The sequence below is a fragment of the Mycobacteriales bacterium genome (assembly GCA_040902655.1).
Classification (GTDB): Bacteria; Actinomycetota; Actinomycetes; order Mycobacteriales; family SCTD01; genus SCTD01.
The window spans coordinates 81,503-139,173 of sequence record JBBDWV010000052.1 but is presented as its reverse complement, the minus strand read 5'-3'; the positions used below and the strand labels follow the sequence as shown (position 1 = coordinate 139,173).

At 70.2% G+C, this 57,671-nt stretch carries 50 protein-coding genes (1 of these 50 cut by a window edge); 16 read left to right on the top strand and 34 right to left on the bottom strand.

Features of this window, described 5'->3' with window-relative positions; genetic code table 11:
• Positions 1-565: the 3' portion of an inositol monophosphatase family protein gene (locus tag WD794_15175; protein MEX2291653.1), read on the top strand. Its footprint begins 218 nt before the window's first position; only the last 565 of its 783 coding nucleotides appear in the window; its start codon lies beyond the left edge, outside the window; its stop codon occupies positions 563-565.
• 160 nt (positions 566-725) lie between these two features.
• Here the strand turns inward: WD794_15175 and WD794_15170 are convergent, their stop codons facing one another.
• Positions 726-1,148: a hypothetical protein gene (locus tag WD794_15170; protein MEX2291652.1), complete on the bottom strand. Its 423-nt coding sequence runs from the start codon at positions 1,146-1,148 to the stop codon at positions 726-728.
• Positions 1,149-1,361: 213 nt separating this feature from the next.
• On the opposite strand from WD794_15170, the gene WD794_15165 reads away from it, so the two are divergent.
• Positions 1,362-3,146 (top strand): acyl-CoA dehydrogenase, encoded by a 1,785-nt coding sequence (locus WD794_15165; protein ID MEX2291651.1) that lies wholly within the window; start codon positions 1,362-1,364, stop codon positions 3,144-3,146.
• Here WD794_15165 and WD794_15160 read toward each other — a convergent pair.
• From WD794_15160 to WD794_15125, 8 genes are all read right to left on the bottom strand, one after another.
• Entirely contained in the window at positions 3,083-3,841 is a 759-nt protein-coding gene (locus tag WD794_15160) for a hypothetical protein (GenBank protein ID MEX2291650.1), read from the bottom strand. The two genes, WD794_15165 and WD794_15160, sit on opposite strands and share 64 nt — an antisense overlap.
• Before the next feature lie 44 nt (positions 3,842-3,885).
• Positions 3,886-4,140: a hypothetical protein gene (locus WD794_15155; protein ID MEX2291649.1), complete on the bottom strand. Its 255-nt coding sequence runs from the start codon at positions 4,138-4,140 to the stop codon at positions 3,886-3,888.
• Between the two features lie 186 nt (positions 4,141-4,326).
• Positions 4,327-4,968: a peptide-methionine (S)-S-oxide reductase MsrA gene (gene msrA / locus WD794_15150; protein ID MEX2291648.1), complete on the bottom strand. Its 642-nt coding sequence runs from the start codon at positions 4,966-4,968 to the stop codon at positions 4,327-4,329.
• A 153-nt stretch (positions 4,969-5,121) separates the two neighbouring features.
• A complete protein-coding gene (locus WD794_15145) occupies positions 5,122-6,612 on the bottom strand; it encodes a potassium/proton antiporter (protein ID MEX2291647.1) in 1,491 nt (496 codons plus the stop codon).
• A gap of 32 nt (positions 6,613-6,644) precedes the next feature.
• A complete protein-coding gene (secD, locus tag WD794_15140; protein ID MEX2291646.1) occupies positions 6,645-9,194 on the bottom strand; it encodes a protein translocase subunit SecD in 2,550 nt (849 codons plus the stop codon).
• A 38-nt stretch (positions 9,195-9,232) separates the two neighbouring features.
• Complete coding sequence (locus WD794_15135) at positions 9,233-9,691, bottom strand: hypothetical protein (protein MEX2291645.1); 459 nt, start codon at positions 9,689-9,691, stop codon at positions 9,233-9,235.
• Positions 9,688-11,307 (bottom strand): peptide chain release factor 3, encoded by a 1,620-nt coding sequence (locus WD794_15130; GenBank protein ID MEX2291644.1) that lies wholly within the window; start codon positions 11,305-11,307, stop codon positions 9,688-9,690. Before WD794_15130 ends, WD794_15135 begins: the two co-directional genes overlap by 4 nt.
• Before the next feature lie 203 nt (positions 11,308-11,510).
• Positions 11,511-11,804 carry a hypothetical protein gene (locus tag WD794_15125; protein MEX2291643.1) on the bottom strand — a complete coding sequence of 98 codons (294 nt, stop codon included), beginning with the start codon at positions 11,802-11,804 and terminating at the stop codon, positions 11,511-11,513.
• Positions 11,805-11,878: 74 nt separating this feature from the next.
• On the opposite strand from WD794_15125, the gene WD794_15120 reads away from it, so the two are divergent.
• Together WD794_15120 and WD794_15115 are read left to right on the top strand one after the other, a co-directional pair.
• Entirely contained in the window at positions 11,879-12,265 is a 387-nt protein-coding gene (locus WD794_15120) for a PaaI family thioesterase (protein ID MEX2291642.1), read from the top strand.
• Positions 12,266-12,310: 45 nt separating this feature from the next.
• Positions 12,311-13,693: an ATP-binding protein gene (locus WD794_15115; protein MEX2291641.1), complete on the top strand. Its 1,383-nt coding sequence runs from the start codon at positions 12,311-12,313 to the stop codon at positions 13,691-13,693.
• 30 nt (positions 13,694-13,723) lie between these two features.
• On the opposite strand, the gene WD794_15110 is transcribed toward WD794_15115, so the two are convergent.
• From WD794_15110 to WD794_15100, 3 genes are all read right to left on the bottom strand, one after another.
• Positions 13,724-13,942: a hypothetical protein gene (locus WD794_15110; protein MEX2291640.1), complete on the bottom strand. Its 219-nt coding sequence runs from the start codon at positions 13,940-13,942 to the stop codon at positions 13,724-13,726.
• A gap of 133 nt (positions 13,943-14,075) precedes the next feature.
• Complete coding sequence (locus tag WD794_15105; protein MEX2291639.1) at positions 14,076-14,885, bottom strand: purine-nucleoside phosphorylase; 810 nt, start codon at positions 14,883-14,885, stop codon at positions 14,076-14,078.
• A gap of 24 nt (positions 14,886-14,909) precedes the next feature.
• Positions 14,910-15,191 (bottom strand): HU family DNA-binding protein, encoded by a 282-nt coding sequence (locus WD794_15100; GenBank protein ID MEX2291638.1) that lies wholly within the window; start codon positions 15,189-15,191, stop codon positions 14,910-14,912.
• 89 nt (positions 15,192-15,280) lie between these two features.
• Here WD794_15100 and WD794_15095 point away from each other — a divergent pair, with 89 nt between their 5' ends.
• The 4 genes from WD794_15095 to WD794_15080 all read left to right on the top strand — a co-directional run bounded on the left by WD794_15095 (position 15,281) and on the right by WD794_15080 (position 19,974).
• A complete protein-coding gene (locus WD794_15095) occupies positions 15,281-16,336 on the top strand; it encodes an LLM class flavin-dependent oxidoreductase (GenBank protein MEX2291637.1) in 1,056 nt (351 codons plus the stop codon).
• Between the two features lie 28 nt (positions 16,337-16,364).
• The gene (locus tag WD794_15090; GenBank protein MEX2291636.1) at positions 16,365-17,081 is read left to right on the top strand and encodes an IclR family transcriptional regulator; all 717 of its coding nucleotides are present in this window, start codon (positions 16,365-16,367) and stop codon (positions 17,079-17,081) included.
• Positions 17,082-17,158: 77 nt separating this feature from the next.
• A complete protein-coding gene (locus WD794_15085) occupies positions 17,159-18,292 on the top strand; it encodes an ethanolamine ammonia lyase-activating protein (protein MEX2291635.1) in 1,134 nt (377 codons plus the stop codon).
• Positions 18,293-18,375: 83 nt separating this feature from the next.
• Positions 18,376-19,974, top strand: coding sequence for an ethanolamine ammonia-lyase reactivating factor EutA (locus WD794_15080; GenBank protein ID MEX2291634.1), 1,599 nt, complete (start codon positions 18,376-18,378; stop codon positions 19,972-19,974).
• A 55-nt stretch (positions 19,975-20,029) separates the two neighbouring features.
• Here WD794_15080 and WD794_15075 read toward each other — a convergent pair whose 3' ends face one another.
• The 9 genes from WD794_15075 to WD794_15035 form a co-directional block, all read right to left on the bottom strand.
• Positions 20,030-20,182, bottom strand: a complete 153-nt coding sequence (locus tag WD794_15075) for a hypothetical protein (GenBank protein MEX2291633.1) — start codon at positions 20,180-20,182, stop codon at positions 20,030-20,032.
• 151 nt (positions 20,183-20,333) lie between these two features.
• Positions 20,334-20,792 (bottom strand): OB-fold domain-containing protein, encoded by a 459-nt coding sequence (locus WD794_15070; protein MEX2291632.1) that lies wholly within the window; start codon positions 20,790-20,792, stop codon positions 20,334-20,336.
• 2 nt (positions 20,793-20,794) lie between these two features.
• Entirely contained in the window at positions 20,795-21,988 is a 1,194-nt protein-coding gene (locus WD794_15065; protein MEX2291631.1) for a thiolase family protein, read from the bottom strand.
• Between the two features lie 185 nt (positions 21,989-22,173).
• A complete protein-coding gene (locus tag WD794_15060; protein MEX2291630.1) occupies positions 22,174-23,298 on the bottom strand; it encodes an ABC transporter ATP-binding protein in 1,125 nt (374 codons plus the stop codon).
• Between the two features lie 72 nt (positions 23,299-23,370).
• Positions 23,371-24,222 carry an NAD(P)-dependent oxidoreductase gene (locus WD794_15055; GenBank protein ID MEX2291629.1) on the bottom strand — a complete coding sequence of 284 codons (852 nt, stop codon included), beginning with the start codon at positions 24,220-24,222 and terminating at the stop codon, positions 23,371-23,373.
• 52 nt (positions 24,223-24,274) lie between these two features.
• The gene (locus tag WD794_15050; GenBank protein MEX2291628.1) at positions 24,275-26,389 is read right to left on the bottom strand and encodes an acetate--CoA ligase family protein; all 2,115 of its coding nucleotides are present in this window, start codon (positions 26,387-26,389) and stop codon (positions 24,275-24,277) included.
• 52 nt (positions 26,390-26,441) lie between these two features.
• Entirely contained in the window at positions 26,442-27,557 is a 1,116-nt protein-coding gene (locus WD794_15045) for an enolase C-terminal domain-like protein (protein ID MEX2291627.1), read from the bottom strand.
• A gap of 61 nt (positions 27,558-27,618) precedes the next feature.
• A complete protein-coding gene (locus tag WD794_15040; protein MEX2291626.1) occupies positions 27,619-29,421 on the bottom strand; it encodes an iron ABC transporter permease in 1,803 nt (600 codons plus the stop codon).
• Between the two features lie 50 nt (positions 29,422-29,471).
• Positions 29,472-30,437 (bottom strand): extracellular solute-binding protein, encoded by a 966-nt coding sequence (locus WD794_15035; protein ID MEX2291625.1) that lies wholly within the window; start codon positions 30,435-30,437, stop codon positions 29,472-29,474.
• 881 nt (positions 30,438-31,318) lie between these two features.
• On the opposite strand from WD794_15035, the gene WD794_15030 reads away from it, so the two are divergent.
• Complete coding sequence (locus WD794_15030) at positions 31,319-32,206, top strand: alpha/beta hydrolase (protein ID MEX2291624.1); 888 nt, start codon at positions 31,319-31,321, stop codon at positions 32,204-32,206.
• A gap of 36 nt (positions 32,207-32,242) precedes the next feature.
• Here WD794_15030 and WD794_15025 read toward each other — a convergent pair whose 3' ends face one another.
• The 3 genes from WD794_15025 to WD794_15015 all read right to left on the bottom strand — a co-directional run bounded on the left by WD794_15025 (position 32,243) and on the right by WD794_15015 (position 36,502).
• A complete protein-coding gene (locus WD794_15025; protein MEX2291623.1) occupies positions 32,243-33,394 on the bottom strand; it encodes a hypothetical protein in 1,152 nt (383 codons plus the stop codon).
• On the bottom strand, positions 33,391-34,890 hold the full coding sequence (locus tag WD794_15020) for an ethanolamine ammonia-lyase reactivating factor EutA (protein MEX2291622.1): 1,500 nt from the start codon (positions 34,888-34,890) through the stop codon (positions 33,391-33,393). The genes WD794_15025 and WD794_15020 overlap by 4 nt, the downstream gene beginning before the upstream one ends.
• Positions 34,891-35,320: 430 nt before the next feature.
• On the bottom strand, positions 35,321-36,502 hold the full coding sequence (locus WD794_15015; protein MEX2291621.1) for an MFS transporter: 1,182 nt from the start codon (positions 36,500-36,502) through the stop codon (positions 35,321-35,323).
• A 200-nt stretch (positions 36,503-36,702) separates the two neighbouring features.
• On the opposite strand from WD794_15015, the gene WD794_15010 reads away from it, so the two are divergent.
• From WD794_15010 to WD794_14990, 5 genes are read left to right on the top strand one after another with little or no spacing between them, the layout of a single operon-like run.
• Complete coding sequence (locus WD794_15010; protein MEX2291620.1) at positions 36,703-37,749, top strand: tripartite tricarboxylate transporter substrate binding protein; 1,047 nt, start codon at positions 36,703-36,705, stop codon at positions 37,747-37,749.
• 1 nt (position 37,750) lies between these two features.
• A complete protein-coding gene (locus WD794_15005; GenBank protein ID MEX2291619.1) occupies positions 37,751-38,818 on the top strand; it encodes a cupin domain-containing protein in 1,068 nt (355 codons plus the stop codon).
• Between the two features lie 4 nt (positions 38,819-38,822).
• Positions 38,823-39,701, top strand: a complete 879-nt coding sequence (locus WD794_15000; GenBank protein MEX2291618.1) for an AAA family ATPase — start codon at positions 38,823-38,825, stop codon at positions 39,699-39,701.
• Positions 39,698-41,449, top strand: a complete 1,752-nt coding sequence (locus WD794_14995; protein ID MEX2291617.1) for a thiamine pyrophosphate-binding protein — start codon at positions 39,698-39,700, stop codon at positions 41,447-41,449. The genes WD794_15000 and WD794_14995 overlap by 4 nt, the downstream gene beginning before the upstream one ends.
• Positions 41,446-42,105: an isochorismatase family cysteine hydrolase gene (locus WD794_14990; GenBank protein MEX2291616.1), complete on the top strand. Its 660-nt coding sequence runs from the start codon at positions 41,446-41,448 to the stop codon at positions 42,103-42,105. The genes WD794_14995 and WD794_14990 overlap by 4 nt, the downstream gene beginning before the upstream one ends.
• Before the next feature lie 211 nt (positions 42,106-42,316).
• On the opposite strand, the gene WD794_14985 is transcribed toward WD794_14990, so the two are convergent.
• The 8 genes from WD794_14985 to WD794_14950 all read right to left on the bottom strand — a co-directional run bounded on the left by WD794_14985 (position 42,317) and on the right by WD794_14950 (position 51,853).
• A complete protein-coding gene (locus WD794_14985; GenBank protein MEX2291615.1) occupies positions 42,317-42,781 on the bottom strand; it encodes a cupin domain-containing protein in 465 nt (154 codons plus the stop codon).
• Positions 42,778-43,854, bottom strand: a complete 1,077-nt coding sequence (locus WD794_14980) for an aldo/keto reductase (protein ID MEX2291614.1) — start codon at positions 43,852-43,854, stop codon at positions 42,778-42,780. The genes WD794_14985 and WD794_14980 overlap by 4 nt, the downstream gene beginning before the upstream one ends.
• A complete protein-coding gene (locus WD794_14975) occupies positions 43,851-45,146 on the bottom strand; it encodes an MFS transporter (GenBank protein ID MEX2291613.1) in 1,296 nt (431 codons plus the stop codon). The genes WD794_14980 and WD794_14975 overlap by 4 nt, the downstream gene beginning before the upstream one ends.
• Before the next feature lies 1 nt (position 45,147).
• Positions 45,148-46,293, bottom strand: coding sequence for an ABC transporter ATP-binding protein (locus WD794_14970; protein ID MEX2291612.1), 1,146 nt, complete (start codon positions 46,291-46,293; stop codon positions 45,148-45,150).
• A gap of 66 nt (positions 46,294-46,359) precedes the next feature.
• Positions 46,360-48,114, bottom strand: coding sequence for an iron ABC transporter permease (locus WD794_14965; GenBank protein MEX2291611.1), 1,755 nt, complete (start codon positions 48,112-48,114; stop codon positions 46,360-46,362).
• A gap of 114 nt (positions 48,115-48,228) precedes the next feature.
• Complete coding sequence (locus WD794_14960) at positions 48,229-49,344, bottom strand: extracellular solute-binding protein (GenBank protein ID MEX2291610.1); 1,116 nt, start codon at positions 49,342-49,344, stop codon at positions 48,229-48,231.
• A 56-nt stretch (positions 49,345-49,400) separates the two neighbouring features.
• Positions 49,401-50,546 carry an ABC transporter substrate-binding protein gene (locus WD794_14955; GenBank protein MEX2291609.1) on the bottom strand — a complete coding sequence of 382 codons (1,146 nt, stop codon included), beginning with the start codon at positions 50,544-50,546 and terminating at the stop codon, positions 49,401-49,403.
• A gap of 203 nt (positions 50,547-50,749) precedes the next feature.
• Positions 50,750-51,853, bottom strand: a complete 1,104-nt coding sequence (locus WD794_14950; GenBank protein ID MEX2291608.1) for a hypothetical protein — start codon at positions 51,851-51,853, stop codon at positions 50,750-50,752.
• A 160-nt stretch (positions 51,854-52,013) separates the two neighbouring features.
• Here WD794_14950 and WD794_14945 point away from each other — a divergent pair, with 160 nt between their 5' ends.
• Both WD794_14945 and WD794_14940 read left to right on the top strand, forming a co-directional pair.
• Positions 52,014-53,249 (top strand): MFS transporter, encoded by a 1,236-nt coding sequence (locus WD794_14945; protein MEX2291607.1) that lies wholly within the window; start codon positions 52,014-52,016, stop codon positions 53,247-53,249.
• 104 nt (positions 53,250-53,353) lie between these two features.
• Positions 53,354-55,108, top strand: a complete 1,755-nt coding sequence (locus WD794_14940) for a thiamine pyrophosphate-binding protein (GenBank protein MEX2291606.1) — start codon at positions 53,354-53,356, stop codon at positions 55,106-55,108.
• Positions 55,109-55,115: 7 nt separating this feature from the next.
• Here WD794_14940 and WD794_14935 read toward each other — a convergent pair whose 3' ends face one another.
• Both WD794_14935 and WD794_14930 read right to left on the bottom strand, forming a co-directional pair.
• Positions 55,116-55,820, bottom strand: a complete 705-nt coding sequence (locus WD794_14935) for an isochorismatase family protein (protein ID MEX2291605.1) — start codon at positions 55,818-55,820, stop codon at positions 55,116-55,118.
• A 25-nt stretch (positions 55,821-55,845) separates the two neighbouring features.
• On the bottom strand, positions 55,846-57,671 hold a 1,826-nt coding region (locus tag WD794_14930), incomplete at its 5' end, for a thiamine pyrophosphate-binding protein (GenBank protein MEX2291604.1).

Below are 57,671 nucleotides of genomic sequence, written 5' to 3'. Positions count from 1 at the left end.
GACGGGCACCGGGCCGCGGCGATGGGTGGTCGACCCGATCGACGGCACCAAGAACTTCGTCCGGGGTGTCCCGGTGTGGGCGTCGCTGATCGCCCTGCAGGAGGACGGTGTGGTCACCGCCGGGGTGGTCAGCGCACCGGCCCTCGGCCGGCGCTGGTGGGCCGCCCGCGGCCTGGGCGCCTTCGCCGGCGGGTCACTGGCGCAGGCCCGGCCGCTGCGGGTCAGCGCCGTCAGCGCGCTCGCCGACGCCTCCCTGTCGTACTCCTCACTGACCGGCTGGGAGCAGCAGGGGCGGCTGCCCGGCCTGCTGCAGCTGTCGCGCGCCGCGTGGCGGACCCGGGCGTACGGCGACTTCTGGTCGCACGTGATGGTCGCCGAGGGCGCCGTCGACGCCTCCTTCGAGCCGGAGGTCTCGCTGTGGGACCTGGCACCGTTGCAGGTGCTGGTCGAGGAGGCCGGCGGCCGCTTCACCGACCTGTCGGGGATCGCCCGGCCGGACGGCGGGAGCGTCGTCTGCAGCAACGGGCCGCTGCACGACGACGTGCTCGCCGCACTGGCCGGCTGAGTCCGCAGGGGGCGCTCGGACCCCTGTCGCCGCACTCGGAGCAAGATCTTCGGAACATCCACAGCACCCTGGCCCTGTGGATGTTCCGATGATCTTGGTGCCTCGCCGCATCGGTCCGACCAGCAACCTCCAGGACAGCGGCGGAGGGAGCTCGCGCAGGTCAGGCGGTGCTGGCGGCCTGCTCGCGCAGGTCGACGACGGTCGCCGCGCGGGTAGCGGGGGTAGCGGTCGCCGCGCGGGTGTCGGGGGTAGCGGTCGCCGCGACGGCGACGGCGTCGGCCCGACCGGCCGCGAAGGCCCACACCAGCTCCTCACGCAGCGCGGCGAGGTCGGCCCGCAGGGCGACCACCTCGTCCCGGGCCGAGGCCAGCGCCAGCTCGGCGCGGGCGGCCCGCAGCTCCGCGCTCTGCGCGGCCTCGCTGGCCGTCACGGCCCGGGCCAGCGCGGCGTCCGCGCTGGCGGCGGCCGCGTCCGCAACGGACCGAAGTCGCGCGAACTCGGCCTCACGGCGGCTGGGCCGTCGCCGGCGCGGCAGCAATCGTGAGAGCAGCCCGGACCGCCGTCGGTGTCGTCCTCGCGCCATGGGACGAAGGTAGGGACCCGGCGCCCCGAGTGGGGCTCGCCACGCCGAAATAGGACGTATCACTGACGCCGCCCCCCTCCGGCACCACCACATCCGGGCCCGCTCGCAGGACCAGCCGATCCGCTCGCAGGACCAACCGGCCCGCTCGCAGGACCAGCCGGTGCCCAGCGAGGACGGCGTCTCGCTGCGCGGGCACACCCTAGGCTCGGCGTCATGCCGAGCCTGCTGCTGAACCGCCGCGACCTCGACTTCCTGCTCTACGAGTGGCTGGACGTGCTGAGCCTCACGAGCCGACCGCGGCACGCGGAGCACTCGAGGGAGACCTTCGACGACGTCCTGGCTCTGGCGGAGCGGGTCGCCACCGAGCACTTCGCGCCGCACAACCGGGCCAGCGACACCCACGAGCCGACGTTCGACGGCGAGCGGGTCACCCTCATCCCCGAGATTGCCGAGGCGCTGAGGGTCTTCGCCGAGGCCGGCCTGCTCGGTGGCACGCTGGACGAGGACCTCGGCGGGCTGCAGCTGCCGACGGTCATGGGCAACGCGGTCTTCGCGTGGTTCCAGGCGGCCAACGTCGGGACGAGCGCCTACCCGTTCCTGACCATCGCCAACGCCAACCTGCTGCTGGCCCACGGCTCGCCGGAGCAGGTCGACACCTACGTGAGACCGATGGTCGAGGGCCGCTACTTCGGGACGATGTGCCTGTCCGAGCCGCAGGCCGGGTCGTCGCTGTCCGACGTCACGACCCGGGCGGAGCCGCAGGACGACGGCAGCTACCGGCTGTTCGGCAACAAGATGTGGATCAGTGCCGGCGACCACGAACTGACCGAGAACATCGTCCATCTGGTGCTCGCGAAGATCCCCGGCGGACCGGCCGGGGTGAAAGGCATCAGCCTGTTCGTCGTGCCGAAGGTCCTCGTCGAGACGGGCGAGCGCAACGACGTCGTCCTGGCCGGCCTGAACCACAAGATGGGCTTCCGCGGCACGGTCAACACGCTGCTCAACTTCGGCGAGGGCAGGCACACGCCGGGCGGCCGCCCCGGCGCGGTCGGCTTCCTGGTCGGTGAGCCCCACCAGGGACTGAAGTACATGTTCCGCATGATGAACGAGGCGCGCGTCGGCGTCGGCCTCGGCGCCACCGCCCTCGGCTACACCGGCTACCTGCACGCGCTGGACTACGCGAAGGGCCGCCTGCAGGGCCGCCCGGTCAGCGCCAAGGACCCCGCCGGCCCGCAGGTCCCGATCATCGCGCACGCCGACGTGAAGCGGATGCTGCTGGCGCAGAAGTCGTACGTGGAAGGCGCTCTGGCGCTGAACTTCTACTGCGGCCGGCTGCTCGACGAGCACGCCACCGGGGACAGCGGGCAGGACCGCACCGACGCCCTGCTGCTGCTCGACGTGCTGACCCCCATCGCCAAGAGCTGGCCGTCGCAGTGGTGCCTGGAGGCCAACAGCCTGGCCATCCAGGTGCACGGCGGCTACGGCTACACCCGCGAGTACCCGGTCGAGCAGTTCTACCGGGACAACCGCCTGAACCCCATCCACGAGGGCACCCACGGCGTCCAGGGCCTGGACCTGCTCGGCCGCAAGATGGTGATGCAGGACGGGGCGGGACTGCAGCTGCTCAGCAGGACTGTCGCCGCGACGATCGACCGGGCGACCTCGGCGGGCGGCGAGCTGGCCGATCTCGGCGCACAGCTGCGCGAGTCGTGTGAACGCATCGGCAAGACCACGACAGCGATTTGGAGCGCCGGCGACCTGGAGGTCTCGCTCGCCAATGCCAGCCTCTACCTCGAAGCGGTCGGTCACGTGGTGCTCGCCTGGATCTGGCTCGAGCAGCTGCTGGCGGCCGACGGCAGGACCGGCGACTTCTACGAGGGCAAGCGACAGGCCGGCCGGTACTTCTTCCGCTGGGAGCTGCCGCGCACAGCGGCTCAGTTCGCGTTGCTGGAGACCTTGGACACGACCTCGCTGGACACCGAGGTCTCCTGGTTCTGACGGGCCCGCCGCCGGCGGTCGTAGGCCGCCAGCGCCCGCGGCGTGAGGTACAGCGCGGCCGCGTCGAAGAAGGCGTAGCCGCCGGCGATGCCGCTCGGGGGGTTGCCGATGGAGATGAGCCCGGTGAAGTCCTGCGGCTGCCACGCCCAGCTCCCCAGTGACGTGCCGACGATCTCCAGGTAGCTGACGATGAGGAAGGCCGCGGCGTACAGCAGCGGGCTCTTGCCCTTCCACGCGAACAGCAGCAGGCAGCCGAACCAGAAGGCGCCGAGCACGTCCGGGCGGTTCGAGAGCGTCACGCCCCACAGCGCCCAGCAGCCCCCGAGCACCAGCGTCGTGACGACGAACGGCCGGGCGTTGCGGTGTGCCCATGCGCTGCGCCCGAGCGCGAAGGCCGCCAGGTAGATGAGCCCGTGACCGGGCGGCACGAAGGCCGGGACGTTCTCGAGCCGGTAGACGTACACGCCGAGCCAGTCGGCGAAGACGTACTCGATGATCGTGGCGTAGACGACGACCACGGCGACCTGCACCCGCGTCGCCCGGTCCTCCCCCCGCAACGCGCGCAGGAGCAGCAACCAGGTGCCGAGCCCGAGCAGCCGCTGCTGCGCGAGCGAGGCGCCGGTATCCAGCCAGAGCACCACAAGCACCCACACCGCGACGCCGCCGACGAGCACGGCGTTCCGGGTCAGCGGCACCTGATCAGGGTGCCATCTCGCGGGGGCGGCCCCGGGACCGGGCGCTACTCCCCGACGGCGTCGGGCGTCGCGCCGTCACCGAACGGATGCACCAGCGCCACGCCGGCCGCCCAGCGCAGATCGGCCAGCTGCCGCTCCTCGATTAGCTCGGCACCCGGGACGTGGACGGCGTCGAGGTCCTCCATCGGCACGGAGTACGGGTTGGTCATGCCGGAAGTGTGCACCGGGGCCCGACGCACGTCGAGCCCGTGCCGGTCGCTCAGCCAGCCGGTGCGATCACGGGTACCCAGCTCATTCACGGGGGACCCAGCTGATCCACGGGGTACCCGGCTGATCCACGGGGAGTTTGAGGTGGATGGGCGCGTCGGATCCACCTCGAACTTCGCGTGGATCACCAGTGCGTGGATCACCAGCGGGGTGCGTGGATCACCAGCGGGGTGCGTGGATCACCAGCGGGTGCGTGGATCAGCAGCGGGGATGCGGCGTCAGGCCTGCACGCCGGTGGAGCCCTGCCGGTCGTACGCCACCTGGCAGAAGCCGTGGTTGCAGTAGCCGCCGGGGTTCTTGTGCAGGTACTGCTGGTGGTAGGCCTCGGCGTAGTACCAGGGGCCGGCCTCGGCGAACGGCCGGACCTCGGTCGTGATGGCGCCGTGACCGGCGACGGTGAGCGCGGCCTGGTAGCGCTCGACCGAGACCCGGACCGCGATCAGCTGCTCGTCGGTCGTCGGATAGAGCGCCGTGCGGTACTGCGTGCCGTGGTCGTTGCCCTGGCCGCCCCGCTGGGTCGGGTCGTGGTTCTCCCAGAACGCCTTCAGCAGCGTCTCGACGTCCACCTTCCTGGGGTCGTAGACGACCTGGACCGCCTCGGTGTGGCCGGTGCGTCCGGTGCAGGTCTGTTCGTACGTGGGGTTGGGCGTGTGGCCGCCCGTGTAGCCGGCAGCGGTGCTCAGCACCCCGGGAATCTGCCAGAAGATGCGCTCGGCCCCCCAGAAGCAGCCCATGGCGAGGTAAAGCACCTCGGCGCCGGCCGGCCACGGGCCGGTCATCGCCGTGCCCAGCACCTCGTGCCGGGCCGGGACGGCGACCGGCGTCGGGCTCCCGGGCAGCGCGGTCTCGGCGGTCGGCATCTCGGGGGTCTTGCGCAGGCTCCACACGGGCGGGCTCCAGACGGTCGCAGGGTCTGCCCCGTCCAACCGGCGGACAGGCGGCGGCGTTCCCTCAGCGCCGCGTTCCCTCAGCGCCGCGTTCCCTCAGCGCCGCGTTCCCCCAGCGGCGTTCCCTCAGCGGCCGGTCTCGCCGTTCCAGCGGGCCAGCTTGCCTCCCCGGGTGACCGCGCGGAGCCGGGCTTCTGTCTCCGCCCGCACGGCGCTGGGCGTCACGACGAGTACTGCGTCACCGCGCACGAAGTGCGTATAGGCGTCGGGCACCAGGCTCTTGCCGTCCCGCACGATCAACGTCACGTGCGCGTCCCGCGGTAGCCGCAGCTCCTCCACGTAGACGCCGTGCAGTCGCGAACCCGGCCCGATCTGCAGCTGGAGCAGGTCGGCGTTCAGCTGCTCCAGCGGGGCGGACTCGACCTCGAGGTCACGGGCGTGCAGCGGCTCGATCAGACGCAGCCAGCGCCCGACGACGGGCAGCGTCGGCGCCTGCGCCAGCGTGAGCAGAACGACGAGCACGAACACGACGTCCAGCACGTCCTCGGCCCCCGGCACGTCCTGGGTCACCGGGATGGTGGTGAGCACGATGGGGACCGCCCCACGCAGGCCCGCCCAGGACACGAAGACCTGCTCGCGCCACGGCACCCGGAACGGCACCAGCGACAGCAGCACGGCCACCGGCCGCGCCAGGAGCACGGCCACGGCCGCGACCAGCAGCGCCGGCCCGACGGCGTCCGGTAGTCGATCGGGGGAGGCGAGCAGCCCCAGCAGCACGTACAAGCCGGCCTCGGCCATGAGCGCGAGGGACCCGGCGAAGCCGAAGACGGCCCGGCGGTGCGGGAGCTGGCTGCTGCCGAGGACCAGCCCCGACAGGTAGGCGGCCATGAAGCCGCTGGCGTGCAGCTGCGTCCCGGCCGAGTAGGCGAGCAGCACGATCGCGACCGCGGCCAGCGGGTAGAGGCCGGCTGCCGGCAGGGCGACCCGGCTGAGCAGCTCGCGCCCCAGCCAGCCGACGAGCAGCCCCACGGCTGCACCGACGACGAGCTGGAAGACGACCTCCGCCGCGCCGCCCAGCAGCGTCGTCGACTGCCACGCGTCGGAGGAGGCCAGCACGACCAGCACGGCGACCGGCGCGTCGTTGAGCCCCGACTCCGCCTCGAGCGTGGCGCCGACCCGCTTGTTCAGCGGCAGCCGGCGCAGCACCGAGAAGACCGCCGAGGCGTCCGTGGAGCCGATGACCGCCCCCAGGATGATCGCCGTCCGCCAGTCCAGGCCCAGCAGGAGGTGCGCGCCTGTCGCCACGACGCCGACGGAGACGGCCACCCCCACCACGGCCAGCGCCAGAGCGTGGGGCAGCACCGGCCGCATCACCCGCCAGCGGGTCGTCAACCCACCCTCGGCGAGGATGATCGCCAGCGCGATCAGGCCCAGGTCGGCCGTCAGGCCGTAGTCGGAGAACTCGATCCCGAGCCCGGCCTCCCCCACCAGCAGCCCGATCCCCAGGTAGACGAGCAGGACCGGCAGCCCGGTGCGGTGCGACAGACGTACCGCGACGACGCTGACCAGCAGCAGGACGCACGACACGAGAAGGACGAGGTTGGCGTTGTCGTCCACCTCGCCCTCCTCGTCCTCCTCGTCGGTACGGCTTAGACGACCCCGCCCTCTCGTCTGACGCCCATCGGCCGGGGCGCGGGCCGCTTGGCCGGCCGCGGCCGGGACGAGGCGCTGCCCGTCCTGCGCTTGGGCATCGGCGGCGGCGCGCTGTTCCTCTGCTCGAGCAGGAGCAGCAGCGGCGCGGCGGTGAAGGCCGACGAGTAGGTGCCGACGATCAAGCCGATCAGCAGCGCCAGGGCGAAGTCGGTCAGCGACCGGCCGCCGAGGAAGGTGAGCGCACCGAGGATGAACATCGCGCCCAGGCCGGTGTTGACGGTGCGGGGCGCGGTGGACAGGACGGCGGTGTTCACGACGCCCGCCAGGGGCCGGGTGCGGTTGTTCGCCCAGGTCTCGCGGATGCGGTCCATCGTGACGATCGAGTCGTTCACCGACACACCGATGATGGTCAGCGCCGCGGCCAGGAAGATGCCGTCGATCGGCTTGCCGAGCCAGGCGAAGATGCCGAGCACGATCAGCACGTCGTGGAACATCGCGAGCACCGCCGCCGAGGCGAAGGTCCACCGGAAGCGGATCGCCAGGTAGCCCAGCTGCATCACCAGGGCGATGACCAGGGCGATGATCGCCTTCTTGCGGAGCTCGCTGCCGAGCGTCGGGCCGATGAGGTCGTCGGCGTTGATGCTCGCGTCGCCGCCCACCTCGGCCAGTGAGGCCCGGATCCGCTCGACCTCGTCGTCGTCGATGTTGGCCGTGCGGACGGAGATGTTCTCGCCGTTGCTCTGCTGCACGACCGCCGTCGGGAAGCCGGCCTCCTCCACGGCGCTGCGCGCGTCGCCGACGGAGACCGGCTGCGACGTGGCGAACTCCACGACCCGGCCGCCGGTGAACTCGACACCGAAGTTGAAACCGCGCAGGAACATGCCGCTGATCGCCAGCAGCAGTGCCAGTGCCGAGATCATCAGCCAGCGCCGGCGGAACTGCATGAGGTCGGGCTTGCGCCGCTCGAGGTACTCGCGGAAGCGGCCGAGCGTGGCCAGGCCGCTGATGCGCGGCCGCTTGTGCACCAGACCGCGCTTCACGGCGAACTCGGTGAGCACCCGCGTCACGAGCAGCGCCGACACGATCGAGGCGAGTACACCGATGGTCAGCGTGACACCGAAGCCGCGCACCGGACCGGCCGCGAACAGGAACAGCAGCGCCGCCGCGATGAGGGTGGTGATGTTGGAGTCGGCGATCGCCGTGAAGGCCTTGGAGAAGCCGTTGTCCAGTGACGGCAGCAGCCGCTTGTGCCGGGAGGCGGCGAACTCCTCACGGGTGCGTTCGAAGACCAGCACGTTGGCGTCGATGGCCAGACCTGCGGACAGCAGCAGACCACCGAGCCCGGGCAGCGTCAGCGTCGCCCCGATCGCGACCAGTACGCCGTAGGAGATCAGGCCGTACGACGCCAGCGCGACCGCCGCGAGCAGGCCCACCACCCGGTAGACCACCATCAGGAAGATCGCGGTCATGGACAGGCCGATGATGCCGGCCTTCACGCTGGCGTCGATCGCCTCCTGGCCCAGCGACGGCCCGACCGTGCTGCGGGAGATGATCTCGACCCGCACGGGCAGCGCGCCGCCCTTGATGAGGACGGCCAGCTGCTGGGCCTCGTCCCGGGTGAAGTTGCCGGTGATCTGGGTCGAGCCGCCCTGGATGCCGATGTTGCACTGCACGTCCGGGGCGACCTGCGGCGAGGAGATGGCCTGGCCGTCCAGCACGATCGCGACCCGGCGCTTCGGGTCGAGCGGCTGGTTGCACGCGGCGGCGCCGGTGAGCGCCTCCCACTTGCGGCCACCCTCGCCCTGGAAGTCGACCGAGACGAAGCGCTGGGTGCCGGTCGTCGGGTCGGTCCCGGCGGCGGCATCGCCGACGTCGTCACCGGTGAGGGCGGCCGGGCCGATGAGAATCGGCTGCCCGCTCTCGTCCAGGATGCTGTTCTGCTGGCTGGTGTCCAGCTCCTGCGGGTCGGTCTGCGGCTCGGCCGGTGCCGGCGAGGCCGACGCGGTGGGTGCCGGGCTGGCCTGGGTCTGCGTGGTGAGGGCCGGCGGCAGTGCCCGGCCGTTGCTGGTGGCCGACGGCGCGGCGCTGGCGCCGGCGGTGGCCTCTGCTGTCGGGCTGGCCGGCGTGAACTCCGGCGCCTCGTCCTCCGGCTCCAGCTCCTCCGGCTGCAGGCCGACGACGTTGGCCGGGTCGCCGGGGCCGAGGACCGGGTGGAAGGTGAGCTGGGCGGTCTGCCCGATGGCGTCGGCCGCCTCTGCGGCGTTCTGGACGCCGGGCAGCTCGACGATGATGCGGTTGGTGCCGGACCGGGCAAGCGTCGGCTCCGCGACGCCGAGGGCGTCGACCCGGCGGCGCAGGACCTCGAGCGTCCGGTCGGTCGCCTCGGCGTCCGCCTCGGTGGTCGGCGAGTCCTTGGTCTCGAGCACGATCTGGGTCCCACCGCGCAGGTCCAGGCCGAGGCGGGGGTCCTTGGTGACGGCGAAGAAGCCCGTCACGCCGAGGATGAGCAGCGCGAGCAGCGCGCGCAGGACGGGCGGTCGTGTCACAGGGATCTCCGGAAAAGGGGGTGGAACGGGCAGGACGCTCAGGTGCCTGCCGCTACCGGCGGCGCACGACCGCTTGCACCCCGCAGCACCGACCGGACGGCCGGAGACGTCGGCGGACGCGCTCCCGGCCCAGCCGGCAGGAGCGGGGCCACGAGCGGCGAGGAGCCGGGGCCGGCCACGCTCTGGGTGCTCCCAGCCGGCACGGCCAGCACCCTGGACAGCCGCAGGGCAACGGCCCGCTCGCCCGGCCGCGACCCGGCGAGGGCGGGGCGTTCCGCGACGGACCGGGCGGGGGCAGGGGCGTGCGTCGTTGTACCTCCCACGGCCGCGCCGGAGCCGGCCCCGGCGGCCATGAGCCGGGGTGTGAGCTGCACGCCGCCGTGCCCCAGCAGGGCCACGGCGGCCGTGACCACCAGCAGGCGCCGCAGCGCCTGCACGGCGGTGGCGCGGCGGGCAGCGACGGCGAGCCCCGTGACGGCGACCGTGGCCCCGCTCACGAGCTGGCCGCGACGAGCGGTTCGAGCACGACCTCGGGGTGGTCCCCCAGGACGCGTTGCAGCCGCCAGTTGCCGGCGAACAGCGCCAGCAGCTGACCGTCGCTGCTGCGCTCGAGCACCTCCACACCGCTCTCGCGGTCCAGCACCTTGGCCCACGTGCGGTCGGTGCGGCGCGCGATCGAGTATTCGAGTCGGTCCAGGCGTACGGGCGCGGAGAACTCGCCGGCCATCCGGTGCTCCGCCACCTCGAACTGCATGGGCCCGACCGCGGCGAGCACCGGCGCCTGGTCGCCGCGCAGGTCCGAGCGCAGCACCTGCACCGTCCCCTCCTGCTCGAGCTGCTCGATGCCCCGCCGGAACTGCTTGTAGCGACCGGAGTCGACGGCCCGGGCGACGACGAAGTGCTCCGGCGCGAAGCTCGGGATCGGCGGGAAGACCACCGGCTCCTCGACGTAGAGGCTGTCACCGACCCGCAGCGCGCTGGCGTTCACCAGGCCGACGACGTCGCCCGGGAAGGCCTCGTCGACGGTCTCGCGGTCCCGCCCGAACACCTGCTGGGCGTACTTCGTGGCGAACGGCTTGCCGGTCGCGGCGTGGGTGACGACGGTCCCCCGCTCGAAGACGCCCGAGCACACCCGGACGTACGCCAGCCGGTCCCGGTGGGCGCTGTCCATGCCGGCCTGGATCTTGAAGACGAAGGCGCTGAACGGCTTGTCCAGCGGGCGCGGCTGTCCCGCCACGTCCGGTCGCGGGCCGGGCGGCGGCGCGAGCTCGAGCAGCGTGTCGAGCAGCTGGTGGACGCCGAAGTTGAGGACGGCCGAGCCGAACAGCACCGGCGTGGTGACGCCGTCGAGGAAGGTCGACTGCTCGTGCACCTGCCCCATCTCGGTGAGCAGCTCGCTCTCCTCGACAGCGGTGTGCCAGTCCACCGGCTCCTGCTCCTGGGCCACAGCGGCCGGCAGCCGCTCCTCCGGGGCGATGGTGGCGCCGCCGGCTGTGCGGGTGAAGCGGAGAAAGTCGCCGCTGGCACGCTCCAGGACGCCCTTGAAGTCCCCGGCGATGCCGACCGGCCAGGTCAGCGGCGTGGGCTCGAGACCGGTGCGGTCGCGGATCTCGTCCATCAGCTGGAGCGCCTCGAGCCCCGGCCGGTCCCACTTGTTCACCACGGTGATGATCGGGATGCCCCGGTGCTTGCAGACGTCGAAGAGCTTCATCGTCTGCGGCTCGAGCCCCTTCGCCGCATCGAGCAGCATCACCGCGCAGTCGACGGCGGCCAGCACCCGGTAGGTGTCCTCGGAGAAGTCCGCGTGACCGGGGGTGTCCAGCAGGTTGATCACCGCGTCGCCGTAGGAGAACTGCAGCGCCGCCGAGCTGATCGAGATGCCGCGGGCCTTCTCCATGTCCATCCAGTCGGACACCGTGCTCTTGCGGCCGGCCTTGCCGTGGATCGCGCCCGCCTCCTGGATCACCCGGGCGTGCAGGGCGAGCGCCTCGGTCAGCGTCGACTTGCCGGCGTCAGGGTGGCTGATGACCGCGAACGTGCGCCGACGGGCGGCCTCACCGGTCGCCGTCCCCGGTGCGCTGACGGCGTCGACGGAGCGGTCCGCGACGGTCATGGAAGCGAGTCTACGGCTGCGCCCGCTCCACGAAGAGGCGACGACGGTGGGTACCGCGGGGTGCACAGGGCATGTCCCGACTCACCGGCGCGCGCGGCGCGCCCTGACGAAGGAGATCACATGTACATCGGTGGAGGCGTCGTCACGCTGATCATCATCGTCCTGCTGCTCATCCTCATCTTCTAGGAAGGCTCCACGGCGGCTCAGGGTCGGGTATCGACCTCACCGTCCGGCTTGCCGGGTGCGGCCAGGGCGGTCCATGCGCCGGGGCTGCTGATCGAGGAGTCGCTGCCCTCGCTCTTCTCGCCGGCATGGACGCCGTCCCTGGGGCTTGCACCCTGCGCCGTCCGGACACCCGGTCCGGCGCTGCTGTCGGCGTGACCCGGCGCGGGGACCGGCGCGACGGGAGCGGCCGGGTCCTGCGCCGGCTGGACAGGAGCGGCGGCACCGTCGGTGCGGGCGTGCTGTACGGGGGTCTGCTGAGCGTCGGGAGACATGCCACAGACGTGCCCGCCCCGGCCGACGGGCACACCGGCTGCGCCGCGTCGCGGCGTCCTCGTAGGGTCCGGCCATGACGGACGACGTGCACGCCGGGTTCAACACGCTGCTCGGGCTGGAGATCACGGCGGTCAGCGGCGACGAGGTCGTCGCCTCCCTCGAGGTCCGCCCCGAGCTGCTCCAGCCGTACGGCCTGCTGCACGGCGGTGTCCTGTGCTCCGTGGTCGAGACGGTGGGGAGCGTGGCGGGGGCGGTCTGGTTCGGCGACCGCGGCAAGGTGGTGGGGACGAGCAACCACACCAACTTCCTCCGGGCGGTACGCGAGGGGCGGCTGACGGCCATCGCGACGCCCATCCACCGCGGCCGGACCCAGCAGCTCTGGACGGTGGACGTCCGGGACGAGCAGGATCGGCTGGTGGCCAAGGGCGAGTTGCGGCTCGCCAACCTGCCGGAGGAATAGCCCCGGCTGTCGTGGGTAGGACGATTCGGACGTGACGGAGCAAGAGTGAGCAGCGAGCCCGAGCCGGGCGCGTTGCAGCCTGCGCAGGAGCTGCGGCTGCCTTCCGTGGCACAGAGCGTGCGGCTCGCGCGGCAGTTCGTCCGTGACCTGCTCACTGCCGCCGACCATGAGCGCTGGGTCGATGCCGCCGAGCTGGCGCTCTCCGAGATCGTGACCAACGGCGTGCTGCACGCGCACACCGAGCTGACGGTCCGGGTGCGGCTGCGCGAGGACGAGGTCGAGGTCGAGGTGCAGGACGGCAGCCCGACGCTGCCGGTCCAACGCCGCACGCACCAGGCCGAGGCCACGACCGGCCGGGGGCTCGAGCTGGTGAGCGCCCTCACCCGGAACTGCGGCGTGCGGCCGGGGCCGGCCGGCAAGGTCGTCTGGTTCACCGTCGGCGACGATGAGCCGGCAGACGAGACGTCGGAGCAGGACCTGCTGATCGCTTGGGACCTCGAAGGAGTCTGGATCCCCGAACCGGCCTCGGCCACCGGGCAGGCTCCAGCCGTGCAGGAGGTCGAGCTGAGGGGGATGCCGACGGCGCTGTGGACGGCCGCGCGAGAGCACCACCAGACGCTGCTCCGCGAGCTGATCCTCTACCTGGCCGAGCACGACGACGCTGCCTCGCCCCGGCTGGACATGGCGTTGGTGGACCAGGCCCGTCACACGATCTGGAACGAGCTGCTCGCCCACCGCGAGCACAGCACCGGCACCGCCGGTCGGTCGCTGCCGGACGGCCGCACCGGTCCGCTGCCAGAGGTCCTGCCGCCGGTCGACCTGCGGATGTCCCTGCCGGTCGGCTGCTCGACCGCCTACAGCGCGATGCAGGAGGCCCTGGACCTCGGCGAGCGGCTGGCGGTGGCCGGCCTGCTCCTGGCCCGCCCGGGCCTGCCCGAAATCGTCGCGGTCCGGAACTGGGCCCTCGATCAGATCGTGGCCCAGCTCGGGGGGGCCTCGGTGACCCCGTGGCCGGGCACGGCACAGCCGCGGTTCACCGACCTGGTGCACGACCGCGCCGACCCGGAACCTCCGGACTGGGACGCCTCGCAGGTCACCGGCTCCCCACGGGGGGTGGTCGCCGCCGACGACGCCAACCGGATCATCGCGATCAGCGAGTCGCTGGCCCGTACAGCCGGCTGGTCACCCCAGGACCTCGTCGGCAGGCGGCTCGTCGCGCTGGTCCCACCCCGGCTCCGCGAAGCCCACGTCGCCGGCTTCAGCCGGCACCTGAGCACCGGGGAGTCGCACATCCTCGGGATCGACCTCGAGCTGCCGGTGCTGCACCGGAACGGCTCCGAGGTGTCGTGCCGCTTCCTCATCGAGCAGGCCGAGGTGGGTCGAGGCCGCCCGGTCTACCTGGCCTGGATCGAGCCACTCGACGGCTGATGGGTCCAGGCGACGTGGGACCAGGCCGAACTACGAGGCGGCGGGGGTCGACGTGGGATGGAGCGCCGCGGAGCCGTCCTGCAGCTCGAGGGCGACCTCGGCCAGCCGGTCGCCGTACGCCCGGCCGTGGTGGGCGCAGAACAGCAGCTCACCTGTGGTGAGAACAGCACGGTAGAAGGCCTGGGCCCCGCAACGGTCACAGCGGTCGGCGGCGGTGAGAGCGGCGGGCGCGAGCAGCGTCTGGGTCATGGTCGGTGTCCTCCCGTTGGTGAGCCCTGCTTACCCGTCGACACGACAGGCACTCAGGGTGAGCGTTACGGGGTGGTCAGTTCGAGGCATTCGCCCGGGCAGACAGCCCACCGGCGGCGGCACGGCGGCCGGCTCACAGCTGCCCCACCACCTGGGCCAGCAGCCGGCCGACCCGGGCGGCGCCGGCCGCTCCGGCCGCAAGCACCTCCTGGTGGTCCAACGGCTGACCCGTCGCGTCCGCCGCCAGGTTGGTGACCAGGGAGACCGCCAGCACCTCGAGCCCCTCCGCACGGGCGGCGACGGCCTCCAGCGCGGTCGACATCCCGACCAGATCGGCCCCCATCGCGCGCAGCATCCGGACCTCCGCCGGCGTCTCGTACTGCGGGCCCGGGAGCGCGGCGTACACCCCCTCCTCGAGCGACGGGTCCACGGCGCGCACAGCCGAGCGCAGCCGCGCGGAATAGAGGTCCACCAGGTCGACGAACCGGGGCCCGACCAGGGGCGACCGGCCGGTGAGGTTGAGATGGTCGCTCACCAGCACCGGCTGGCCCACCTGCAGGCCCTCCCGCACGCCGCCGGCGGCGTTGGTCAGCACCACCGTCCGACAGCCGGCAGCCGCGGCCGTGCGGACCGCGTGCACGACGGGGTCGACGCCGCGCCCCTCGTACAGGTGCGTGCGCCCCAGGAAGGCCATGATCCGTCGGCCGTCGACCTCCAGTGACCGGATCCGGCCGGGATGCCCGGCCACGACCGGCGGCAGGAAGCCGGGCAGCCCGGTCACCGCGACGTCGAACTCCGGCGGACCGAGCGCGTCCACCGCCGCGGCCCAGCCCGACCCCGCCACCAGGGCCACGTCGTGCCGGTCGACGCCGGTCAGCTCCGCCCAGCGGGCCGCGGCCTGCTCGGCGAGGACCTTCGGGTCCGGGCCAGGGGCGGCGGACATGCCGCAGGACAACCGATACGCGCGCTACTTGCCCGCGGCGGCGTTCTTCAGCGCGGAGCCGGCGGTGACCTTGACGGCCTTGCTCGCGGCGATCTGGATGGTCTCACCGGTCGAGGGGTTGCGGCCCTCGCGGGCGGCCCGGTCCACCTGCTCGAAGGACAGGAAGCCCGGGATCGTGATCTTCTCGTTCCCCTTGGCCACGGTGTCGGAGACAACCTGCTGGAAGGCCTTGAGGGTGGCGTCCACGTCCTTGCTGGACACGCCGGAGGCCTCGGCGACGGCGGTGACGAGCTCGTTGCGGTTCAGGGGGACTCCTCGGGTCGGTGACCGCAATGGTGCAGTCGCTTGCTCCAGTGTCGCGCACGCCTGGCCGCGCCCCGCAGGCGGCGCGCGGAATGGCGACTGCGCAGGGGCGATTGGCCTGGGGTGTGAACGCCTCCGCCGCTGCGCTGCCGCTGTCCGTGCTCGACTTCGTCGGCATCGAGCACGGCGAGACGCCGGCCGCCTCGATCCGCGGCGCCGTGGGCATCGCGCAGGCCGTGGAGGCGGCCGGCTACCGGCGCTACTGGGTCTCCGAGCACCACAACATGCGCAGCCTGGCCTGCAGCGCGCCGGAGCTGCTGACTGCACACGTCGCGGCGCACACCGAACGGGTCCGGGTCGGCGCGGCCGGGATCATGCTGCCGAACCATGCGGCCTTCAAGGTCGCCGAGAACTTCCGCACGCTGCTGGCCATGCACCCCGGCCGGATCGACCTGGCCCTCGGCCGTGCGCCGGGCACCGACCCGCTGACCGCGCACGTCCTGCGACGCGGCCTGCAGGTCGATCCCGGCACCGGCTTCCCGCAGCAGGTCGCCGAGCTGCTGGCCTTTCTCGGCGACGGCTTCCCCGAGGAGCACCCGTACGCCCCGCTGGTGGCGGCGCCGGTCGTGCAGGAACGGCCGGAGCTGTTCGTGCTCGGTTCGAGCGAGTACGGGCCAAGGTTCGCGGCAGTCAACGGGCTGAGCGCAGTGTTCGCCCACCACATGAGTCCCGAGATCGCCGCCCAGGTGCTGTGCGACTACCGCCGTACCTTCACCCCCGCTACCGAGGGCGACCGGCCGTACTCCGCCATGTCGGTGCTCGCCTTCGCCAGCGAGGACGCGGACGCGGTCGTGGAGTTCGAGGCGGCCTGGACACTGACGCTGGCGAACCTGCGCCGCGGCGTCCGGGAGCCGCTGCGGCCGGAGCAGGTCGTCGAGCTGGCCCGCTCCGCCGACTTCCGGGCGAGCCGGCGCGACGACGGCCGGAGCGCGACGGGCGAGCCGAAGCTCGTCGCCGAGCGCCTGCTCGAGCTGAAGGAACAGGCCCAGGTGGACGAGATCGTGGTCGTCACGCCGAGCCTGGACCGGACGCGCCGCACGGGCAGCTACGTCGCGCTGGCGCAGGCCTGGCGGGCCCTTGCCTGCTGAAGACGACCAGAGGGCTCCCGGCAGTTCCGTGACGTCGCGCGCGCTGGCGGTGCTCGGGGCGTACGACGCCGACCACCCGTGCCTGACGCTCACCGAGCTGGCCGGCCGCGCCGGCCTGCCGCTGACGACGACGCACCGGCTGGTCGCCGGGCTGGCGGATTGGGGGGCTCTGGAGAGGCGGCCCGACGGGTCGTACGTCGTCGGCCGGCGGCTGTGGCACCTCGGCCTGCTCGCGCCGGTCTCCCGGGAGCTGCGCGACGTCGCGCTGCCCTTCCTCCAGGACATCTCCGCGGCGACCGGCGAGAACGCCCACCTCGCGGTCCGTGACGGCACGACCGCGCTCTACGTCGAGCGGATCTCCGGCCGCGCCTCGGTGCCGATCGTGAGCCGCACCGGTTCGCGGCTGCCGCTGCACGCGACCGGCGTCGGCAAGGTGCTCCTGGCGCACGCACCGGCCGGGGTGGTCGACGCCGCGCTGCAGCGGCTTCGCCGGCTGACCCCGTACACGGTGGTCGAGCCCGGCACCCTGCGCCGGCAGCTCGCCGAGGTCCGCCGGCGGGGCTACGCGCTGACCGGCGAGGAGATGACGGTGGGCACCGGCTCGGTCGCGGTCCCGGTGGTGACCGGCACGGGCGAGGTCTTCGCCGCGCTCGGCGTCGTCGCCGCGACCAGCCGGCGCGACCTCGTGCGGCTCGTGCCGGCGCTCGACGTCGCCGCCCGCGGGATCTCGCGCTCGGTCCGTTGACGCGTCGCGGCCGATGGACTTATGGTCAGACCAATCCGGGCCATGGGCCCGCCCCGCCGACCCAGGAGGCCCGCTGCATGGCCAAGGACGCGATCGTCTCGAGCAACCTGGCGGCGAAGTTCGCCACCGAGAAGGACTCCCCCTACACCCGCTGGGTCGCCGCGGAGGGCCTGGACATCATCGCGGCCCACCACGTGCCGGACCTGCGCACCGTCGAGCTGAAGCCGTGGGAGCGCCGCGGCGGGCGCGGAGTGTTCATCAACCACGAGGCCACGCGCACCTCGAACGACTGCTACGTCTGCGAGATCCCGGCCGGCGGCAAGCTGGCGCCCCAGCGGCAGCTGTTCGAGGAGATGGTCCTCGTGCTGGAGGGCCAGGGCTCGACCAGGGTCTGGAACGACGCGGGCGCCGAGGTCACCTTCGAGTGGCAGGCCGGGTCGCTGTTCGCGATCCCGCTCAACGCCCACCACCAGCACTTCAACGGCTCCGGCCAGCGCGCGGCGCGCTTCGTCTCCTCCACGAACATGCCGCCCATCATCAACCTCTACGACGACGCCGACTTCGTGTTCGGCACGCCCAAGGACTTCCCGAACCGCTTCAACGGCGAGCCGGACTACTTTGCGCCCACGGGCGAGCAGAAGGGCTTGCTGCTCGACACCAACTTCGTCGCCGACGCGGTGAACCTGCCGCTCATCGAGGCCAAGGAGCGCGGTGCAGGCGGCGGCCACATCCGCTTCTCGATGGCGAAGGGGTCGATGAACAGCCACATCTCGCAGTTCCCGACAGCGACCTACAAGAAGGGCCACCGGCACGGCCCGGGCGCCCACGTGATCATGCTCTCCGGCGAGGGCTACAGCCTGATGTGGCCGGAGGGCGAGGAGCCCCGCCGCTACGAGTGGCACGCCGGGACGTTGATCGTGCCGCCGAACATGTGGTTCCACCAGCACTTCAACACCGGCACCGAGCCGGCCCGCTACCTGGCCTTCAAGCACGAGGTCGTCTCGGTGCGCAACGCGCAAGGCGTCCCGAAGGCGTGGATCAGCCAGCGCATCGGTGGCGACCAGATCGACTACGCCGACGAGTCCTCTCTCGTGCGCGACACGTTCCGCGCAGCTCTGGCCGAGGTCGGGCTCGAGCCGAAGATGGACGAGGTCTACCAGGCTGAGCTGCCGACGCTGCCGGCCAAGCACCAGGAGCCGGCTCGCGTCTGAGCCGCCACGAACGGCGTGCGGCCCGCCCTGGCCCCCTGAGCGGGCCTCACGAGCACGTCGCACCAGGACGATGAGAGGCACCCGTGACGCACCGCGTCCACGCCCAGCAGGAGCAGCCGCGCACGGTCCACTCCCCGCACCTGCCCGACCACGACCACGAGCGCGACGACGAAGCCCTCCACCCGCTCCAGGAGAACCCCGTCTGGCAGCAGGACAACGTCACGCTGCACAGCGTGGGCATGGACATCGGCTCGTCGGGGACCCAGGTGGTCTTCTCCCGACTCCACCTGCGCAGGATCGGCGAGGACCTCGCCAGCCGCTACGTCGTCGTGCGCCGCGAGACCACCTACCGCTCACCGGTCGCCCTGACCCCGTACGCCTCCAACGAGCAGATCGACGCTCCCGTGCTGGGATCGATCATCGACCGTGCGTATGCCGAGGCAGGCGTGGATCCGGCCGACGTGGACACCGGGGTCGTCATCCTCACCGGTGAGGCGCTGCGGCGCGGCAACGCCGAGGCCATCGCCGGCATTCTCGCCGAGCGGGGCGGGGAGCTCGTGACCGCCACCGCCGGCCATCACATGGAAGCGATGTTGGCTGCGTACGGCTCGGGTGCGGCCCGTACGTCCTACGACGCAGGGTCGCGGATCCTCAACGTCGACATCGGTGGCGGCACCACGAAGCTGGCGCTCGTGGACCGTGGGCGGGTGGTGCGCACGGCGGCTTTCCACGTGGGCGGGCGGCTGCAGGTCGTTGACGAGGGCAACCGCATAGTCCGCCTCGAGCCAGCCGGGCGACTGCATGCGGCGCGCGCCGACTTCAACTGGCAGCTCGGCGATTTCGTTGCTCTGGGCGACCTCGCGGTCGTGGCCGAGGTGATGGCGGACGCGCTGGTAGACGCGATCCTGGCGGACACGGGCGAGTCGGAGGTCGACGACCTGTGGCTCACCGCTCCGCTCGGCGAGCTCGGCGAGCTGGACGGAGTGCTTTTCTCCGGCGGGGTCGCGGAGTACGTCTACGACCGTGAGACCAGCCGATTCGGTGACCTCGGACCCGCGCTGGGAGCTGCCGTGCGACGCAGGGTCGACGCCGGCGTGCTGCCCTGCCCCCTCCTCCCGCCCGGTGAGTGCATCCGCGCCACGGCCCTTGGCGCGTCGGAGTACAGCGTTCAACTGAGCGGGAACACCGGCTGCATCACCGATCCCGACGCCCTGCTGCCCCGTCGCAACCTGCAGGTGCTGCGCCCGGCCTACGAGCTGGCGGATGCCGTCGACGCCAATGAGGTCGCCGACGCCGTCCGGCGCCACCTCGGGGCACTGGCCGGCGCGGACGCCGACGTCGCCCTGGCCATGGCGTGGAGCGGGCTGCCCAGCCACGAGCGGCTGCTGCCCTTCGCGCAGGGGATCCGCGACGGGCTGGCCGAGCGCACCGTGCAGGGCCGTCCGATCTACGTGCTGCTCGACGGCGACGTCGCCATGACGCTGGGCCGCCTCCTGCGGGAGGAGCTGGGTGTGATCTGCGAACTGATGGTCGTGGACGGACTGAGCCTGCGCGACTTCGACTACATCGACCTCGGCCGCCTCCGCTGGCCGTCCGGCACCGTCCCCGTGACCATCAAGTCGCTGGTGTTCAGCCAGGACCCACTGCCAGACGGTGGCCCCAAGAGCTTCGCCAGCAACTGATCCGCTCGTCGCACGTCCTTCTGCACGCGATCGGCCCGCTGGCGCCACCGGCACGTCAGGGCACTGGGCCACGCGGCACCCACCGGTGCATCGCGGCCGCGCCCAGCAGCCCGAGCCCGCCCACCACGACGACGCCGGAGGTCAGGCCGGCGACGGCGGTGATCGCGCCGAGACCGTCGTCAACTCCCCAGACGACTTCGGCTGCCATCGGCGGCTGGGTCATCTCAGCGAGTTGCAGGCCAAGGCGCGTTCCGCCGTACTGTACTTCGGTGAGGATCGGCGTCTGGTGACACGACCAGCCCCGATCTCCCGCGCGTGACGGGGGACCGGGGCCGTCCTGCCGGCTCGGTGCGCCGACCTCAGGCGTCGATCAACTCGAACCGGGGGATGGTGAAGCCGAGTTCGGCATAGTCCTCGTACACGATCTGAACCGGCTCCCCGACCGCCGAAACGAGGTCCGTCGGCTGCTTGCCGACGATGGTGGTACTGATCAGCGGGCCCTCGTCGAGCTCGATCAGCGCGTAGATGTACGGCAGTTCATCCTGGAACCCCGGGTGGAAGGCCCAGTGGTGACGGTTCAACGCGAAGATCTTGCCGCGACCGCTACCCGGCTGCCAGGACATGTTCTGGGCGTACGGTTCGTTCTCGTGCTTGATGCAGTAGCACTTGGGCCAGTACTGCGTACCGCAGGTGGAGCATGTCCACAGCAGTAGCTGGTGGTCACGCAGGCCGTCCCAGAAAGCCTTGTTGTCCAGGTCGATGTTCGGCAGCGGCTTGTTCCAGCGCCGTTCGGTCGTCTCGGTGGTCTCGGTCGTCATGGTCACGCCACTCCCAGGATCGTGCTCGTGTGGATGGAACACAGGCCCGGCGAGACGAGCTCGCCCCCGTGGCCGGTTGTCAGGGCGACCTCGCAGTCGGGCACCTGCCGCTCACCGGCCTGCCCCCGTAGCTGCAACACCGCCTCGGAGAACCCGGTGAGATCCCCGAGGTGCTTGTTCGAGAGCAGACCGCCCCCGGTGTTCAGCGGGACGGTACCGCCCGGGGCGGTATGGCCGGCCTCGACCCACTTGCCCCCCTCCCCCTTCTCGCAGAAGCCGTAGTCCTCCAGCTGGAAGAGCACCTCAGCGGTGAAGCAGTCGTACAGCTGAACGACGTCGAGGTCCTCGACCCCGCTGAGACCGGCCTGCGCGAAGGCTTTCTGCTTCGCGGGCGCGACCGCCATGGTCGTGTAGTTCTTCTTCTCCCACCACAAGTCCGCAGCGACCTCGCCGAAGCCTTGGCCCTGCACGTAGACCGGCTTCTGTGCGCAGTCGCGGGCACGATCCTCCGTGGTGAGAACAAAGGCGACGGCGCCGTCCGAAATCTGGCTGATGTCCAGAAGGTGGTAGGGCTCAGCGACCAGTGGGGATGCCTGGTGGTCCGCGATCGTGATGGGCCGTCCGTACATGCGCGCTTCGGGGTTCATGCATGCCCATGCACGCTGGGCGACCGCAATAGCACCCAGCTGCTCGCTTGTCGTTCCGTACTCGGCCATGTGCCGCGACGCCATCCAGCTGTGGTGGCTCACGGCGCGGAGGTCGCCGAGCGCCTTCCCCCAGTAGCCTTCCTTCTCGACGTGGGCCATTCCGCGCTGGCCTTGCTTCTTGGTCAGCTGCGCCTTGGTGTAGTCGTCCACAGCACCGACGCAGACCACATAGTTGGCCAGGCCCCGGTCGAGGAAGCCGGTGGCCACAGCGGTCGCTAGCCCGGCCACCGCACCTCCGCGTCCCACCGTGAAGTAGAACTGTGCCGGGAGGCCGAGAACCCGGGTGAAGACGTCGGAGTAGGTGGACCGATCACCTCCACCGCCAGACCTCCGGAGGTCGAGGGCCCCGTCGATGTCGCTAATGGACAATCCGGCGTCCGCGATAGCCAGGCGAGCCGCCTCTGCGGCCATCATGCGCTGACTCGTCCCGGGCGGCGCGTCGTGGACTGTTCCCAGTCCGACGACGGCGATCCGTTGTCTGTCGGTCATGTGTACTCCTTTGCGGTTGATACTGCGGGGTCGTGAACCGGCCTTTCACGGCGGGATCCGCTACCTGCGGTCCTCACTGCTCGGCGTCGGCGCATGGAGGTCGTTCTGGTGGTCAAACGCTCTGTAGCGCGCACCTCTGTGGTGGCTTGCGTGCACCCGCTCGCGATGTGCACGCAGCGGCATCGCTAAGCGGCCATCATGGTCAAGCGGTCGGCGCTCATACGGATGAACACCTGGCTTTGCGGCTGGATCGAGACCGACGGATTCACCCTTGCCCGGAGGGTGTACTCACCCACGCCCACGAGGTGATCGACCGAGTCTCCGAGGAACGAGCGGCTCAGGACAGTGCCTTTCCACTCGTTGGCCACGGACAGGGCGCTCCCCTCCGTGTGCAGGTCGATGACCTCGGGACGCGCGGAGACAACCACATCGCTTCCTACGGGCACGTCGATGGGAGAGTCGAGGGTCAGCTCGCCCGCCGAAGTCCTCACGACGTACCGGGAGCCCTCGCGGAGACATACGACGCCCGGGAGGAAGTTGGTTGTCCCGATGAACTCGGCGACGAACTTGCAGCTCGGGCTGTTGTAGATCTCGCGCGGCCGACCGAGCTGGACGATGTTCCCTTCCTGCATGACAGCGATCCGACTCGACAGCGCCAAGGCCTCAACCTGGTCGTGCGTGACATAGATCGACGTGATACCGAGTTCGCGCTGCAACCGCTTCAGCTCGTCGCGCAGCGACTCACGCAGCTTGGCGTCGAGGTTCGAGAGGGGCTCGTCGAGGAGCAGTAGGGGCGGCTCGATCACGATGGCCCGGGCCAGAGCGAGGCGCTGTTGCTGGCCGCCGGACAACTTGGTCGCAGGGCGCTGCGCGTACTTCGTCAACTCCATGGTCTCGAGAACGCGCATCACGCGCGATTCGATGACCTTCCGTGTCAACTTGTCCTTGCGTCGGCGCACCTGCAGGGGGAAGGCGACGTTGTCGAACACGGTCATGTGCGGCCAGATTGCATAGGATTGAAACACCATCCCCAAGCCCCGCTCATGGACGGCCACATTCACCGGCTTTGAACGGCCCTGACGAGAAAAGAGCATTCGCTCCTGCAGGGCTATCGATCCGGAGTCGGGGTCCTCGAGGCCGGCAATCGACCTGAGGGTGGTGGACTTCCCGCATCCGGAGGGACCCAGGAGCGTGAACAGCTCACCTTCTGCGACGGTGAAACTGACCCCGTTCACAGCGAAGACGCGGCGCGACCCTGTTTCCTGCTCATCGTCTTTGCCTCCGCTGTGGTCGCCGGCGAATGTCTTCACGAGCTGCTCAACTCGTAGCATCAGTGCTCCTGGAACTTGCTCGGCTCGGGTTGTGGGGCTGGAGTTCGGACGTCACTCATCCCGCGGATCCTCGCCCCGGAGAAGACGGGTGACCCGCGGCACGGTGATCTCCAGCATTGCTTGACGTGAGATCTCGGCCACAGGGAGCGGCATGCTCACTGGTTCGGCCATCGCGGACGCATTCGCAAGATCCTTCGCGTGCCACGTGAAGCGCATGTCTTCCAGTTCACGCAGCGTGCGGCTGTCGGTGGGGCCCGTCTCGAGGGCCGCACGCAACTTCGGGACCGAGACCCCCAGACGACGTGCCAGCTCGAAAGCCTCCACGATCACCGAGATCTGTGCCCAGTGGATGAGGTTGTTCGCCGTCTTGCCCACCTGGCCCGCCCCGAGGGGCCCGAGATGGTGGACGTCGCGCGTCCAGGGAGCGAGCGCGGGTCGAACCCTGTCCAGTGCCTGCTCGTTGCCGCCGACAAGCAGGTTGATCACGCCCTCCTCGGCCCCCCGGACCCCTCCGGTCAGCGCCGCGTCGAGGACCTCGGCGCCCGCCGGAGCCGCCGCAGCAACGGCTTGACAAGTTTCGGGACGTACAGAGCTGCACATCAACAGGACGAGTCCGTCGCGGGCGTTCGAGAGAATGCCGTCGACGCCCGTGCAGACGTCGAGCAGGTCCTCATCGGTCGGGACGATGACAAGAACGACGTCGCAGTTCTCCCCCAGCGCCCGCGGGCTGCCGGCAGCCTTGGCTCCGAGTTCGACGGCAGCGTTGACCGCGGCCGGATTCAGGTCGTGGACGTACAGGAGGTGACCGGCCGCGAGGAGGTGCCGCGCCATGGGAGCGCCCATGGCGCCAAGACCGAGAACACCGACAACATGGTCAGCGGCCGGGCTCGGGAGGTTGGTCATGGGTCGCTTCTCTTTTCCTGTCGGGGATGGGGACTGTGCGCCTGCGCGCGGGTCACGGAACAACCGCCAGAGCGTCTACGGCTACCGCGCCTTGCCCCTGGGGCATGACCAGCACGGGATTCAAGTCCAACTCCAGGATCTGACCGGACTCCTGCATACTGAACTCCGCCAGCTTGACGACGATCGACGCGAACGCGGAGATGTCCAGCCGGTCCCGCCCGCGGTACCCCGCGAACAAGGGAGCGCTGGTGAGTCGCCGGATCAGCTGCTCGGCAGACTGCTGATCCAGGGTGGGAACATCGAGCACGACGTCGTGGGTGACCTCGGCCAGCACGCCACCGACGCCGACCAGCAGCAGAGGACCGACGACCGGGTCCACCTTGAGCCCGAGGATCATCTCGAAGCCGCCGGAGATCATCGCCTGAAGTTCCACGCCCTCCAAGGGCAGCCTGTTCTCCGCGGCGATGCCCTGCAGCCGTGTGAAGGCCTCGGCCACCGCAGCTTCGTCACCCAGTCCTGTGATGACGCCACCGAGGTCACTCTTGTGCGGCGCGTCGGGTGAGATGAGCTTGGCGACGAGGGGGTAAGGCAGCGTGGCCGCGGCTGTCACGGCCTCTAGCTGGGTGCTGACCAGAGCGCACGGCGCATATGGGATGCCGGCTCGCCCCAGAAACTCCTGGGTCTGCTGCCAGGAGGCGACGGTGCCCTGGCTAGGCGCGGACACGTGTTCGGGCACCGACTCGAGCGCCACGTCGGGTCCGATTGCCGGCTCCGACCGGGCGCACCACCTGCTCATAACGGTCACGGCAGGGCGAAAGGCCGGCAGGAAGGGCACGCCGAGCTCGGAGAAGACCGTGAACCACTCTGCGGCCAGTGGCTCGCTCGCTCGGCTCAGCACGACCGGTTCCACGCCGCACTCGCGGGCTACGGTCGTGGCGTCCCGGTACAACTTCCGCAGTCGGTCCGTGGGGTCGCTGGGGAGGTTGAGTCGGAACCCGACGATGTCCACTCCCGGGTCACCGCACAGGATGCCGACTGCCTCGAGGAAGGCCTCGTAGTCCGTCTGGTGCAGATTCTCACAGTCCAGCGGGTTACCCAGCAGGCCCGGCTTCTCCAGCACGTCGGCGAGCTGAGTCACCGTCTCGGGGGTGAGGTCGGCCAACGGGAGGCCCTCCCGCTCCGCGAGGTCGGCGAGGAGGCTGCAGTCGCCGCCGGAGATCGTGACCAGGGCGGCCCCGGCCGGCCGCTGCCCCCCGGATCGGTCGGGCGAGGGGGCGGCGTCGAACAGCGCTGCTGCCTCGACCAACTCATCATGATCATGAACGAGGACGACGTCGAGCCGACGCAGCATCGCTTCCCAGGCCGAGGCCGAGCTGGCCATCCGCCCGGTGTGAGCAACGGCGTTGCGCCGTGCCCGCTCCGACGCGCCGAGCTTGAGCATGACGACCGGCTTGCCCATCGATCGCGCCAACTTCAGCGCCGCGATCAGCCGGCGGGGACGGGTGGTCGTCTCGAGCACCATGGCGATGACGCGGGTCTTGTCGTCGCGCGCAAAGTATTCAACCAGGTCAGCCACATCGACGGAGACCTCGTTGCCCGTCGAGAAGGCGGCCCGGATTCCGAGCCGGCGCTGGACCGAGAGGGTGAGGAACAGGTTGAGGATCCCGCTGGACTGGAAGACGACGCCCACGCTGCCGGGGATCAACGGCTGTGACAGCTCGCCCGCGGCCCAAGCGCCGACCCCCTCCGGTGGCGCGAGAAAACCGAGGGTATTGGGTCCAAGAACTGCGACTCCCGTTTCGCCAGCGGTGACGGCGAGTTCCTCCTGCAGCTTCCTTCCGGCCTCCCCCTGTTCGGCGAAGCCATCCGCGAGCACGAGAGCGGCGCTCGCGCCGATTTTTCCGGCCTCCCTAATGATCTCCGCCACGGTATCCGCACGAGTGATCACGACAACGAGGTCCACCGCGTTGGGGATCGACGCGAGATCTGCGTAGCAGGTCAGGCCTCCGACCGTCTCGTGCCTCGGGTGCACCGGGTAGACGTTCTCCGCAGGGAAGCCGGCCGCGAGCAAATTCCGGATCAGGCTGCGGGCGTAGTAGCGCTCATCGGTCGCTCCGACGATGGCGATACCGGCCGGTTGCAAGAACGAGTCGAGCACGGAAGTCACGAAGCAACGCCTCCAGGGCTGGTCGATGGGTGTACCGGGTCAACCGTCACGGTCATGTCGTCAGCGCGCCGTCCAACAAACGAACGCCAAGGCCTGTCGCGGATCCAAGCCGGATGACGCCGCCCTCGACTGTGAGACCTTCGAACGGATCGTCGTCCAGCCGTGCGAACTCGGCGAGCTCGCACGCGAAGCTGATGTCCTCGACCGCCACCGCCGCTTGGAGCGCTGCCGCTGCGAGCAGTTGGCTCCCGACGTGGGCCCCCAGTCGTGTATGGATCCCCGCGTCCCGGCAGACACGGGCGGCATGCAGCACCGCCCGTAAGCCACCCAGCTTCAGCAGCTTCAAGCTGATGCCGGTACAAGCACCGGTGCCCGCGAGACGAAGAAGAGCAGGCATGCTGTCAGCGGATTCGTCCGCCTCCACAATGCAGTCGAGGGCGTCCGAGACCTGACGCAGGCCTTCCCAATCCTTGGCGGGAACTGGTTGTTCGAAGACATCGATGCGTTGGTCGCTGATCTGCTCGTAGAGCGCGCAGGCTCCCCGGGCGTCGTAGGACTGATTGGCATCGAGGGTCAGACGGACGTCCGGGCCCACCGCGCTGCGGATCGCGCGGATCCGCTCGGCGTCGACACCGGAAGGATCGTTGTCGATCTTGACCTTGATGTGTCGATAGCCCTCGGCCCGGAGCTTCTGCGCGTTGACGGCCATCTCGTCCGGCTCTTTGATGCCCAAGATTCGCAGCACAGGGATCTCACTGCGGAAGGTGCCGCCGAAAAGTGCGTGAACCGGCACTCCTTGCGTGCGCGCGATCAGGTCCAGGACAGCCGACTCCACACCGGAGAGGGCCGGCCGTCGCCCGGCGGCCGCCTCCTCCAGCCTCGCGAACAGGGGGAGCAGCGTTTCCGTGCTCAGCTCACTCACGGATTCGACGAGTGAGTAGGTGGCTGCTCGGACCGACTCCAGGTCATGGCCCAGGTGCTGGATCTCTCCGACCCAGCCGTACCCGTGCACCCCGTCCTCGGACTCCAGATCGACAACGACGCCTTCGGAGAGTGGCCGCGCGCCCAGCGCGAACCGCCACTTCGGGTCCTTCTTCCTCAGGGTGACCGCGACGACACGCCGACGCGCAAGACGGATTCTGGGTGTGTGCTCGAGGAGTAGTGGCATTGAATCTACGTCCTGTCTCTCGGGTGCCTCAGGAAGTTCGGCTTTGTGCTACAGGACGCCGTCACTCCTTGAAGCCCATGCGCTTGGCGAAGTAGAACGCGCCGCCGCCGATGAGGATGCTCACAATCGAGAGCAGCGAGCCATAGGCACTGAGTACGCCGGCCACCCCGTCCTGCCACATGTCGAGCAGTTGCGTCGCCACCACGGGGGTCTGAGCCGTATAAATCATGGCGGCGATGGAGATGTCGCGGAAGGCGTGGAAGAACACGTACAGCCAGGAACCGATCACAGCGGGCACCACGAGTGGCAGCAGGATCCGTCGGAGCACGACATGACCCTTACCGCCCGAGATGCGCCCCGCATCGTCGATGTCCTTGCTGATCTGAAGCAGCGAGGGCTGGAGGTAACGCATTGCGTAGGGCGCGTAGTGGGCGATGTAGGCCAAAACAAAGATCCAGATCGTCCCGTAGACGGCGATGGGCACACGCAGGTAGGTGATGAGGAATGCGAGGCCGAGGACGGTGCCCGGTATGACGATCGGGATGGACAGGATGTGGTCGAGCGACTGTCGTCCAGGGATGGCCGATCGCACGACGAGGAAAGCCGCCGCGAGGCACAGCAGGGTGGCAATGGTCGCCGTGACCACCCCGATGACCAGACTGTTCCGGATGCCCGGCCAGAGGGAGCGATGGCCGGCGAGCTCCTCATAGTTGCGGAAGGTGAAGTCGCCGAGGCCGCTGGCCGCCCCGACGTTCGGCCAGACGGAGGTCACTGCCATGGCAAGGGCTGGGGCGACATACAGGAGGAACAGGATTGCCGCGATGCCGCCCATGACCCACCTGCCGCGACCGAGGGGAATGGTGCTGGCCTTGAAGGCCTTGCCAGTCACAGTCGTGTAGCGAGAAGCCGTCCTGGTGACGTGGTGGTAGTACATCAGCGTCGCCAGAAGAAGCAGCACCAGGATGGTGCCGTAGGCCGCCGCCTCCGCGTAGTCGGGGATGTAGCTGCGTCGCAGCTTTCCGTAGATCTCTGTGGTGAACGTCTTCACGCCTGCGGGAGTCCCGAGAAAGAGCGGAACCTCGAACGCCTGCACGGCCCGGATGATGACAAGGATGAGGACGGCCAGAATGCTCGGCGCCAGGAGCGGCGCGGTGATACGGCGATAGACGTAGGACTTGCGTGCCCCGGAGACGCGCGCACTGTCCTCGATGCTGGCGTCGATGGCCTTGAACGGGCCGACCAACAGCAGAAACACCATCGGCGCCCAAGACAGCGTCTGGACGAAGATCATGCCGGACATCGACTGAATCGTGAGGGTGAACCCGAGCCCGCGGTCGAGGAAGCCGTTGATGATGCCGGCGCCCTCGCCGAAGAGCAGGATCCAGCCGATCGCTTCGATCATCCCGGGGATGGCGAAGGACAGGAAGACGCAGAGATAGATCAGCGTCTTGCCGACCATGTCCGTCCGCGCCACGAACCAGGCCATGGCGCAGCCCAGGAAAATGGAGCCGATGCTGGCGCCGAGGGTGAAGACCGCCGTGTCGGCCAGAATGTCCCGGAAGCCCTCGGACGTGAGGACGTCGCGGTAGCCGTCGAGGCTCATCTCGCTGCTGATCCCCAGGCCGCCGCCCGGCGTCAGACTCGTCCACACCATGAGGGCCAGCGGCGGGACGATCAGCACGCCCGACACGAAGAGCAGGGTGAGGAACCACCAGCGCTCTCGGACCCATCTGGCGCCTCGGCGCGCGTTCCCCTCCTCCTCCGAGATCGGCAGTTCCTCCAGAGGCTGACCGGGGGGGCGCAGCGCGACCTCGCGCGCGGCGGTCGCTGCGCCCCCCCTTCCCGTGTCCGGTCCGGCTGTCACGTCAGGTCCCGTCAAGTCTCGTCGCCTATTCGGTGATCGCCGGTCAGGGTCTACGTGAACAACTTGTCGAAGGTCGAGCTCCAGGTCTCGTATGCCTCGGTGTAGGCGTCCGTGGACTCGAAGGTCTCGTCGGGGACCCACGACTCGAAGCCGAGGTCCTCGCTCGGTCGCGGGTAGTACAGGTTCTCGTAGATCTCCGTGCCCGGGTCGCCGAGCTCGAAGTCGAGGAACAGTGCGGCAGAGCACGGGCTAGAAGCATCGGCGAAGGCGCCGGCGTAGCCAACGTTCGCCGTTACCGGCTCGAGGGGCACCCATTCGATCGGCACCCCGTCCTTCTTGAGCTGCTCGACGTGGTTGCGGAAGATGCCGGGCGACGACACCACCTCGCCGGTGCCGATGAGTCCCGACAACGCGTTACCGGAGATCGCTTCCACACGGATGTTCTGTTCAGCGAACTGCCGCAGGAACTCCTCTCCCTTCTTCTCGCCGAAGCGCTCGTACGCGTTGCCCACGAAACGCACGCCGGTGGTGCTGGAGGTGATGGCCATCTTGCCCTTGAGCGCCGGGTCGAGCAGGTCCTCGAGGTCGCTGGGGACGTCCTCCTCGGGCAACGCCTCCGTGTTGTAGGCAAAGCCCACGTACGAGGCGCGGTCGGCCACGCCGAGGGCGCCGTCACCCTCGGGAGCAGGGATGGTGAACCGCTCGCTGTAGTCGTCGAGCGCCGGGCTCGTGAAGGGAGCCAGCACGCCGAGGTCGGCCAGAACGCGGAACCCGTCCGAAGTCACCTCCACGACGTCGCCCTGCAGCCGGCCCGCCTGGCTCTCCTGCACGACACGAGAGACCACGTCGGTCTGCTCGCCGCGGAACACCTCGACCTTGATGTCCGGGTATTCGGCAGTGAATTCCTGAACCAGCTTGTCCACCACCTTGCCGGACAGGGACGTGTACCAGGTGAGGCCGCCCTCGCCAGCGGCACACTCCTTGAGGTACTCCGTCCTGTCGTCACCGGCGTGCATGAAGGGAGAGTCGTTCGCAGGCGCATCGCCCTCAGCGGTGCTCTTCGTGCCGCCGCCCCCGCACGCAGCCAGGATGACGGTCATAGCGACGGCAACGCCTGGCGTCGCGACCCTTCGGATGGAACCCATGTGTGCCTCCTCAGCAGTTGTTCAATGGTCATACCGATAGCCCGGGGTGTAGTCAAGGTCTCACTGTGATTCGAGCCACGGTTGTCATCTCCATTGGTCCTGCATCCCACTGGCTGGGATGACATCGAGATCCTGGCTCCGGCCGACAGCAGTGAGGTATCGGGCGAAGGCGGCGACCATGGACGGCGCGGTGACCATCCCCCGCGCCTACCAGGCGCACCTCGCGGCCACCGTCTTGAGCAGCACGTGCCAGGCCTCGTCAGGCCGCTGAATGTGAACACCGCCAGGCCGAGCGCACCACGAGCAAGACCGCCTGCGCCGACTGGAGCAGCCGTCGCGGCTCAAAGCCGTGCGGCGGGCAGACAACCCAGCGGGCTGAGCAGCAGCAGCGCGGCGGCTGACCGGCCCGGCGAGTCCGGTGTAGGCGATCGAGAAGGTCAACGCGTAGACGTGGTACATGTTGGCTACGCCCTTCCGCGCGCCGATCTGACTGAGGACCACTCTCGGCAGTCGGGTCGAAGTCTGGGTTCTTCAGAACCTCCGGCAACGTCACCTCCGCCGGACGGGTCGAGGGAGATCCTCGCCCGGCCGAGGTGAAGGGCACGACAAACCGATACGTTGGCGTTGCCTGTACCGGCGGCATCTGCCCGCTCGACGCCTGTTCTACGGTGGGGAGCGCTCCTGGCCAGCAGGGCTCACCCCCCGACCATGAGCACCGCCGGCCGCGTGGCCGGCCGGGCCGAGGAGACGCCATGACGCAATCCGTCAGCGGGTTTGATGTCCCGCCCTGGTTCACGCGGGCCGTGACGGCGGAACCGCAACGGCACGTGCTGGAAGCGTTCGGTGTCGGCATCCATTACCGCACGTGGGGCGAGCCGGTGCATTCCGGGCTCGTTCTCGTGCACGGCGCGGGGGCGCACTCCGGCTGGTGGGATCACATCGCCCCGCTGGTGCGCTCGCGCCGGGTGGTGGCCCTCGACCTCAGCGGTCACGGCGACAGCGGGCATCGGCGGACATACGACATGGCCCTCTGGGCGCGGGAAATACTGGCCGTCATTGCCGCTGAGAGACTGCACCGGCCGGTCGTCGTCGGCCACAGCATGGGCGGACGCGCTGCGGTGACGGCCGCGGTCGAGCACCCGGGCAGTCTCGCCGCGATCGTCTGCGTGGACACGCCGCTGACCCGTCATCGAACAGGGGACCTCGACAGGCGCAACGCCGCACGCCCCCCCAGCGTCTACCCCACGGTCCAGGAGGCCATTTTCCGGTTCCGGACAAGACCACCTCTGGAGGCACTGCCTGCCCACGTCCGCGATCACGTCGCCCGCGAGTCCCTACGCGCCGTCGAGGGCGGGTGGACGTGGAAGGGCGACGAGGGCGTCTTCGGTCAGGGGCAACGGATGCAGGACCTTCTCCCCCGCGTTGCCTGCCCGATGGCTCTGCTCCGCGGCGAGCACGGGCTCATACCGCCGGAGATGGCCGGCGAAATGGCGGCACTGACGACCAGCCCGATCCCGGTCATCGAACTGGCGGACACCGGACACCACCCGATGCTCGACCGACCGCTCATCCTGGCAACCGCCCTGCGGACCCTGCTCGCGGTCTGGCCGGACGGCACGGCCGCCGGTACGGACTCCTAGTGCCGCGCCGGCGACCGTCCACTAGCCATTTCACCGTCAGGCGTCGCCGTGGCCCTCGTAGGCGTCCTTCGGCATGCGGCTCTCGAGGCCACGCTTCGCCAGTTCCGCCTCGAAGCGCAGCCGGACGCTGGGGTCCTGGTCCGGGTACTCGATCTGATCCCGCTCGCGGTCTTCTGCCTTTTCTGCGTAGCCGTGAAATTGCATCGGCGGATGGAGCGCCAGATATCGGGCCGGTTCACCACTCAGGTTGAAATGCTGATGGAACCAACGGTCCGGCGGCACGAACAGTGCCGCTTCCTGCCACGGCACGACCACCGGCTCTTCCTGACCCTCCAGCCACAAGGTCGAATAGCCCTCCCCCGAGGGGATGACGATGACGCGGCCGGGTCCATGCCGATGCGCCTTCTTGTAAGTCATTGCGTCGAACACCGACATGTGACAGCTCATGTCCGATCCCGCGAACTGCATGCGAACCGTGCTGCCACCCGCACCTCGGTAAGGGTTTGCGTCCAACTTCTCCCATGCGCCCATGTCCGGGAAGAAGTTGCCGTACCAGTACGCTACGTTCCTGTGCCGGCTGATGATCCACCGGAAGCCCTCTCCACCGCTGATCATCTTGGCTTCAGAGAACGCGGACTGTAAGCCGATGCTGCTCGTGCTGCGGCTGTACGGATTGTCGAAGAAGAAGTCAGGATCCGTCACCAGCGACATGGCCAGTGGCAAATAGGTGTAGTGCAGCAGGCGCACGGGTTGGTCACCGCGGAGATTGCTGTACTCCGCGTAGTGGTTCGGCGGGATCATGAACAGCGCCTTGTCGTGCCACTCGAACTGGTGTCCGTCCTCGGCCCGGTTACCGTGGGCCCACACGCGGGTGGAGCCGGAACCGCTCACCACGTAGACCATCTCGTCGATGGCGAGTTTGAACGGCGGCAGGGTCTCACCCGGCGCGATCTCGGTGATGCGCGCCTCGCTCACTCCCTCCTGGCCGGTCAGCTGGACGAACGCCGCATCGCAACCGCGCTCCTCCCAGCGCGCCAGAGGGAGGGTCCGCATGTCGGGTACGAAGTGCCCCCGGTAGATTGGGAGCTCCTGGCTCTCCATCCACTCGTCGTAGACGAACGTTGTGCGGGGGGTGGGCTGAGTTTCTTCTGGCATGTCACTCCTCGGCAGGGCGGTCTTCGGGTTCATCGGGGGAAGGCAAGGGACTTGATCGTGACCGGGATCGAGCGGGTCGCCCCCATGGGGCGGCCGATGTCCAGGTAGTCCAGATCGCCGACGGTGATCCCGTCGACGACGACGACCGGTCCGGGATGGGCCAGCTCGGCGACCATCAGGCGACCAAGGGCCTGGGCCAGGTCGTCCCGGAGGACCAGGTAGAGGGCCGAACCCGCCGCCACGAGTACCAGCGCCTCCGCGTAGCGGCGCAGCGCCGGGTAGTTCCGCCGGCCCTGGAAGGACACTGCCAGCGCGAGTGGATCACTCAGGTCGGACCGATCGCGTCCGCGCAGCGCGACCCGGATCGCCTCCTCCGGGTCCGCTCCGGGAGAAAATTCGACGTGCGCGACGGGCAGGCTCCTTACCGGGAGCAGGTGGTCCGCGGAGATGTAGCAGGTCTGGCCACTTGCCTGGACCGAGAACTGGCTCGCACCGATGACCGTGGCCCGGATGCCGTGCTCGGCGCGCGTGACGAACTCAGCGAGACCGGCCTGATACAGGCAACGCCGGATGTGCCCGCCGAGCGCGGGTCCGAAGTCCCCGTAGGACTCCACCTCGTCGCGGTTGACGTACTCCGAGACGCCGCCCGAGAAAACTATCCGGTCGAAAGCCGGTCGTTCCGCCGCCGCCGCATCCGCAGCGTGGGTGACCATGAGGTCACGGCGGAGCCCGGCAACCGGGCCTGGGACGATCGCGTCGAGGACCACCTGCGCCATGAGTTCGGCCAACCGGTCGATCTCACCCGGGCCGATGGTGCCGCCGAGCTGGAGCGCGTCTCCGGTTTGGGCCGCGAACACGTGAGCCGGGGCCTCCAGCCTGGCGATCCGGCCGTCCGGCTCCCAGGCGACGAGGCGGGCACCGACGCTGAAGGCCTCCCGGTAGACGATCCGCCCGCGGTCGATGAGGCAGACCTTCGTCGTCCCACCACCAATGTCGACGTTCAGGACCGTGCAGTTCTCCCGCTCGGAGAGCGCCACCGACCCCGAGCCGTGTGCAGCAAGGACCGCCTCGTGGTTCGCACCGGCCGAGACGCAGATGAAGTCCCCCGACCAACTGGAGGCGAGAGCGGCGATCTCCGCTGCATTCTCCTTGTTCAGCGCCTCACCCGTGACGACGACCACACCCGTGTCCACGCGCTCCGGCACGAGACCGGCTTGCGCGTACGACTCCCGGACGAATTGCTCCAGAAGGGAGACATCCATCCTCGTGCCGCAGGAGTACGGCGTCAGCAGCGGTGGACTGACGTAGCGGATCTCGCGCTCGGTGACCTCGAACTCGGTCGACAGGTCACTTCCGCGGCGCCGAATGGTCAGGCCGGCGACCATGACCTGCGAGGTCGATGAGCCGATGTCGACGCCCACCGAGGTGAGCGTGTACTGCTCGAGACCCTCCACGTCCAGGAAGGTGCGGTCCGACTCTCCGGCCGGGCCGGACCTGTGCCAGTGGTCGTGGTCGTGGTCGTTGTGCACGCGACCTCCGGAAGCGGGCAGAGCGGGGTAGAATCATTGGACCTTAACGGGCGCAGTGTGACGTCGTCCACAGAGCGCGTTGACTTCACCAAAAGTGCGCGCGTCGAGCGCGCCTGCCGGACATGTGAGCGACGGGCCCGGAGGCGCGGAAGACGGCGTTGCTGTACCTCGCCCCTGACCGAGCCGCCTTCTGCGTGAACAAGCTAGGCATCATCCGCGAGCTGATGGTTGTGGACGGACTGAGCCCGCGACGTCGACTACATCGACCCCTCGGCCGCGTGCGCCGGCCGTCCCCCACGGACCCTGGCCCATCAAGTCGCCGGTGTTCAACCAGGACCGGCATCCGGACGGTGGCCCTGAGCGTGTCGCAGCAGCTGCCGCGCGGGGGACGCCCTTGTGCGCGAGATCGCACCGGGCACCACCCCGGGGGTCAGGGCACCGGACCGCGCGGCACCCACCGGTGCATCGCGGCCGCGCCCAGCAGCCCGAGCCCGCCGACGACCAGCACGCCGGAGGTCAGACCGGCCACGGCCGTGACCGCGCCGAGTACGAGCGGTCCGGTACCGCTGCCGGTGTCCACGCACAACCGCCACACGCCCAGGAAAGCCGCCCGACCCTCACGCGGCGAGGCGTCGGCACCGAGCACCATCCCCACGCCGCTGCCCATGCCGTTGCCCAGCCCCATCACGGCTGCGGCCAGCCCAAGACCCAGCGCGCTCGTGGTCAGGGGCACCAGCAGGACGCCGGTCCCCATCAGCAGCATGCAGGGGACGGCCATCCAGACCCGGCCGTACCGGTCCATGACCTTGCCTGCCGGGTAGAACAGCAGCATGTCCACACCACTGGACGCGCCGAAGACCAGGGCGATCGTTGCGGCACTCAGGCCGATCTGCTCACCCCACAGCGGGATCACCGCGAGCCGACCGGCCCGCACGACGCCCAGCAGCAGGGTGCCGACGCCGAGGGTGCGCAGCACATGGCCGTGGCTGCGGACGACGCTACGGACCGTGGTCCCCCCGCCGGAGCTGCCGTGGCCGCCCCGTCCGGTGACGTCCGGGAGCAGCATCAGCAGGCCGGCGCTGGCCACGGCGGCCACCAGGTGCACGCCATAGGCACCGTCGGTGCCGCCCCAGCTCACCGCAGCGGCACCGATGAACGGGCCGAGGAAGTTGCCGATCCGCTGTACGCCCCCCAGGGTCGACAGCGCCCTCGCCCGCAGGTGTCCCGGCACCGCCTCCGTGAGGTAGGCCTGGCGGGCCAGGTGCCAGACCGCCCCGGCGGCCCCGGTCAGGCCGATGGCCACCCCGAGCACCCACACCGAGGTGGCGAGCAGGCAGACAGCCAGCGCGACTCCGACCAACGCGGTCGCCGCCATCATGGCGCGGCGCTCCCCCACCCGCATCGTCAGCGAACCGGCCGGGACGTCGGCCAGCAGCTGGCCCAGACCGACGGCCCCGACCACCAGACTGGCGACCCCGACGCTGGCTCCGAGCTCGAGCGCGGACAGGGCGATCACCGGGGCGATGGCGCCCTGGCCGATGCCGTACAGCAGCGAGGGCAGGTAGACCGACGGAGCGACCGAGCGCAGCGTGACGGGTGGCGGCGCGTTCATCGGCCTCGTCGGCCGCGGGCCGTGGTCACCCCGAGACGGTCGAAGAAGTGCCCATGGTCAGACCTTAGGTTCCTTGCGCGAGTGATGAACCTGCTCCGTCGCGCCGAGGCAGCAAGTCGTCCTGGGGGCCTTGCCACCTGACCACGACTGTGGTTCTTTGGACTGACCATTATGCCTACGTCGAAAGGGCGCGCCCAGTGATGCCCAGGCCCCCGCGCATCGCGCACCGAGTGGTGCTGGCAGCCGCGCTGGCAGGTTTGGTCGCCTGCGGATCTGACGAAGGCGGCAGCGACACCGCCGCACCGGCTGGGGGCGCTGCTGACGAGGCGGTGTTCGACGGCGTGGCCCTGGACCTGGTCGTGCCGTACGAGCCCGGCGGCGGTTACGACGCCTACGCCCGCGCGATGGCTCCCTACCTCGAGCAGTGCCTCGGCGCCACCATCGTGGTCAAGAACGAGCCGGGTGCCGGCGGCCTGCTGGCCACCAACAAGACGGCCGCCGCGCCAACCGACGCGGACCGGATCCAGATCGTCAACACCGCCGGGCTGGTCTCAGCACAGCTCGCCGGCGCGGAGGGGGCCAACTTCGACCTCAACGACCTGTCCTGGATCGGCCGGGTCTCCTCGCCGCCCAACGTCATCGTGGTGGGCGCTAACAGCCCCATCAAGAGCTTCCAGGACATGGTCGACGCCTCCTCGCCGATCCGCTTCGTCGCCCAGGGCGAAGGGGCCAACGACTACATCGCGCCGAACATCGTTGCCCAGGCCTACGACTTCCCGTACGAGATCATCACCGGCTTCGCCGGCTCCTCCGAGGCACGCACCGCCGTCATCGCCGGCGACGCCGACGCTCATGCACTGCCCGTCGACAGCCAGCTCGGCGCCATCGAGTCCGGCGACGTGCGGCCGATCGTCACCATCGACGAGGAGCCGGACCCGCTGCTGCCGGACACGCCCACGATCTACGACACCGATCCGGGCGAGGACGCCAAGGCGATCATCGACAGCCTGGTGGCGATGGGACAGACCGGCCGAGCGCTGATGGCGTCGCCGGAGATGGACGACGCCCGGTTGACGGCGCTGCGCGAGGGCTTCCAGTGCGCGGTCGAGCAGGACGACCTGCTGGCCGAGCTGGAGGAGCAGAAGCGCCCGCTGGACCCACTCAGCGGCGAAGAGACCGCGCAACTCATCCAGGACGTCCTCCAGTCGCCGGAGGAATTCACCGCCCTCGTCACGGAGAGCTACTGACATGCCGAACAAGACGACCACTGCGGTCACGCACTACCACGTGCAGAAGAAGCGCCGCGCCGACTTCCTCGAGCAGTGGCGGCAGTACCGCAACACGGTGGTGCGCCTGGCCGATGTCGAGATGCAGGACACGGCGCGGGGTATGCGCCGCGGCGTCTACGTCGGCGCCGACGGCGACCGGCCCACCCGCTCGATGGACGCCCTCGTGCACGAGATCAACCCCGGCGCCACCTCCACCGTCCACCGCCACTCCTGGGACGCGATGCTGTTCGTCGTCGCCGGCTGGGGCTGGACCGAGATCGACGGAGAGCGCATCGAGTGGGGGCCCGGCGACTCCCTGCACCTGCCGGCCTGGGCCTGGCACCGGCACGGCAACGAGGGCAGCGAGACGGGCCGCTTCCTGAGCTTCTCCAGCGAGCCGCTGCTGGAGACGATGGGCATGGCCTTCCTCGAGGACGCCGGGCAGACCCCGGCGGCAGAGCTCGCGCCGCGCCCGCCGTACGCGCCGGCCATCGACGGCGACGACCCCTACGCCCGTCGCGTGCGTCGACTGGCCCGAGACCAGGACGCCCGCCGCTCCGGCCGGCTGCACACCAGCTGGGACTCCCTCGAGCTGCTGCCGACCCCGCGCGGCACGCGCACGACGTTCCTGCTGGACAAGGCCATCGGCTACCAGGCGTCCGGCATCACCATGGCGATGTTCGAGATCGGTCCCGGCCGGGGCCAGTCGATGCACCGGCACCCGGGTGAGGCCTGGCTCTACGTCGTCGAGGGACGCGGGCACAGCTTTCTCGGCACCGAGCCGGACAAGGGCGAGAACCACCCGTGGGAGAAGGGCGACATCATCGTCGTCGACCACTTCCTGTGGCACCAGCACTTCAACGACGACCCGGACAAGACCGCCAAGGTGGTCCGGATCCACATGTTCGACAGCCTGCTCGAGACCATGCGGGTGCTGATGGATCCGATGGTGCTGTTCGAAGAGCCGTCGGACGAGATCCGCGATGCCCAGGCTGGTGACCCGTCGACGGTCGACTGGCCGGCCGTCGAGCGCCCCACCTGGCCCTGAGCCGGTGCGGTCCAGCGCCCTGCCGCAGGGCGTGCTCTCCATGCACGCCCTGCCCTCGGATCACCACGACGGCCCGTGGGACCACATCCTGGTGCCACCCGGCACCAAGGAGCGGCTGCTGTCGACCGCGCTGCTCACCATGCGGCACGGCCACCGCCTGGCCACGCTGCCGGGCCTTCCCCACGGGTTGATCGTGCTTGCCGGTCCTCCGGGGACCGGCAAGACGACGCTGGCCCGCGGGTTGGCCCAGGCGGCGGCGCGCGCGTTGGCACCCCAGGGTGCGACCACCTATGTAGAGGTGGACCCGCACGCGTTCCCGAGCGAGATGCTCGGCGAGAGCCAGCGGGCCATCACCAGGCTGCTGTACGACACGGTCCCCGAGCTCGCTGCCCGCCGGCCACACACCGTCGTCCTCATCGACGAGGTCGAGTCGCTGGCCGTGCGCCGCTCGGTCGCCTCCTTCGAAACCAACCCCGTCGACGTCCATCGCGCCACCGACGCGCTCCTGGCCGGCATCGACGCGGTCGCGCAGTCCCACCCGGGGGTGCTGTTCGTGACGACGACGAACTTCCCGCAGGCCATCGACGAGGCGTTCCTCTCGCGCGCCGACCTCGTCCTGCACGTCCCGCTCCCGGACGCCGCAACCGTCGCGGCCATCGTCGCCGCGTCGCTGCGCGAGCTGGCCGGGATCTGGCCGGACATCAAGCCGCTGGCCGAGGACGACGCGCTGCACGCCGCGCTGGCCGAACGCTGCACGGGCTGGGACGGGCGCCGGGTCCGCAAGCTGGTGCTCGCGGCCCTGGCGCAGCGACGCGAGGTGGCGCTCGACCCGAGTCTGCTCTTGGCCGAGGACCTGCACGCGGCGGTCGGGTCCGGGTCGTGAGCGTCGAGCTGCCCGTACCGGGCGGACCGTCCGCCACCTACGGCAGTGACGCCGTGGTCGACCTGCTGCGGTCCATGGAGATCGCCTACGTCCCGCTCAACCCGGGCTCGAGCTTCCGCGGCCTGCACGACTCGCTGGTCAACCACGGCGGCAACCGCAGCCCGCAGCTGCTGCTGTGCCTGCACGAGGAGATCGCGGTCTCCCTGGCACACGGGTACGCCAAGGCGACCGGCGGGTTGGGCGTTGCGGCAGTACACGACCTCGTCGGGTTGATGCACGCCTCGATGGCCGTCTACGACGCCTTCTGCGACCGCACGCCGCTGCTGGTCCTGGGCGGCAGCGGCCCGATGGACCCCGCGCAGCGTCGGCCCATCGACTGGATCCACTCGGCCACGACCCAGGCCCAGCTGGTCCGCGACTTCGTCGTGTGGGACGCCGAACCCGCGACCGCTGCGGCCTCGGTGGCGGACGTCACGCGGGCCCGGCAGCGGGCCCTGTCCGCGCCGCGAGGACCCGCCTACGTCTCGCTCGACGCCGGCGTGCAGGAGGAAGAGCTGGCCGGTCCGGTCCCGCTGCCGGACCTGGCCCTGCACGCTCCCGCACCGCCGGTTGCGGCGCTCCAGTCGGAGGTCGACCGCGCCGCAGAGCTGCTCGTCGCGGCTGAGTGCCCGGTCGTCATCGCCGGGCGGATCGGCCTGGACACCCGGGCGACGGCCCCGCTCGTCGCGCTCGTCGAGCTGCTCGGCGCGGCCTATCGCGACGACCGCAACAACGTCGCCTTCCCGACCGCCCACCGCCAGAACGCCACCGGCGACGTCGACCTGCTGCATGAGGCGGACGTGGTCCTCGCGGTCGACGTCGTGGACCTGCCTGGGCTGCTGCGGAGCAAGGGTCGTGGCCGCGGGGACACCGCGCCGCTGCCCGACGCTGCGGTGGTCGACCTCTCTCACGGCGACCTGGGCCTGCGGTCCTGGAGCAATGCGTTCGCCGTGCCCGTCCCCCGCACCGTGCAGCTGCTGGCCGACCCTGTCCTCGGTCTGGCACAGCTGACCGCCGCGGTCCGCAGGCGACTCGACCCCGCCGCGGCGGACCGGCGCCGTGACGCCGTCTGCCGCCGGGTATCCGCGCTGCGCGCGCGGCAGTGGGCCGCGGTCGAGCAGCGCTGGGACGGCACGCCGATCGCCCCCTCTCGCCTCGTCGCCGAGACCTGGCGGGCGGTCAAAGACGTCGAGCACCTGCTCTGCCTGCGCAACACCCGCACCTGGCCCGAGGGCGTCTGGCAGTTCCCGGGCGCCGGCAGCTACCTCGGTCACTCCGGCGGGGGCGGGGTCGGTTACGGGCCAGGGGCCCTGGTCGGAGGGGCGCTGGCTGCTCGCGACCGCGGTCAGCTGGGGGTCGGGATCCTGGGTGACGGCGATCTGCTCATGGCCCCCGGGGCGCTCTGGACCGCCGTCCACTACAAGATCCCGGCTCTGGTGGTGGTGAACGACAACAGCAGCTTCTACAACGACGAGCCGCACCAGGCGGAGGTGGCACGCCACCGGGGCCGCGCGGCGGACAACAGCTGGATCGGGATGCGCATGACCGGCCCGGCTGTCGACCTGGCAGCGCTGGCCCGGTCGTACGGCTGCTGGGCGACGGGGCCGGTCTGCGAGCCCGACGACCTGCCCGGCGCCCTCGGTGAGGGCGTGGCCAAGGCCCTCGCGGGCGAGGTCGCCGTCGTGCACGTGCGGACGGCGCCGCAGTGAGCGCCGCCGATCCGACCCTGTTCCGCGGCGAGGAGGTGCTCGACCCCGCACGGACGTTCCTCTGCGTATTCGACATGCTCGAGCACTACCGGGACGGCGCGGAGGCGGCCGGGGCGATCCCGCGTGTGCGCCGCCTGGCCGACGGGTGCCGGTCGCGCGGCGTCGTCGTCGCCTGGGCGCGGGCCGACCACCGGGCGGACGGCCTGGACTTCGCCCGTGCGCTGACCGACCTCGACGGCCGGCACCGGGCGTTCGGACCGGACCATCCACGGCCGCTGCGCCCGCCGCACGGCCAGGGCGACCCGGGCTACCGCACGCTCGTCGAGCTCGGCCAGCAGCCGGACGACCTCGACGTACCCAAGCACCGCTGGTCGGCCCTGCACGGCACCTGTTTGCTCCCGGCCATGCGGGCCCGAGGCGCGGACACGCTCATCCTCGTCGGCGGCTCCACCCACGTCGGCGTCGCGTCCACCGCCTACGCGGCGCGCGACCTGGACCTGCAGGTCTTCGTCGTCCCCGAGGGCCTGACCGGCCGCGCTCCCCAGCGCGCCTTCTTTGCCGACGATGTCTTCCCCCGCACCGCCCGGGCGCGGACGACTGACGAGATCCTCACCGCGCTCGACCGGCACCCCTCCCGGCGCGGGACCTCCGCCTGACCGGGACGCCCGAGGCCGGCAGGACGGGTCCGCGCGGGGCGTCAGCCCATGACCTGGCCTTGGCCACGACGTCCTCGTAGGCCTTGTTCCAGGTCTCGGGGTCGTCGAGCAGTTGCTGCACAGGCACCCGGGTAGGTCTCGAACTGGGACAGCGGGTTGTCGGTGCCCTCGACCGAGCCGGGAGCGTCTGCAGGCGCAGCCGTCTCGGTGCTCAGCCGTCCGCACCGAAGGTGCGACCGGAGAACTCCGGCGGCACCTGCTTGTTGCGCGGGTCCTTCCCCTCCAGCGGCGAGCCGTCGATGCCCACGCGGGGCGCTGAGGTCCCCTCGGGCGCCGGCACGTCGGCGCCGAAGCGGAGCAGGACGAGGTTGGTGTCGCCGGTGGACTGGAAGCGGTAGAAGGCGCCGGCCGGGATCAGGATGCCCTCGTAGCGGCCGACGACCGTGCTCTGCTCGTCCGGCCCGAAGAAGGTGGCCTGCCCGTCGAGGACGAAGAAGGTGTGGTCCTCGTCCAGGTGGGTGTGCAGGCCGTTCTCCCCGCCCTCGGCGTAGACCTTGGCGCGCACCTCGGTGGTCGCGGTGCGGGCCAGCACCTCGTTGGTCCGGCCGCTGGTCAGCAGCGGGACCTTCATGCTGTAGGAAGTCACGTGGGGCTTGCTGCCCTCCGTCGTCGTCATCGCTGGTCCTCTCCTCGACCTGTCGCTGGAACGTGCTGGTTGTGGTCGTGCGTCGGTCCCTGCCGCCAGGGGGCGTCGACGGCCATCGAGAGGTGGCCGAACAGCGATGTGAGCTGCTCGGCCACCGCCGCAGGCAGCGGGCCTGCGCTCAGGGCCCGGACGTTCTCCTCGAGGTGCGCGGGGTTCCCCGTCCCGACGAGCACGACGTGGACGCCCGGCTCGTGCGCCACGAAGCGGTAGGAGGCCTCCGTCAGCGAGGGCACGCCGGCCCGGGTGAGGAACCCGAGCGGATCGGTCAGGTCGACGGCGTCCCTGCCGACCAGGCCGGCGTCCACCAGCCGGCCGATCTCGGAGGCCAGCTGCTCGGGGCGGCTGAAGTAGCTGCGCGCCGAGGCCATGATCTCGACCGCCATGTCCTTGTCGATCGCCGCCGGGAACAGCAGGTCGCGAGCCGACTGGTTGAAGAAGGTGAAGCCCGTCATCATGACGTCCCAGCAGTCGTCCTCTACGGCGCGGCACAGCATCGTGTGCCGGGCGTCCCCGCCGGTGCTCTCGGAGATGCCGAGGAAGCGGAGCTTCCCCTCGTCCCGGAGTGCGAGCAGCTCGGGCACGATCTCGGCGACCGTGTGCTCGTAGTCCTCCGGCCGGACCCGGTGCACGTGGTAAACGTCGACGACGTCGGTACGGAGGTTCCGGAGCGACGCCTCCAGGGCTCGGCGGACATCCGTGCCGCCGACCAGCGAACCGTCCTCGCGGCGGGCGACCGTCTTCGTGGAGATCACGACATCAGCCCGGTGCCGCTGGAGTGCGCGACCGATCACGTCCTCGGTGCCGTAGTTCGGCGCCGTGTCGAAGTAGGTGATGCCGAGATCGAGTCCCCGCTGGACCAGCCCGATCGCCTGCTCCTCGGTGGAGCCCTTCTTCAGACCGAGCCGGCTCTCGCCTCCACCACCGAGGCCGCACACGCTGACCTGCAGGCCGGTGCGCCCGAAGGTCCGGTAGCCCATCCCGGGGGAGCTGATGGTGACCTCGGTCGGTCGGGCGGGTGGACGGGGTCGGACGTGTCTGCTCACGGGCGCTCGCGGGTTTCCTGGAAGACGGGGCGTGCGTCCGGCGGAGCCACCGGCTCGACCGGTTCGGCCTCTGCCTCGACCATGCCTGCGTAGTCGCGCACCCGGTTGGCTCGCGAGGCGAACCCGAGCGCGACGAGGATCGGTCCGAAGCCGCCGATGGTGAGCGCGACGACCGGCCCCACGACACCGGCGAAGGCACCCATCACCGTGTCGCCGACGGCCGGACCACCTCGCGACGACATCTGGTAGAAGGCCGTGACCCGGCCGCGGATCTCGTCGGGTGTGTCGATCTGCACGGCCGCATGCCGGATGGTCGTCGCCATGGCGTCGAACGATCCCAGCAGCAGCGCGGCGCCCACCGCGAGCCACACCGACGGTGATTGGGCGAGGCCGATGGCGGCGATGCCGTACAGCAGGGTCGAGAGCAGCAGCACCTTGCCCTGCCGGCGCGAGTCCTTGACCACCCGGAAGATCGTGTAGGTGGCCAGCAGCGCTCCGGCCGACGGCGCGCTGGCCAGCACGCCGTACCCCGTCGGGCCGAGCATGAGCAGGTCGGTGGCGATCGCCGGGAGCAGGACCCTGTAGGCCGAGAGCACCGTCGCCGAGAGGTCGAGCGCCATCAGGCTCGTGATCAGGGGCCGGTGCAGCACGTACCGGGCGCCCTCGGCGATGCTTCCGAAGATCGGCCCGGCCGCCGCACCCGTGGGCACGAGCTTCGGCACCCTGACGAACACCAGGACGACGATCAAGACCGCGTACGTGCCGGCATCCACGGCGTACATCAGCCCCGGACCGCCGACGGCGATGAGCAGACCCGCCAGGAGCGGGCCGACCAGGACCGCCACCTCGCGTGAGGGGTTGAGCAGCGCGATCGCCTCACCGATGTGCTTCTTGCCGACGATGGCCGGGATCAGCGCCTGCCGGGCCGGCTGGTCGAAGGTGGCTGCCGCCGTGGTGAACAGCACGCTGAGCACGACGTGCCAGGCCTCGACCGCGCCGGTGAACGTGGCGACCGCCAGGCCGAGCGCGACGACGAGGGACACCGACTGCGCCCACTGGAGCAGCCGTCGCCGGTCGAAGCGGTCGGCCAGCGCACCACCCAGCGGGCTGAGCAGCAGCAGGGCGACCGCCTGACCGGCCCCGACGAGCCCGGTGTAGGCGATGGAGTCGGTCAGCGCGTACACGTGGTAGAGGTTCGCCGCGACCGTGCCGCGTGTGCCGATCTGGCTGAGGACGACTCCGGACCAGTAGAGGTTGAAGTCCCGGTTGTGCAGGACCTGCGGCAACGCCACCTCAGCCGACCGGCACGAGCGAGATCTTCGCCGGGTCCAGCTGCAGGTAGACCTGCGTACCGGGCTCAATCGAGATGTCCGGGCTGGTGCGGGCCCGCATCTCCTGCTTGCCGACGGCGACGACATGGTCGACCGAGTCGCCGAGGAACGCCCGGGTGACCACGGTGCCGTGCCACTCGTTCCGGACACCCGGTCGGCTCTGGGTGGTGAGGTCGACCGCCTCGGGCCGGATGGACACGACGACCTCGGTTCCGGGTGCGAGCTCGTCCGCCGAGCCCAGGTAGAGCGGACCGTTGGCCGTCTCGACGCTGTGGTGCTCCGCCGTTGCCGCGCCGATCGTGCCGGGGATGAAGTTCGAGGTGCCGATGAACTCGGCCACGAACCGGTTGGTCGGGTCCATGTAGATCTCGCGGGGCTTGCCCAGCTGCACCACCGCGCCGGCCTGCATGACGGCGATGTGCGTGGACAGAGCGAGCGCCTCGACCTGATCGTGCGTGACGTAGACCGAGGTGATGCCCAGCTCCCGCTGCAGCCGCTTGAGTTCGTAGCGCAGGGACTCGCGCAGCTTGGCGTCGAGGTTCGACAGCGGCTCGTCGAGCAGCAGCAGCGGCGGCTGGATGACCAGCGCCCGGGCCAGGGCCAGACGCTGCTGCTGACCGCCGGAGAGCTTGGTGGCCTGCCGACCGATCTGCTCGGACAGCTCCATGGTCTCCAGCACGCGCTCGACGCGCTCGGTGATCTCCTTCCTCGAGGGCCGGTCCGCGCGCTTGCGCACCTGCAACGGGAAGGCGACGTTGTCGAAGACGGTCATGTGCGGCCAGATCGCGTAGGACTGGAACACCATGCCCAGGCCACGCTGGTTGGCCGGCATGTTGACGGTCCGCCCGGCGGACCCGGACGAGAACATCACCCGGTCACCCACGGCGATCTTCCCGCTGTCGGGCTTCTCGAGGCCGGCGATCGACCGCAGGGTGGTCGTCTTGCCGCAGCCGGACGGGCCCAGCAGGGTGAACAGCTCCCCCTCCTTGACCTCGAAGGTGACGTCGTTGACGGCGTACACGGTGGTGTGGCCGGCCTGGGCCTTCGCCGTCCTGCCCCGCGCCTTGTCTCCGGCGAAGGATTTCACGAGGTTGTCGACAGTCAGCATGGGGGAACCGTTGGTCCTTTCGACCGTTGCGCGTGGGACGTCAGCAGGGAGGTGGTGCCGGTCGGCTCAATCGTCACGAAGCCCGACCTTCGCGCCCAGCTTGTAGGCGATGGCGACCATGCCCACGAGCGCCAGGACCATGAGCACGCCGATCGCAGCCAGCACGTTGAACGAGCCGTTCTCGAACTGCTCCCAGATGAGGATGGAGAGCACCTCGTTGCCGGGGCTGTAGAGCAGGATGGAGCTGGAGAGCTCGCGGAAGCTCACGACCAGGATGTAGACGAAGCCGGCCAGGATGCCCGGGGACAGCAGCGGCAGGAGCACGCGGCGGAACGTCGTCCACCAGCTCGCGCCGCTGACCAACGCCGACTCCTCGAGCTCGCTGGAGATCTGCGTCATCGACGTGGTCGCGTAGCGCATGCCGTAGGGCAGGTACTTGGTGCAGTACGCGATCAGCAGGATGAACAGGGTCCCGTAGATCGGGATGGGGCTGCGCAGGTAGACGAAGGAGATGGCCAGGCCGAGCACGATGCCGGGGATGACCAACGGCACGAAGCTCACCTGCTCGACGATCCCGCGGCCGGGGATGCGGGACCGGACGGTGATCCATGCCGCGATCGCCATGAGCGACATGACGATGGTCGCTGCGGCGATGCCCAGGATGAAGCTGTTCCGCAGGGCCCGTGCGGCCGACCGCATGTTGAGCACGGTCTCGTAGTTGTCGAACGAGAACGACGCGAACGCGTTCGCGGAGGGCGCCTGGTAGAAGGGCAGCAAGGAGGCGTAGACCAGCACGAGCAGGGGCCCGACGACCGTGACGAAGAAGTAGATCACGATGCCGGCGCCGACGACCGGCCGCCACTTGCCCAGGTCCAGCGGCCGCGGGCGGAAACCCTTGCCGGTGACGGTCTGGAACGTCTTGCTCCCCTTGCCGATGAAGTAGCGGGTGAGCATCACCCCGATGATGGCGATGGCCAGGAGGCTGACGGCCAGCGCCCCGGCGCCGGCGTAGTCCGGCGGGTAGCTGCGCAGGACGAAGTAGATGCGGCTGGTGAAGACGTAGATGCCGTTCTGCAACCCGAGCAGGGCCGGCACCTCGAACGACTCCAGGCTGGTGATCAGGATGATCAGCACCGCACCGAGCAGCGCAGGCTTCACCAGCGGGAGGGTGATCTTGCGCAGGGTCTGCAGCCGGGACGCGCCCGACATCAGCGCCGACTCCTCCAGTGAGGGGTCCATCGAGCGGAACGCCGCGACCATGAGCAGGAAGACGATCGGCGACGAGTGCAGCCCGTCGACCCAGATCATCCCCCAGATGGTGAAGATGTCGAAGGGCCGGACGCCGAACAGGGTCGCCGTAGCCTCGTTCAGCAGGCCGATCTGCGGGCTGGCAAGGAAGATCCACGAGACCGTGTAGAGGATGCCGGGCACGATGAGCGGCACGATCGAGGCAGCGAAGAACAGCGCCTTGAACGGCACCGCCGTCCGGACGTTGAGGTAGGCGAGCGTGGTGCCCACGGTGATGGACAGCAGCGCGGCGCCGCCGGCGAAGGCCAGCGAGTTGCCGAACAGCTCACCGATCCGGCCGTTCCCGTACGCACGCTCGAAACCACCCAGGTCGAAGCCCGTGGCGTCGAAGAAGGTGCCCCAGAGCAGGTACACCAGCGGGACCAGAGCCAGGTAGCCAATGGCGCCCGCGACCCCTACGACGATGAAGAACTTGGGCGAGAGCGGCAGCCTTCTCCGGGGGGCGGCAGGGACCTCGGACGTGGTCGCCTCGATCCGCTCCTCGCCCGGAACCGGAGGGATGGTCAACGTCATCGGGGGAAAGGCTCCTCGATCGATAGGACGTGTTTGCGATGGGCCGCACCAGAGGTCGTCAGGACGTACGCCCGACCGGGAGGTGCCGTGACATGCACGGCACCCCCCGACGGGTCACTTGACCGTCTTGACGCCCGAGAGCAGCTCGTCGTACTTGCCGCTCCACTCCTGGCCCTCGGTGAGCAGCTTCTGGCTGTCGATCGCGACCAGCTCGTCTTCGGCGAACGCCTCACCCTCCTGGATGGCGGGGGTGAGCTCCATGCCGGCGATGACCTGCTGGCCCTCCTCGAGCAGCCAGTCCATGAACAGCATCGCGGTGGCCGGGTTCTCGGCGTTCTTCATGCAGCTGCCGCCGTTGGGCCGGGCGATGACCGGCTTGACGTACGGCTGGGTCTCGACCGGTGCGCCGGCGGCCTTGGCCGCCTCGACGATGTAGGTGTAGTTCGAGGCCGCGAGGCCGAACTGGCCGGCGCTCATGAGTTCGGCCATGACCGTGTGGCCCTTGACGACGACGGCTCCGTCGACCATGTCGGCGAACAGTTTGTCGATCTCCTTCTGGGTCTTGCCCTTGGACAGCCAGTAGTCGGTCAGGCCGAGGTACCAGTCGTAGTCACCGAGCTCGAGAGCCAGCTGGCCGTCGTACTTCGGGTCGGCCAGGTCTTCCCACGTCTCCGGCGGGTCGGAGATGATGTTGGTGTTCCAGCTCGGGGCGAAGATGTTGAAGCGGGTGGAGACCCAGTCCTTGGACACTCCGGCCTCGGGCACCTGGTCGATAAGCTCCTGGGCGCTGCACTGGACCATCACGCCCTCCTGCTGGAGCGCACCGAGCTCGCTGCCGTTGGTCTCGACCACGTCGTTGCCGGGGAAGCCGGCGTCGGCCTCTTGCAGGATGCGCTGCAGGACCGTCTCCGAGCCGGCGCGGTAGACACTCGGCTCGATGTCGAAGGTGTCCTCGAAGGCCGACACGACCTCGTCCAGGACGTCGGCGTTCATCGAGGTGTAGAGGTTGAAGCCCTTCTCCTCCGCGGCGAGCTCGACCAGGCGGTCGCGCCGCTCCTGGCCCGACAGGCCGCCGATCTCCTCGTAGAGCTGCTCGGCGTCGGTGGGGCCGCTGTCCTGGTTGTTGCCGGCTCCGGAGGACGGCGAGGTCGGGCTGCCGCCGCAGGCGGCCAGGACGACGATCGCGCCGGCCGCGACGGCGGTGCGGGCGACGGTGCGGGGCTTCCGCATGGATGTGCTCACTCTCTCGTAGCTGGGGGTGGTGCGGGGACGGACGGGGCGGGACGTCACCCGGAGGCCTGGCCGTTGGCGACGACGTCCTCGTAGGCCTTGTTCCAGGTGTCGGGGTCCTCGAGCAGCTTGTCCTCCGGCACCGGGTAGGTCTCGTACTGGGAGAGCGGGTTGTCCGTGCCCTCGACCGAGCCGATGCGGAAGGCCTCCTTGAAGACCTCTTGGCCGCCGGTGAGCTCGAAGTCGACGAACAGCGTCGCGGCGCACGGGTTGGTCGCGGTCTTGACCAGCCCGATGCCGTTGGGGCGAACCACGATCGGCTGCACGGGCTCACCGGTGGCCGGCATCCACTGGACCGGCCCGCCCTTGTCGGCGGCCTTGTCGACCGTGTGGCTGTAGAGCGAGACACCGATGTCGAACTGGCCGGCCGAGAGCAGCTCGCCCTGCACGGTGTGGCCCTTGACGACCTGCGAGTTCGCGGCCAGACGGGTCATGAAGTCGGTGTACTTCTCCTCCGCCCAGCCCTGCTCCTCGACGTAGTAGTCGTGCAGCGCGGCGAACCAGTCCACGTCACCGACCTCCATGGAGATCCGGCCCTTCCACTGCGGCTCGGCCAGCTCCTCGAAGGTGGTCGGCACCTGCTCGGGCGCGACCTTGTTGGTGTTCCAGCCGACGACGAAGGCGTTGAAACGGGTGGCCGTCCAGTCCTCCGACTGGCGGCCCGCCTCGAGCACGGAGTCGCGCAGCTCGCTCTGGTACGGGTAGAGCAGGCCCTCCTGCGAGGCGACACCGAGCTCGAGGGCGTTGGTCTCGAAGATGTCCGCGCCGTAGTAGGCGGCCGCGTCCTCCTGCAGCAGCCGCTGCAGGACCGACTCCGAGCCGGCGCGGTAGTTGTTGACGTCGATGTCGTACTCGTCGGTGAAGCCGTCGATCAGGTCTTCCATGTCGGTGTTCGACGTGTAGACGTTGAGCTGACCCTCCTCCTCGGCGCAGGCGACGAGCTCGTCGGTGCGCTCCTGGCCGGAGAGGCCGTTGATCCGGTCGTAGGCTTCCTTGGCGTTCACAGCGACGTCGGAGCCCTCCCGGCTGCTGCCGCCGCGCTCCGCGCTCTGTGAGGAGCCGGTGGGCGATCCGCCGCAACCGGCGAGCACGAGGCTGGCCGCCACGGCGGCCGCGGCCCGGGTGGGGAGGGAAGAACGCATCAGGGACTCCTGCGACAGAGGGTCGGGACGGGGTGGGGCGAGCAGATCCGGGGACGGCCGTAGCGGCGTGCACTGTGAGCCAGGTAACAGCCCTGGTCCTAAGGTCTTACCATTAACCCATAGACATGGCAAGGCTCCAGCGCTTGCTCCGGCCCGTCGTCGTGCAACCGTGACCTCGTCCAGGCGTGGCCGTCTGCGCGAGGTCAGTCCCTGATGTCCTGGAGGAACCACGCGGTCGGCAACTCCCGGCCGAGGCCCTGAGCCACGCACTGCTCGTAGACGAGACCGGCGACAGCGAAGAATTGCGCGCCCTGGATGTTGCCCCGCTCGGAGTAGGTGATCTCCGTGTTGCTCGTGCGCACCTGGACACCGCCGAGCACGACGTCCTCGAACGACACCCTGCGCGGTGCGCCGGCGCCCTCCGGCGGACGTCGGACGCTGCCGTGCCGGTGCTGATCCCAGACGGGGTCCTGCGGACGAGCTGCGTAGGAGATGTACTCGTCGGTCGGCCGCCACGTCGGGTCGTTGAGCGGCGCCGGCGCCGTGCCCAGCCGCAGCCACACGTCGATGACCTCGCTGCTACGGGCGTCGGACCGCCCGCCGATGCAGGTCACGTGCGTACCGGGCTCGAGCCAGTCCCCGATGATGACCTCGGCCGAGGCGTCGGTGCAGCCCGAGACGATGTCGGCGCCCCGGAAGGCCTCGCGCGCCGTCTCCACCGCGACGACCTCGATGCCGTACCGCTCGGTCATCTCGCCGGCGTAGCGCTCCCGGTTGGCCCGGGTCGGGCTGTACACCTGCACCCGCTCCAGGTCCCGCACCAACAGGATCGACTCCAGGTGGCTGCGGGCCATCCCGCCCGAGCCGAGCATCCCCAAGACCTTAGCGTCCTCTCGGGCGGCGTACTTCACCCCGATCGCCGAGTCCGCTCCGACCCGCATCTGCTGCAGCACCCCGTCGTTCAGGATCGCCAGCGGCTCCCCGGTACGGGTCGAGAGCAGGAAGACCAGCCCGCAGAACGTGCCGGGCTCGACGCAGAACTTCTCCTGGGTACGCGTCCCGCCGTACTCGACCTCGGTCAGCACGTCGGACTTCATCCGGATCGCGTAGTAGCCAGACGTCGTCGAACCGCCCTCCATCGTCCCCCACTGGTAGACCGCCTGCTCGTCCACCGGGAAGCGCAGGTCGATCCGCGGGCGGCACAACGCCTCCCCCGCAGCCAGATCTCGATAGGCCTGCTCCAGCACCTCCACCACGGCCGGCATCTCGAGGACGGACGCGGTGGTCGGGTTGTCGATCAGCAGCACAGGATTTCCTCCTTGGCGGTCTGTTGGTCATACCATTCGAAGCGGTGACGAGGAAGGGGGCGGCAATGCGCGTTGCGACGACGTTGTCCCCTACGGCCCACGCAGCATGAGGAGATTCGCCCGCGCAGCCCGGCGGACGCACCGCCGCACGTTCCGCTCCTTGAAGGAGCCGAACTACCGGCGCTACTTCCTCGGCCAGGCGGTGTCGGTCATCGGCACCTGGATGCAGCGCGTCGCGCAGGACTGGCTCGTGCTGACGCTCACCGGCAGCGGGGTGGCCCTGGGCATCAGCACCGCCCTCCAGTTCGGCCCGATGCTGGTGCTCGGCCTGTGGGGAGGGACGGTCGTCGACCGCGTTGACCGCCGTCGGCTGATCATCGGAACGCAGGGCGTCCAGGCAATCCTGGCCGCGGTCCTGGCGATCCTGGCGCTGACCGGCCTCGTCGAGCTCTGGATGGTCTACGCACTCGCGCTGGCCCTCGGGCTCACCACGGTCCTGGACTCCCCCGCCCGGCAGGCGCTGATCGGCGAGATGGTGGAGCCGGCCGACTACGTCAACGCGCAGGCGCTCAGCTCCACCGTGCACAACGCCGGGCGCCTGGTCGGGCCGGCGATCGCCGGGCTGCTCATCGCGACCACCGGCGTGGGCATCGCCTTCGTCGTGAACGCACTGTCTTTCGTGGCCGTCTTGGTCGGCCTGCTGCGCATGGACCCGACGAGCATGCGCAGCCGGCCGGCCCGGGGCCCGCGCAAGGGCCAGGCCCTCGAGGGGCTGCGCTACGTGCTGTCCCGACCAGACCTGCGCGCTGTCCTCCTGCTGGTCGGCATCGTCGCGCTGTTCGGTCAGAACTTCCGCGTCGTGCTGCCGCTGCTGGCGCAGTCCACCTTCGACGGCGGGGCCGAGGTGTACGGCTACCTCACGGCAGCACTGGGGCTCGGAGCGGTCCTCGGCGCGCTGTACAGCGCCTCGCGCGAAACGGCCACGTCCTGGGGACTGCTGCTGTCCTGCCTGGCCTTCGGCGTGGTCAATCTGGTGGCTGCCGCTGCCCCCACGCTGGTCGCCGCCTACGCAGCCATGGTTGCCATCGGCTTCGCCAACATCGTCTTCAACACGCTCGGCCGGACCGTTCTCCAACTCGGCAGCGACCCCGGCATGCACGGCCGGGTCCTGGCCCTGCATGGCCTGGTGTTCCTCGGTTCCACCCCCATCGGCGGCCCTCTGCTCGGCTGGATCTGCGAGCTGTTCGGCGCCCGGGCCGGGCTGCTGGTGGCCGGCGCCACGGCTGTCGTGGCGGGTCTGGCCCTGTTTCCCCGGCTGCGTGCACTCCGCGGGGCCGTCGACGACCCCGCCGGACAGGTGCCCCCGCCCGACACGGTGGGCCCGGCGATCACCTGATTCCGTGCTGGCCATCACCGGACGTCTATTGGTATTACTATTTGCCCGTCCGGAAGCCGGTTGCCACCAGCAAGCCGCCCGCCCATCGGAATCGGAGAGCGACCGTGCCTGCTCCCTACGACAAGCCCACCTACGGCTCCGACGTCATGGTCGACGCCATGCGGGCGATGGGTTTTCCCTACGTGGCGCTGAACCCTGGTTCCTCGTTCCGAGGTCTGCACGACTCGCTGATCAACTACGCGGACAACGAGATCGAGATGATCGAGTGTCCGCACGAGAAGATCGCGGTCGCCCTCGCGCACGGCTACGCAAAGACCACCGGCCGGCCGATGGCCGTCATCCTGCACAACGTCGTCGGTCTTCTGCAGGGGACGATGGGCATCTACTACGCCCACATCGACCGCGCCCCGGTGGTCGTGTTCGGAGGGTCGGGGCCGGCGGCGTACGACAAGCGCCGCCCCTACATCGACTGGATCCACGGCGCGAACGTGCAGGGCAACGCCGTGCGCGACTACACCAAGTGGGACTACGAGCCGCGTTCCCTCGAGTCGGTGCCGCAGGCCGTGGCCCGCGGATACCGGGTCGCCGCCAGCCAGCCGGCAGGGCCGGTCTACATCGCCCTGGACGCCGGACTCCAGGAGCAGCTGCTCGACGACCCGGTCCCGATGCCGGACTTCGACCGGCTCAAGGTGCCGGCCACGGTGGGTCCCGACCCCTCAGCCCTGCGACAGCTCGCCGAGCAGCTGGTCGCCGCCGAGCGACCCGTCGTCATCCCCGGCTACGCCGGGCGCGACCCGCAGTCCTTCCAAGACCTGGTCTCCCTGGCCGAGCTGATCGGCGCAGGCGTCGACGACACCGGCGTGCGCCTGAACTTCCCCAACCGGCACCCCCTGTGCGTGACGGGCACCAAGGCCCTCGAGGAGGCTGACTGCCTGCTGTTCCTCGACGTCAAGGACATGGGCAAGCCCACCCAGGTACTCGAGTCGACGACGCGCACGGTCCAGTCGCGGCTCGCGCCCGGGTGCCGCGTGCTCGACCTGGGCTTCAACGACGTGGGCCTGTCGTCCTGGAGCGAGGACTACGCCGCCCTCGTCGAGACCGACCTGCAGGTCACCGCCGACACCTCGATCGCCCTGCCGATGCTGCTCGAGCTGTGCCGCGAGCTGGTGGCCACGGAAACGGCCGAGCGTGGGGATTCGCGCGCCGCACGCCGGGAGGCCCTGGCGGCGCTGCACGCTGCGGCCTGGGAGGGCTGGCGCGCGCAGGCCGCCGGGCTGGCCGACAAGTCCCCCGTCTCGACCGCCAGGCTCGCCGCAGAGGTCTGGGAGGTCATCCGGGACACCGACTGGGTCCTCACCGCAGGCACGGCCTCGGAGTGGGCGAAGAAGACCTGGGACTTCGACCAGCCGCACCGCCACCCTGGCCGGCAGCTGGGCACCGCGACGCAGATCGGGATCTCCCTCGGAGTCGCCCTGGCGCACAAGGGGACCGGCCGCCTCGTGGTGGACCTGCAGCCTGACGGTGACCTCATGTTCGACGCCGGCGCCCTCTGGGTCGCGTCGTACTACAAGATCCCCATGCTCGTCGTGATGTTCAACAACCGGGCGTACTACAACGACTGGGAGCACCAGGAGCGGCTTGCCCGCCAGCGCGGAACCCCGGTCGAGCGCGCGTACATCGGAATGGAGATCGACAACCCGGCACCGGACTTCGCGGCGCTGGCCCGGTCCTTCGGCTGGGAGGCCGAGGGCCCCATCACGAACCCGGACGACGTGCGGGCAGCCGTCCAGCGGGCGGCGGACCACGTGCAGGCGACCGGGATGCCGGCCCTGGTCGACGTGGTCTGCCAGATGAAGTAGTCGCCGTTCAGGCGAAACTCTCGGCGTAGCTGCCGATCTCACGCAGCAACCCGTCGAGGGGCAGGACGTCGGCGTACTTGTCGTGCATGTCGAACAGGTTGATCGCGTGCGAGGACTCGCTCCGGTCGTAGACGCACTCCAGCGGCACCACGACCGACAGCCGCGAGCTCACGGCGTCGGTGACGGTCGCCCCTACGCAGCCGCTCGTGCGCTGCCCGACGACGATGACCGTCCTGCAGCCCAGCAATGTCAGCAGTGCCGTGAGCGGCGTGCCGGAGAACGCGTTCGGGGCGGACTTGGCGAGCACCGGCTCGTCCGCCGCGGGTGCGGCCTGCGGCACGAACTCGAAGTCGGACGACCGCCGCGCCAGCGCGTCCGGGCCGTCGCCACCGGCCTCTCGGCGGCCCCCGCCACCCGAGCGCCAGGTAGGGATCCCGGACCAATCGGGCGGCAGACCGACGACGTGCACGACAGGCACTCCCACCCGTCGACAGGCCGCCATCAGCTCGGCGATCCGCTCGATCGCCGCCCAGCCGGCCGATCCCGCCGAGCTCGTCCGCGCACCGACTCCTCCACGGGCAGCGATCGGTCGGCGACGCCCGCGCGGTAGTTGTCGACGCTGTGGAGCACGACCCGCGACGGCTGCATCCGACGACGCGGCGGGAACGCCGCCGCCAGGCGACGGTCGCGCGCCGCCTGGAAGGCCTTCCACGGCTTCGGCTAACCCTCGGCCATCGTCAGCCGCGGGCCGTCTTGACGTGCACGACGACAGTCGCCCCCAGCCGCGCCTCCCGCACACCACGAGCGAAGGCCTCAGCCAGGTCCGCCGGGTCGTCGACCGGGCCGATGCCGGCACAGCCGTAGGACCGGGCCAGCGCGGCGAAGTTGACAGGCGGGGCGGAGATCCGCATACCGATCCAGCTGTTCTCCACAGGCCGTCCACGCCGCGTCGCGACGGCGGCCTGGTGCGGCTCGTCGTTGTAGAACGAGCCGTTGTCGTTCACGACGACCAGGGCCGGGATGCCGTAGTGGGTCGCCGTCCACAGGGCGCCCGCTGCCATCAGGAGGTCACCGTCGCCGATGATCCCGACGCCGAGCTGACCGCGGTCGCGGGCCGCCAGCGCACCACCGATCAGCGCGCCCGGGCCGTAGCCGACACCACCCCCGGCCGGAGCGCCCAGGAAGGTGCCCGCACCGGCGAACTGCCACGCCCCCTCGGTCCAGCTGCGCGTGTTGCGCAGGCAGAGCAGGTGGTCCACGTCCTTGACCGCCGTCCAGAGCTCGGCCACCAGCCGCGCCTGGGAGATCGGGCGGTCGTCCCAGCGGTCCTGGACGAGCTCCAGCTGGCCCTGCCTCAACCGCGCCGCGCGCTCGCGCACGCCAGCGGCGCGCTCGTCCCGGGCCGTCGGGTCGACCCGCGCGCGCAGCAGCTCAGCCAACTGCCCCAGCACGTGCAAGGGATCGCCGAGCAGGTGCACGTCGCGATCCACCGCCTCCACCAGCGCGTTGCTCCAGGACTTCAGGCCGAGGTCCCCGTAGGAGAGGTCGACGATGCGCGGTCGGTCGAGCCGCTCGGCAGGCGTCCCGCGCGCGCCCTTGGACTGGCCGCGCAGCAGCGCGTTCAGGTCCACCACGTCGACGGTGAGCAGGACGTCCGCCTCCTGCAGGAGGGTCGCGTCACCGGAGCAGTTCTGCGGGTGGGCGGTCGGCAGGACGACGGCGTTGCGGTCGTCGCGGTAGGCCGCGCCGAGCAGCTCGACGACCTCGGTGACGAGCCCGGTGGCCCGCGGGTCCAGGCTCACGCGCCCGGCCACGACGACCGGCCGCTCGGCCGCGAGCAGGAGGGCGACGGCGTCCTCGAGGTCGTCTGCCATGGCTGCCGTCCCGCGCATGGGTGCACGCAGCCGGATGTCCGGCAGCGAAACCGGCTCGACCAGCGCAGCCTCCTGCACGCCTGCGTCCAGCGAGACGTACGTCGGGCCCTGCGGCGCCGACATCGCCCGCTGCGCCGCGCGCAGAGTGTCGTGCACGAAGGCCTGAGCCGTCATCGGCTCGGCATCCCAGACGACGTAGTCGCGCACAAGCTGCGCCTGGGTCGTGGCCGAGTGGATCCAGTCGATCGGGCGGCGCTGGACCGGGTCGGCCGGGCCGCTGCCTCCCAGGACCAGCATGGGGGTACGGTCGCAGTAGGCGTCGTAGACGGCCATCGAGGCGTGCATGAGACCGACGAGGTCGTGGACGGCCGCGACGCCGAGCCGGCCGGTGGCCTTGGCCCAGCCGTTCGCCATCGAGACGGCGATCTCCTCGTGCAGACACAGCAGCAGCTGGGGAACCCGGTTGCCGCCGTAGTTGACCAGCGAGTCGTGCAGCCCCCGGAAAGACGATCCCGGGTTCAGCGGGACGTACGGCACGTCCAGCGCACGCAGCACGTCAACGACCAGGTCACTGCCCCACGCGGCGGGCGAGCCCGGCGCCTCAGGGTCGACCGGCTCCTCGACCTCGTCCATGCAGCTTCCGTCCTCTCGGGAGTGCGAGCGCGGGCGACGCCCGTCGGCGTCGCCCG

Bases quoted from the DNA above. Each gene is read 5' to 3' on its own strand.
- WD794_14965 (MEX2291611.1), bottom strand. From the start codon at position 48,114: ATGACGTTGACCATCCCTCCGGTTCCGGGCGAGGAGCGGATCGAGGCG.
- WD794_15010 (MEX2291620.1), top strand. From the start codon at position 36,703: ATGCCCAGGCCCCCGCGCATCGCGCACCGAGTGGTGCTGGCAGCCGCG.
- WD794_15085 (MEX2291635.1), top strand. From the start codon at position 17,159: ATGGCCAAGGACGCGATCGTCTCGAGCAACCTGGCGGCGAAGTTCGCC.
- WD794_15165 (MEX2291651.1), top strand. From the start codon at position 1,362: ATGCCGAGCCTGCTGCTGAACCGCCGCGACCTCGACTTCCTGCTCTAC.
- WD794_15025 (MEX2291623.1), bottom strand. From the start codon at position 33,394: ATGAACCCGAAGACCGCCCTGCCGAGGAGTGACATGCCAGAAGAAACT.
- msrA (MEX2291648.1), bottom strand. From the start codon at position 4,968: ATGCCGACCGCCGAGACCGCGCTGCCCGGGAGCCCGACGCCGGTCGCC.
- WD794_14960 (MEX2291610.1), bottom strand. From the start codon at position 49,344: ATGCGGAAGCCCCGCACCGTCGCCCGCACCGCCGTCGCGGCCGGCGCG.
- WD794_15095 (MEX2291637.1), top strand. From the start codon at position 15,281: ATGGCGACTGCGCAGGGGCGATTGGCCTGGGGTGTGAACGCCTCCGCC.
- WD794_15030 (MEX2291624.1), top strand. From the start codon at position 31,319: ATGACGCAATCCGTCAGCGGGTTTGATGTCCCGCCCTGGTTCACGCGG.
- WD794_15075 (MEX2291633.1), bottom strand. From the start codon at position 20,182: ATGGCAGCCGAAGTCGTCTGGGGAGTTGACGACGGTCTCGGCGCGATC.
- WD794_15120 (MEX2291642.1), top strand. From the start codon at position 11,879: ATGACGGACGACGTGCACGCCGGGTTCAACACGCTGCTCGGGCTGGAG.
- WD794_14955 (MEX2291609.1), bottom strand. From the start codon at position 50,546: ATGCGTTCTTCCCTCCCCACCCGGGCCGCGGCCGCCGTGGCGGCCAGC.
- WD794_14970 (MEX2291612.1), bottom strand. From the start codon at position 46,293: ATGCTGACTGTCGACAACCTCGTGAAATCCTTCGCCGGAGACAAGGCG.
- WD794_15110 (MEX2291640.1), bottom strand. From the start codon at position 13,942: ATGACCCAGACGCTGCTCGCGCCCGCCGCTCTCACCGCCGCCGACCGC.
- WD794_15055 (MEX2291629.1), bottom strand. From the start codon at position 24,222: ATGACCAACCTCCCGAGCCCGGCCGCTGACCATGTTGTCGGTGTTCTC.
- WD794_15015 (MEX2291621.1), bottom strand. From the start codon at position 36,502: ATGAACGCGCCGCCACCCGTCACGCTGCGCTCGGTCGCTCCGTCGGTC.
- WD794_15170 (MEX2291652.1), bottom strand. From the start codon at position 1,148: ATGGCGCGAGGACGACACCGACGGCGGTCCGGGCTGCTCTCACGATTG.
- WD794_15130 (MEX2291644.1), bottom strand. From the start codon at position 11,307: ATGACCGTCGCGGACCGCTCCGTCGACGCCGTCAGCGCACCGGGGACG.
- WD794_15005 (MEX2291619.1), top strand. From the start codon at position 37,751: ATGCCGAACAAGACGACCACTGCGGTCACGCACTACCACGTGCAGAAG.
- WD794_15105 (MEX2291639.1), bottom strand. From the start codon at position 14,885: ATGTCCGCCGCCCCTGGCCCGGACCCGAAGGTCCTCGCCGAGCAGGCC.
- WD794_14985 (MEX2291615.1), bottom strand. From the start codon at position 42,781: ATGACGACGACGGAGGGCAGCAAGCCCCACGTGACTTCCTACAGCATG.
- WD794_15045 (MEX2291627.1), bottom strand. From the start codon at position 27,557: ATGCCACTACTCCTCGAGCACACACCCAGAATCCGTCTTGCGCGTCGG.
- WD794_15035 (MEX2291625.1), bottom strand. From the start codon at position 30,437: ATGCACGCCGGTGACGACAGGACGGAGTACCTCAAGGAGTGTGCCGCT.
- WD794_15125 (MEX2291643.1), bottom strand. From the start codon at position 11,804: ATGTCTCCCGACGCTCAGCAGACCCCCGTACAGCACGCCCGCACCGAC.
- WD794_15070 (MEX2291632.1), bottom strand. From the start codon at position 20,792: ATGACGACCGAGACCACCGAGACGACCGAACGGCGCTGGAACAAGCCG.
- WD794_15065 (MEX2291631.1), bottom strand. From the start codon at position 21,988: ATGACCGACAGACAACGGATCGCCGTCGTCGGACTGGGAACAGTCCAC.